Source organism: Priestia sp. FSL H7-0729 (genome assembly GCF_038005685.1).
Lineage (GTDB): Bacteria > Bacillota > Bacilli > Paenibacillales > Paenibacillaceae > Paenibacillus.
Map to the genome: position 1 here is coordinate 57,672 of NZ_JBBOTQ010000015.1, position 57,671 is coordinate 115,342.

General features: G+C 47.5%; 54 protein-coding genes and 1 riboswitch (1 of these 55 only partly in view). Of the genes, 34 read left to right on the top strand and 20 right to left on the bottom strand.

What is annotated here, in order from left to right:
* Window positions 1-146 precede the first annotated feature (146 nt).
* Window positions 147-1,100: a nucleoside hydrolase gene (locus MHH93_RS24130; RefSeq protein ID WP_017691781.1), complete on the top strand. Its 954-nt coding sequence runs from the start codon at window positions 147-149 to the stop codon at window positions 1,098-1,100.
* Between the two features lie 151 nt (window positions 1,101-1,251).
* Here the strand turns inward: MHH93_RS24130 and MHH93_RS24135 are convergent, their stop codons facing one another.
* The 3 genes from MHH93_RS24135 to MHH93_RS24145 all read right to left on the bottom strand — a co-directional run bounded on the left by MHH93_RS24135 (window position 1,252) and on the right by MHH93_RS24145 (window position 5,224).
* Entirely contained in the window at window positions 1,252-2,970 is a 1,719-nt protein-coding gene (locus tag MHH93_RS24135; protein ID WP_500056088.1) for a methyl-accepting chemotaxis protein, read from the bottom strand.
* Window positions 2,971-3,243: 273 nt separating this feature from the next.
* Window positions 3,244-3,990, bottom strand: a complete 747-nt coding sequence (locus MHH93_RS24140; RefSeq protein ID WP_500056089.1) for a DUF3105 domain-containing protein — start codon at window positions 3,988-3,990, stop codon at window positions 3,244-3,246.
* 319 nt (window positions 3,991-4,309) lie between these two features.
* A complete protein-coding gene (locus MHH93_RS24145; protein WP_500056090.1) occupies window positions 4,310-5,224 on the bottom strand; it encodes a hypothetical protein in 915 nt (304 codons plus the stop codon).
* A 375-nt stretch (window positions 5,225-5,599) separates the two neighbouring features.
* On the opposite strand from MHH93_RS24145, the gene MHH93_RS24150 reads away from it, so the two are divergent.
* The 7 genes from MHH93_RS24150 (at window position 5,600) to MHH93_RS24180 (ending at window position 13,187) form a co-directional block, all read left to right on the top strand.
* Window positions 5,600-5,944 (top strand): Na-translocating system protein MpsC family protein, encoded by a 345-nt coding sequence (locus MHH93_RS24150; protein ID WP_017691786.1) that lies wholly within the window; start codon window positions 5,600-5,602, stop codon window positions 5,942-5,944.
* A gap of 250 nt (window positions 5,945-6,194) precedes the next feature.
* Window positions 6,195-7,262, top strand: a complete 1,068-nt coding sequence (locus MHH93_RS24155) for an ABC transporter substrate-binding protein (protein ID WP_500056125.1) — start codon at window positions 6,195-6,197, stop codon at window positions 7,260-7,262.
* 98 nt (window positions 7,263-7,360) lie between these two features.
* Window positions 7,361-8,299 carry a nucleoside hydrolase gene (locus tag MHH93_RS24160; RefSeq protein ID WP_500056091.1) on the top strand — a complete coding sequence of 313 codons (939 nt, stop codon included), beginning with the start codon at window positions 7,361-7,363 and terminating at the stop codon, window positions 8,297-8,299.
* A gap of 279 nt (window positions 8,300-8,578) precedes the next feature.
* The gene (locus MHH93_RS24165) at window positions 8,579-9,400 is read left to right on the top strand and encodes an ABC transporter permease (protein WP_036612869.1); all 822 of its coding nucleotides are present in this window, start codon (window positions 8,579-8,581) and stop codon (window positions 9,398-9,400) included.
* 4 nt (window positions 9,401-9,404) lie between these two features.
* Window positions 9,405-10,196, top strand: coding sequence for an ABC transporter permease (locus tag MHH93_RS24170; protein ID WP_017691790.1), 792 nt, complete (start codon window positions 9,405-9,407; stop codon window positions 10,194-10,196).
* Window positions 10,197-10,214: 18 nt separating this feature from the next.
* Complete coding sequence (locus MHH93_RS24175; protein WP_500056092.1) at window positions 10,215-11,273, top strand: ABC transporter ATP-binding protein; 1,059 nt, start codon at window positions 10,215-10,217, stop codon at window positions 11,271-11,273.
* Window positions 11,274-11,447: 174 nt separating this feature from the next.
* Complete coding sequence (locus tag MHH93_RS24180) at window positions 11,448-13,187, top strand: adenine deaminase (protein WP_500056093.1); 1,740 nt, start codon at window positions 11,448-11,450, stop codon at window positions 13,185-13,187.
* A gap of 180 nt (window positions 13,188-13,367) precedes the next feature.
* On the opposite strand, the gene MHH93_RS24185 is transcribed toward MHH93_RS24180, so the two are convergent.
* Complete coding sequence (locus MHH93_RS24185; RefSeq protein WP_149846837.1) at window positions 13,368-13,553, bottom strand: hypothetical protein; 186 nt, start codon at window positions 13,551-13,553, stop codon at window positions 13,368-13,370.
* A gap of 183 nt (window positions 13,554-13,736) precedes the next feature.
* Between MHH93_RS24185 and MHH93_RS24190 the strand changes: the two genes are divergently transcribed.
* Window positions 13,737-14,474, top strand: a complete 738-nt coding sequence (locus MHH93_RS24190) for an HAD family hydrolase (RefSeq protein ID WP_500056094.1) — start codon at window positions 13,737-13,739, stop codon at window positions 14,472-14,474.
* A gap of 98 nt (window positions 14,475-14,572) precedes the next feature.
* On the opposite strand, the gene MHH93_RS24195 is transcribed toward MHH93_RS24190, so the two are convergent.
* A complete protein-coding gene (locus tag MHH93_RS24195) occupies window positions 14,573-14,923 on the bottom strand; it encodes a cupin (protein WP_500056095.1) in 351 nt (116 codons plus the stop codon).
* A 361-nt stretch (window positions 14,924-15,284) separates the two neighbouring features.
* On the opposite strand from MHH93_RS24195, the gene MHH93_RS24200 reads away from it, so the two are divergent.
* The 3 genes from MHH93_RS24200 to MHH93_RS24210 all read left to right on the top strand — a co-directional run bounded on the left by MHH93_RS24200 (window position 15,285) and on the right by MHH93_RS24210 (window position 17,721).
* Window positions 15,285-15,764: a Dps family protein gene (locus tag MHH93_RS24200; protein ID WP_366347726.1), complete on the top strand. Its 480-nt coding sequence runs from the start codon at window positions 15,285-15,287 to the stop codon at window positions 15,762-15,764.
* Between the two features lie 127 nt (window positions 15,765-15,891).
* Window positions 15,892-17,103 (top strand): nitric oxide synthase oxygenase, encoded by a 1,212-nt coding sequence (locus MHH93_RS24205; protein ID WP_500056126.1) that lies wholly within the window; start codon window positions 15,892-15,894, stop codon window positions 17,101-17,103.
* A 150-nt stretch (window positions 17,104-17,253) separates the two neighbouring features.
* Window positions 17,254-17,721 (top strand): NUDIX hydrolase, encoded by a 468-nt coding sequence (locus tag MHH93_RS24210; RefSeq protein WP_500056096.1) that lies wholly within the window; start codon window positions 17,254-17,256, stop codon window positions 17,719-17,721.
* A 193-nt stretch (window positions 17,722-17,914) separates the two neighbouring features.
* On the opposite strand, the gene MHH93_RS24215 is transcribed toward MHH93_RS24210, so the two are convergent.
* The gene (locus tag MHH93_RS24215; protein WP_500056097.1) at window positions 17,915-19,162 is read right to left on the bottom strand and encodes an MFS transporter; all 1,248 of its coding nucleotides are present in this window, start codon (window positions 19,160-19,162) and stop codon (window positions 17,915-17,917) included.
* A 252-nt stretch (window positions 19,163-19,414) separates the two neighbouring features.
* Between MHH93_RS24215 and MHH93_RS24220 the strand changes: the two genes are divergently transcribed.
* The 4 genes from MHH93_RS24220 to MHH93_RS24235 are packed head-to-tail and all read left to right on the top strand — an operon-like array spanning window position 19,415 to window position 23,201.
* The gene (locus tag MHH93_RS24220; RefSeq protein WP_500056098.1) at window positions 19,415-20,524 is read left to right on the top strand and encodes an ABC transporter ATP-binding protein; all 1,110 of its coding nucleotides are present in this window, start codon (window positions 19,415-19,417) and stop codon (window positions 20,522-20,524) included.
* The gene (locus MHH93_RS24225; protein ID WP_017691799.1) at window positions 20,514-21,347 is read left to right on the top strand and encodes an ABC transporter permease; all 834 of its coding nucleotides are present in this window, start codon (window positions 20,514-20,516) and stop codon (window positions 21,345-21,347) included. Before MHH93_RS24220 ends, MHH93_RS24225 begins: the two co-directional genes overlap by 11 nt.
* Window positions 21,322-22,131: an ABC transporter permease gene (locus tag MHH93_RS24230; RefSeq protein ID WP_062836831.1), complete on the top strand. Its 810-nt coding sequence runs from the start codon at window positions 21,322-21,324 to the stop codon at window positions 22,129-22,131. The genes MHH93_RS24225 and MHH93_RS24230 overlap by 26 nt, the downstream gene beginning before the upstream one ends.
* Window positions 22,128-23,201 (top strand): ABC transporter substrate-binding protein, encoded by a 1,074-nt coding sequence (locus MHH93_RS24235; protein WP_500056099.1) that lies wholly within the window; start codon window positions 22,128-22,130, stop codon window positions 23,199-23,201. The genes MHH93_RS24230 and MHH93_RS24235 overlap by 4 nt, the downstream gene beginning before the upstream one ends.
* A 330-nt stretch (window positions 23,202-23,531) precedes the next feature.
* Here MHH93_RS24235 and MHH93_RS24240 read toward each other — a convergent pair whose 3' ends face one another.
* The 5 genes from MHH93_RS24240 to MHH93_RS24260 form a co-directional block, all read right to left on the bottom strand.
* A complete protein-coding gene (locus MHH93_RS24240) occupies window positions 23,532-24,032 on the bottom strand; it encodes a hypothetical protein (RefSeq protein WP_500056100.1) in 501 nt (166 codons plus the stop codon).
* A gap of 253 nt (window positions 24,033-24,285) precedes the next feature.
* On the bottom strand, window positions 24,286-25,287 hold the full coding sequence (locus tag MHH93_RS24245; RefSeq protein ID WP_500056101.1) for a cation diffusion facilitator family transporter: 1,002 nt from the start codon (window positions 25,285-25,287) through the stop codon (window positions 24,286-24,288).
* 143 nt (window positions 25,288-25,430) lie between these two features.
* Complete coding sequence (locus tag MHH93_RS24250; RefSeq protein ID WP_500056102.1) at window positions 25,431-26,027, bottom strand: SMI1/KNR4 family protein; 597 nt, start codon at window positions 26,025-26,027, stop codon at window positions 25,431-25,433.
* A 331-nt stretch (window positions 26,028-26,358) separates the two neighbouring features.
* On the bottom strand, window positions 26,359-27,129 hold the full coding sequence (locus tag MHH93_RS24255; protein ID WP_500056103.1) for a DODA-type extradiol aromatic ring-opening family dioxygenase: 771 nt from the start codon (window positions 27,127-27,129) through the stop codon (window positions 26,359-26,361).
* The gene (locus tag MHH93_RS24260) at window positions 27,129-27,803 is read right to left on the bottom strand and encodes an alpha/beta hydrolase (protein ID WP_500056104.1); all 675 of its coding nucleotides are present in this window, start codon (window positions 27,801-27,803) and stop codon (window positions 27,129-27,131) included. The genes MHH93_RS24255 and MHH93_RS24260 overlap by 1 nt, the downstream gene beginning before the upstream one ends.
* Window positions 27,804-28,036: 233 nt before the next feature.
* Between MHH93_RS24260 and MHH93_RS24265 the strand changes: the two genes are divergently transcribed.
* A complete protein-coding gene (locus tag MHH93_RS24265; protein WP_500056105.1) occupies window positions 28,037-28,576 on the top strand; it encodes a helix-turn-helix domain-containing protein in 540 nt (179 codons plus the stop codon).
* A gap of 265 nt (window positions 28,577-28,841) precedes the next feature.
* Here MHH93_RS24265 and MHH93_RS24270 read toward each other — a convergent pair whose 3' ends face one another.
* The 5 genes from MHH93_RS24270 to MHH93_RS24290 form a co-directional block, all read right to left on the bottom strand.
* Window positions 28,842-29,561 carry a 3-ketoacyl-ACP reductase gene (locus MHH93_RS24270; protein WP_500056106.1) on the bottom strand — a complete coding sequence of 240 codons (720 nt, stop codon included), beginning with the start codon at window positions 29,559-29,561 and terminating at the stop codon, window positions 28,842-28,844.
* A 77-nt stretch (window positions 29,562-29,638) separates the two neighbouring features.
* A complete protein-coding gene (locus tag MHH93_RS24275; RefSeq protein WP_500056107.1) occupies window positions 29,639-30,538 on the bottom strand; it encodes a DUF4097 family beta strand repeat-containing protein in 900 nt (299 codons plus the stop codon).
* The gene (locus MHH93_RS24280; protein ID WP_500056108.1) at window positions 30,535-31,128 is read right to left on the bottom strand and encodes a DUF1700 domain-containing protein; all 594 of its coding nucleotides are present in this window, start codon (window positions 31,126-31,128) and stop codon (window positions 30,535-30,537) included. Before MHH93_RS24280 ends, MHH93_RS24275 begins: the two co-directional genes overlap by 4 nt.
* Entirely contained in the window at window positions 31,121-31,450 is a 330-nt protein-coding gene (locus tag MHH93_RS24285; RefSeq protein WP_500056109.1) for a PadR family transcriptional regulator, read from the bottom strand. The genes MHH93_RS24280 and MHH93_RS24285 overlap by 8 nt, the downstream gene beginning before the upstream one ends.
* Before the next feature lie 303 nt (window positions 31,451-31,753).
* A complete protein-coding gene (locus MHH93_RS24290; protein ID WP_500056110.1) occupies window positions 31,754-33,298 on the bottom strand; it encodes an FAD-dependent oxidoreductase in 1,545 nt (514 codons plus the stop codon).
* Between the two features lie 367 nt (window positions 33,299-33,665).
* On the opposite strand from MHH93_RS24290, the gene MHH93_RS24295 reads away from it, so the two are divergent.
* On the top strand, window positions 33,666-36,488 hold the full coding sequence (locus MHH93_RS24295; RefSeq protein WP_500056111.1) for a glycoside hydrolase family 3 C-terminal domain-containing protein: 2,823 nt from the start codon (window positions 33,666-33,668) through the stop codon (window positions 36,486-36,488).
* A 152-nt stretch (window positions 36,489-36,640) separates the two neighbouring features.
* Here MHH93_RS24295 and MHH93_RS24300 read toward each other — a convergent pair whose 3' ends face one another.
* The 3 genes from MHH93_RS24300 to MHH93_RS24310 form a co-directional block, all read right to left on the bottom strand.
* Window positions 36,641-37,480, bottom strand: coding sequence for a methyl-accepting chemotaxis protein (locus MHH93_RS24300; protein ID WP_074092610.1), 840 nt, complete (start codon window positions 37,478-37,480; stop codon window positions 36,641-36,643).
* A gap of 217 nt (window positions 37,481-37,697) precedes the next feature.
* The gene (gene nrdG, locus MHH93_RS24305) at window positions 37,698-38,207 is read right to left on the bottom strand and encodes an anaerobic ribonucleoside-triphosphate reductase activating protein (protein ID WP_500056112.1); all 510 of its coding nucleotides are present in this window, start codon (window positions 38,205-38,207) and stop codon (window positions 37,698-37,700) included.
* The gene (locus MHH93_RS24310) at window positions 38,204-40,165 is read right to left on the bottom strand and encodes an anaerobic ribonucleoside triphosphate reductase (RefSeq protein WP_500056113.1); all 1,962 of its coding nucleotides are present in this window, start codon (window positions 40,163-40,165) and stop codon (window positions 38,204-38,206) included. Before MHH93_RS24310 ends, nrdG begins: the two co-directional genes overlap by 4 nt.
* Before the next feature lie 480 nt (window positions 40,166-40,645).
* Here MHH93_RS24310 and MHH93_RS24315 point away from each other — a divergent pair, with 480 nt between their 5' ends.
* Complete coding sequence (locus tag MHH93_RS24315; RefSeq protein WP_500056114.1) at window positions 40,646-42,283, top strand: hybrid sensor histidine kinase/response regulator; 1,638 nt, start codon at window positions 40,646-40,648, stop codon at window positions 42,281-42,283.
* Between the two features lie 177 nt (window positions 42,284-42,460).
* Window positions 42,461-43,399 (top strand): aldo/keto reductase family protein, encoded by a 939-nt coding sequence (locus MHH93_RS24320; RefSeq protein ID WP_500056115.1) that lies wholly within the window; start codon window positions 42,461-42,463, stop codon window positions 43,397-43,399.
* Window positions 43,400-43,512: 113 nt separating this feature from the next.
* On the opposite strand, the gene MHH93_RS24325 is transcribed toward MHH93_RS24320, so the two are convergent.
* Complete coding sequence (locus MHH93_RS24325; protein ID WP_440391217.1) at window positions 43,513-44,637, bottom strand: GGDEF domain-containing protein; 1,125 nt, start codon at window positions 44,635-44,637, stop codon at window positions 43,513-43,515.
* A gap of 275 nt (window positions 44,638-44,912) precedes the next feature.
* Between MHH93_RS24325 and MHH93_RS24330 the strand changes: the two genes are divergently transcribed.
* From MHH93_RS24330 to cobJ, 14 genes are all read left to right on the top strand, one after another.
* Window positions 44,913-45,308, top strand: a complete 396-nt coding sequence (locus MHH93_RS24330) for a Fur family transcriptional regulator (protein ID WP_036612807.1) — start codon at window positions 44,913-44,915, stop codon at window positions 45,306-45,308.
* Window positions 45,284-46,090: a winged helix-turn-helix domain-containing protein gene (locus MHH93_RS24335; RefSeq protein ID WP_421893949.1), complete on the top strand. Its 807-nt coding sequence runs from the start codon at window positions 45,284-45,286 to the stop codon at window positions 46,088-46,090. Before MHH93_RS24330 ends, MHH93_RS24335 begins: the two co-directional genes overlap by 25 nt.
* 222 nt (window positions 46,091-46,312) lie before the next feature.
* Complete coding sequence (locus tag MHH93_RS24340; protein ID WP_500056127.1) at window positions 46,313-47,776, top strand: catalase; 1,464 nt, start codon at window positions 46,313-46,315, stop codon at window positions 47,774-47,776.
* Between the two features lie 210 nt (window positions 47,777-47,986).
* Window positions 47,987-48,403, top strand: a complete 417-nt coding sequence (locus tag MHH93_RS24345) for a BlaI/MecI/CopY family transcriptional regulator (protein WP_017691824.1) — start codon at window positions 47,987-47,989, stop codon at window positions 48,401-48,403.
* Between the two features lies 1 nt (window position 48,404).
* Window positions 48,405-49,265 carry a M56 family metallopeptidase gene (locus tag MHH93_RS24350; protein WP_500056116.1) on the top strand — a complete coding sequence of 287 codons (861 nt, stop codon included), beginning with the start codon at window positions 48,405-48,407 and terminating at the stop codon, window positions 49,263-49,265.
* A 58-nt stretch (window positions 49,266-49,323) separates the two neighbouring features.
* Window positions 49,324-49,737, top strand: coding sequence for a DoxX family protein (locus MHH93_RS24355; protein WP_500056117.1), 414 nt, complete (start codon window positions 49,324-49,326; stop codon window positions 49,735-49,737).
* 199 nt (window positions 49,738-49,936) lie between these two features.
* Entirely contained in the window at window positions 49,937-50,638 is a 702-nt protein-coding gene (locus MHH93_RS24360) for a pirin family protein (protein ID WP_500056118.1), read from the top strand.
* Between the two features lie 43 nt (window positions 50,639-50,681).
* Complete coding sequence (locus tag MHH93_RS24365) at window positions 50,682-51,017, top strand: hypothetical protein (RefSeq protein ID WP_500056119.1); 336 nt, start codon at window positions 50,682-50,684, stop codon at window positions 51,015-51,017.
* 180 nt (window positions 51,018-51,197) lie between these two features.
* The gene (locus MHH93_RS24370; RefSeq protein WP_500056120.1) at window positions 51,198-52,793 is read left to right on the top strand and encodes a spore germination protein; all 1,596 of its coding nucleotides are present in this window, start codon (window positions 51,198-51,200) and stop codon (window positions 52,791-52,793) included.
* Window positions 52,794-52,797: 4 nt separating this feature from the next.
* Window positions 52,798-53,997 (top strand): Ger(x)C family spore germination protein, encoded by a 1,200-nt coding sequence (locus MHH93_RS24375; protein WP_500056121.1) that lies wholly within the window; start codon window positions 52,798-52,800, stop codon window positions 53,995-53,997.
* Window positions 53,990-54,211, top strand: coding sequence for a hypothetical protein (locus tag MHH93_RS24380; RefSeq protein ID WP_440391225.1), 222 nt, complete (start codon window positions 53,990-53,992; stop codon window positions 54,209-54,211). The genes MHH93_RS24375 and MHH93_RS24380 overlap by 8 nt, the downstream gene beginning before the upstream one ends.
* Window positions 54,212-54,267: 56 nt before the next feature.
* Entirely contained in the window at window positions 54,268-55,470 is a 1,203-nt protein-coding gene (locus tag MHH93_RS24385; RefSeq protein WP_500056122.1) for a GerAB/ArcD/ProY family transporter, read from the top strand.
* A gap of 130 nt (window positions 55,471-55,600) precedes the next feature.
* Window positions 55,601-56,440, top strand: a complete 840-nt coding sequence (locus MHH93_RS24390; protein WP_500056123.1) for a uroporphyrinogen-III synthase — start codon at window positions 55,601-55,603, stop codon at window positions 56,438-56,440.
* Between the two features lie 196 nt (window positions 56,441-56,636).
* Window positions 56,637-56,826: riboswitch (cobalamin riboswitch) on the top strand.
* 401 nt (window positions 56,827-57,227) lie between these two features.
* Window positions 57,228-57,671, top strand: part of the annotated coding region (gene cobJ / locus MHH93_RS24395; protein ID WP_500056124.1) for a precorrin-3B C(17)-methyltransferase (this coding region is incomplete at its 3' end). Its footprint extends 483 nt past the window's final position; 444 of its 927 annotated nt are in view.

The window sequence follows — 57,671 nt, forward strand, 5'->3', positions numbered from 1 at the left end:
CGCAGGATAAGGCGTAACCCTTGTTTTCTTTGCATGGGGAAGGTTTACGTAGCCAATGGTTTTGGGACATAATAGAGGAAGCGTCGGCTTAGGGCAGACGGATGATCAACATCAATGGGACAACCAGGGGAAGGATGAAAGCAAGTATGACGAACCAACTTAATGTGTATTTTAACCATGACGGCGGCGTGGATGACCTCGTATCGCTGTTCATGCTTCTGCAAATGGACAATGTACATGTAACCGGCGTATCGGTTATTCCGGCAGACGGATATTTAGAGCCAGCAACAGATGCCAGCCGTAAAATCATCGATCGTTTCGGTACATATTCCGTAGAGGTATCCAAATCCAATTCCAGAGGGAAAAATCCATTTCCTGCGGCGTGGAGACTGCACTCCTTCTATGTAGATGCACTTCCTGTATTGAATGAATCCGGCAAAATGGAAGCGCCACTCTCTGCCGTTCCGGCACACCAGCATCTAATCGAGAAAGTGCGCAATACCGAAGGCAAAACGTTGCTCCTGTTCACAGGCCCACTGACTGACCTTGCGCGTGCACTGGACGAAGCACCAGACATTGAAGAAAAAATCGACAAGCTGGTATGGATGGGTGGCACATTCGAGCGTGGTAACGTAGAAGAGCCTGAACATGATGGCACAGCGGAATGGAACGTATTCTGGGACCCGGAAGCGGCTTATCGTGTGTGGCAGAGCGGCATCCAGATCGATCTGGTTGCACTGGAAAGCACAAACAAAGTACCACTGACTCCAGCCGTTCGTAACCGCTGGGCAGCAGAGCGTCGCTTCGAAGGCGTGGATTTCCTGGGTAACTGTTATGCAGGTTGTCCGCCACTGGTGTACAGTGAGACGAATTCCACATACTATCTGTGGGATGTGCTGACAACGGCATCCGTTGGACGCGAGGACATCGTGAAGAAGAAAACCGTAAACTGTATTGTCATCCCGGATGGTCCAAGCCAGGGCCGCACGGTGGAGCAAGCAGATGGACGTCCAGTACAACTGGTGTATGATACCGATCCGGAAGCGTTCTTTACGTACATGACGGATTTGGGTAAAAAAGCTGCTCCGCAGCGCTACTAATTCAGGCAACCTTAGGGCTTGCCACCTTTAAAGGTACAACAAAAATAAAGCCGCAGGCAGTGGTCTGGGTATGGGGTTAAACCCCATGATCCCGTCCCAGCCGCGCGGCTTTTTTTGTTGTGGGGCTGATATCTGCAATCTAAGCTGCTCGCTATATTTTAAATCGACTAATTAATCCGTTCAACTCACTGGACAGTACCCGGAGAGATTCAGCGGATGCACGCATCTCATCCATGGATTGCAGCTGGCTTCCGGTAGCATGCGACACCTGCTGAATACTTGAAGAGGATTCACGCGAGATATGCTCCATGTCCTCCACGGAAGCGGACACTTCTTCTGCACTGGCAGACAGCTGCTCTGATGCTGCGGATACTTCGTGCAGACGTTCATTCATCGTCTCAATTCCGGTGTGAATGGAAGTGAACGAACGGCCTGCCTCCTGAACGACAGTAAGTCCGGACTGGACTGCGGATGTGCTGGCTGACATATGTTCCGACAACAGGGCAGTCTGGCGTGTCATCTCGGCAATCAATTCAGTGACATGCTGGGACGATTGCTCTGATTCCCCCGCAAGTTTGCGAACCTCTGAGGCAACCACCGCGAATCCGCTGCCATATTCTCCTGCAAGAGCCGCTTCAATACTCGCATTAAGTGCGAGCAGATTGGTCTGTGAAGCGATCCCCTTCATTAGATGTGCCACCGACTCAATTTTATCAGAGTACTGCTCAAGCTGAGTGGTGGAGGCCACCATCTGCACATTCGCCTGATGAATTTTGTCCATGCTATCCATCGCTGTGTTAATGTTTGCTTGACCTTGCACCGCGTTATTAGTCGTTTCCTGTGAGACATCCGCAACCATGGAAGAAGAATTCGCAATATGCTGCATGCTGCGCGTAATCTCTTCCATGGCTACTGTGACTTCGCCTGCTCGTGCCACCTGTTCGGCAGCTCCACTGGCCGTATGATTGGTATGCTCGGCAATACGCTGACTCGCTTCGGCAGTCGTCTGCGAATGTCTCGATACACCTTCTGCAGCCTGTAGCAGAGAATCGGAGCTTTGACGGATACCCGTCATAACATCCCGGGTGCCTGTAACCAGATGCTTGAATTCGGAAGCGAGTTGCCCCACCTCGTCCTTTCGTCCAAGTTCGACGTTGACGGTCAGGTCACCTTTGCCCACTTCGGTAATCAACTTCTTCAGCTTCACCAACGGGCGGGTCAAGTAGTGTGCGAAACCATACACCAACAAGACACTGAGTAGCACAATAACCAGCGCTGTCCAGATCATGGTCATACGGTTGCGAGACATCAGTTCATAGACCGCAGTGGAGTCCAGATCCGCACCGACTAGCCCCAGCACTTTCCCGTCAGCCCCATGGATCGGCACATACGCTGTAATGGTAGCTCCATATTCATCCTGGGTGAGTTCACCCCGAATAGGCTCATTCTGTTCAAAAGCTTGCAGCATTCCTTCATAATGGGTCTCTTCTGCGGAACCGTAAGGGGAGAAGTCATCCTCTGCCACATCGGCAGCAGCCCCATCCACAACGTAGAAATATGTATTTGTTCCATTTTCTTCGCGTGTACCAAGGGTGTACAGATACTTAAGTCCATTGGCCTCGCGCAGCTGACTAAGTTGCTCACGCAATGTGCCGGAATACGCTGTCTCGTCCTGTCCGGTACTGAGTGGTGCATACAGAGAGGTGTCAATTAATGCAGCTGCCCTTTCAGCCACAGCCTGTGCCTGCATGCCCATGGACTGCTCGACCAGTTGAGCTGATGAACGGTACATGGTAATGCCAAGAACCGCACCCGCAGCCAGCATTAGACAGGAAAAAAATAAAAAGATCCGCATAAACAAACTGTTCATTGGTAAAAGTGTTCCCCCTTGATCTGTTGGATGAATCGTCTCTGTGTCTCTTTGGGTGGTGCTTGTCGTTCTTCTGTGGCTCGTATGTATTGTATATCAAATATACAGTTTTCTACTTGAAATATCGGCATCTGTTCGATAAAGAATTAGCCCCCGAGTCAATTTGATCCGGGAGCTAGTTTCGTTTCAATCCTATATTGACCATGCCCATCATTGGGACACACCTCATTGTTACTACTTAGAGGGGCTTCACATGACTGAGTGATTACGTCATTACATCGTTCCGCCGCCCTGGCGAACAGAGGCAGGAATCTTTTCAGGTCCCTGATTAATATATTTATTGATAAAAGTACCTACCTTGGCATCGTCGAATTGGTCGAGTTTCATCGTTTTGGTCCATGCGGTCACCACGACTTCACTGCCTTCGGGAATATCCTTGTTGGGTACAGCCAGAATACCTGCTCCGGCTTCGCGGAATTTAGCGAGGTATTTCAGATGCTCCTTCATATCCTCGCTTGCGTTCTCACGATAATAGATGATGATATCCCCGTGCTCCAGATTGTGTACCAGGTAGTTGTAGCCGGGGAAGTCGGTGTAAAATCCAAATTTGATATCATGCGGATTATGCGGCCCCGATGTCGGGATCTTCATCTCATACTGGATAGGGTCCTCCGTATGGTCAGCCCCATAATATTTATCGTCCGTCACATCAATTGTCGCGTTGGATTCCAGATCGGCTACATTATATGTTTTACCTGCTCCTTGCATGAAGAACAGGCCAAACGTAATAATCGACACAGCCATCATTACATGTGCAGCCAGCCGAAGGGATCGACTTTTTTTCTGGATGTCCGCCCGCTCTTTCTTTTTCATGTGGCCCAGAATTTTGCTCCGTGTGCGTGATGCCCAGATATAGGCGGCGATGGAGAACAGTAACACGATTGCACCTATAATAAGCCACAGGTAGGAGGTGCCTGCCTCGTGTTCCATTTGCATATGATTCATATGAGTCATGTCCATAGAGAGTTCCTCTGCTTTCTTCGTAAAATGAGTGATTACAACACTACATATCGTAGTGTTAATGACAACAGTGAGTGATCTCATGACGTAACGGGCGTTTCTGGATCGGTTCGTTACGTAAATAAGAACATACCTGTTGCACTACACATTATAGTGTATGAAACATGGTCGGCGCAACGCTGTCTTAGAAAACTAAAAAAGACCTTCCCCGCTTGAGCAGGGAAAGCCTAGTACAAATCTAAAGGGATAACAGCGATCGGAAGGTTGTTCTGTCATCGAAGTAACAAGTGTAAATCAGCTTTATTCCAACTAAACTCGTTTACAGACGGCCAAACGGTGACATCATCAATCCGATCAGTCCCATAATAACTTCACCCAACAAACGATACAGAATGAAGAAGACGACCACGTTGGCGATCAGCACGCTGTACATGCTGTCGATGGCTGCTTTGGTGCGATTCAGCGGATACTGAAGCAATACTGAATTCAAAGCGACAAAGACAATGATATACGAGATAGCAAGCAAGGAGATTGCGATGGAATACGAGATGATAATAAACAGGTTCGCCAGAACAAGGGATACGACAGCAGGAACAAGCAATGTACCGAACTGGGCAACCAATGTTTTGGGACGGAATGTTATCTTTTCAATCTTCAGAATAGCGTACATCAGCGCAATAGAGACAATCAGGATAATGGCGGTGAACAACAGCGGCCGGATAAATCCACTAATGAACAGGCCGTCCATGCCTATGCGACTAAAAGTAATCAAGAAGTATGTAGAAGATAGGACTGCAATCAGCGCCATCGTAAGCCATCCGTTTAGTGAATGCTGGTCACCAACGGTTTTCATCGTCTGATAAGGACGGGCCAATACACTGATGAAATAGGATAGATACTGTTTGCTGACTTCTTTGGCTTGCTGAACCTTCTCATTCTGTACAATGTTATTCCATTGATTGGAGCTATTGTCTCCTGCAGAAGCATGGTCATTGGTGCCTGTTGATTCTGTTGTCTGTTGCTTCTGAGTAGAGACGGATGGTGCGTTGGATGGAACAGGTGCTTGGGAAGATGTGGTCTGTGTACTGGACCAACGGGTGTACTCCGGTTCAGGAGCAGCTGACTCCGGGTTCGGTACAGGCGTGGGCGAAGAGGTTGTTTGCGTTAGATTCGAGCCGCACCTCTCGCAAAACTGGGCATCTCCATTTTCATGATTACATACTGGACATTGCATGGGTTAAGCCTCCAATTTCTAGAAAATAAAAACATGTCAACATTGTGTCTCATTTTAACGGTTATTGACGAAGTTTGTCTATGTTTTGCAGGAATTAATACCCTAATCGGGAGAGTTGAAACGATGACTCGAATCCAGTGTATGAAAATGGGGTGTAAAAGTAACAATAGTATATGACTGACATGCAGACATATTATTGTAAATTACAATGAAGTATAAAACGAATAGTTTATAGGTGTATATGCCTTATCGTTCGCTTCTGTGTGTGATTTACATGTTAAGTATATCTTTTGGGTTGCCTATGATCGTATATTTATGTATAATCAATCGTGTTAACACGTCGAATGTACGGTAGTAAGAGATGTGGGTGAGTTCATGGAACTACTGGACAGCAATGAGAGCAAGAAGAAGATGTGCCAGTATTATAACGAAATCTCGAAGGAACTGTTCGGATTTGGCACCACTCTCCTGAGAGTGACCATTGACCAGAATATAGTGACCTTCTACGCGAAGCACCGACGTTCACCGCGCTCTGATGCCCTGGAAGGGGAGGCCCCCGGCTTAAAGCTGGAAGTGGACTTCCGCATGTCTGTCTTATATAAGAAGAAATTCCGGGAGAAGCTCGAGCAACACATGGGTTTGCCAATCGAAGCTATATTGCGGGATTATGATGCGTCCACCCAGTGGGCCATTACAAATGTGATTCTGGAACAGGCCTAAGGATGGATCGGCAGGATAGATTCTTGTTGATGTATACGGAGGTTATGGCCCGGATTTCATGATCAGGTTCCGTACAATTTCATATGATGGCGTCTGTCTTTGGATTGATTCTGAAGCAGAAACCGATGATGTACCGGCAGCGGGTGTCGCTTTCCTTTGTTTACGAAGAAAAGTGTTCTTGTTTATACAAGAATGCTTTTCTTTTTGTTTTTTTTACACATCACATATACCAGGGGGAATCAGGATCATGATGAAAAAGTGGATTAGCGGTTTGGCAGCAGTGGCAATGACATCGGTATTATTTGCAGGTTGTGGCAGCACAGAGGATGCAACAGGCGGATCAGGCAATGGAGGAACGGCAGCTACCAAATTGGTTATCTCCACTTGGGGCTTTTCGGAAGATTTCTTCAATGAATCCGTATTTGGTCCCTTTGAAAAAGAACATAATGTAGACATCGTGCTCGAAGTCGGCAATAACGCTGAACGTCTGAACAAAATCCGTCAAGGTACATCGAATGTCGATGTCATCTACCTGTCTGATTACTATGCACAACAAGGTATTGATGAAGGTCTGTTTGAGAAAATCGATCGTTCCAAAATTCCAAATGTAAATGACATTTATGATATTGCCAAAGCACCACTTGGTGAAGATTACGGCCCGGCCTACACGGTTGGACAGCTCGGTATCGCTTATAACCCGGATCTCGTATCCAAAGAAGTGACTTCATGGAGTGACCTGTGGGACCCGGCGTTTGAGGGTAACCTGACGATCCCGAATATTACGGCAACAGCTGGCCCAATGGTTGTGGATGCAGCTTCCCGTGTAGCCGGAAACGATACGTTTAATGAAGATGCGGCATTTGCTGAACTGAAAAAACTGAGCGGCAATGTGGTGAAATTCTATAGCCAAACGTCCGAGTTCGTGAACATGTTCTCCCAAGAAGAGATTGCAGGCGGACCGATCATGGAAATGTATTTCAAAGATCTGAAAGCAGCCGTGCCTAATGCAAAGTTTGTTACACCTAGCGAAGGTGCATATGCCGTGATGAACACGATTAATGTCGTGAAGGGCAGCAAAAATAAAGAACTGGCTGAAGAGTTCATCAACTGGCAACTGAGCCAGGATGTACAAGCGAAATCTGCTAAAGCCAAAGTCGATTCCCCGGTAAACACCAAGGTTGAACTGACTGCTGAAGAAGCAGAAGGCGTAACCTATGGTGCTGACGTTGTTGAGAAACTGAACAAGCTGGATATGGAATTCGTCAATCAACAGGTTAAAGGCTGGACAGATCGCTGGAACCGTGAGATTGCACAATAAAACATGTATCAGATTTCTTGAAAGTTATCTTTGATCTATATAGTTCAACTTATCTTTTGCAGCAAGCAACCATATCATCGCATAGGAGTTGAGAACGGATGAGTGAAGCGCAGAATCGCATCATTATGGATGTGGACACGGGGATTGACGATGCACTGGCAATTTTGCTGGCGGTCAAAAGCCGGAAGCTGGACATTCTCGGTATTACCACAGTCTGTGGGAACGTATCACTCCGACAGGCAACAGAGAATACGTGCAAAATTCTTGAACTTGCGGGTGCAACTGAAATTCCGGTGATTGCTGGAGCGGCAGGACCCCTTACTCGCAAGTCGCATTATGAACACCGAGTACATGGACAGGACGGATTGGGCGGTGCGCTGCCTGATCCGGCGGTGTCCAAGCAAGCTGAGGAAGGTTTTGCGCCGGACTTTATCGTAGAGCAAGCCAAGCTATATCCGGGCGAACTGACATTGATCATGACTGCTCCATTAACCAATCTGGCACTCGCGCTGATGAAGTGTCCTGAATTGCCTTCTTTATTGAAGGAAGTTATCTTCATGGGTGGCGTGGTTCGCGGACATGGCAACATTACGCCGACAGCCGAGTACAACACATACGCTGATCCAGAGGCGGCACGCATCGTATTGCACGCAGGCATCGAGAAACTTACACAAGTCGGACTGGATGTGACGCGTCAAACGCTGTTGAATGAAGCAACGATTGAGCGTCTCACCGATCCTGCACTGCGCGCGTACGTGGCTCAGAGCACGGAGATCTACATCAACCGGTATGAACAAATGAATGGCGTAAGGGCTTGTGCCCTGCATGATCCACTGGCCGTGGGCGTAGCCCTTGCCCCCGAACTCGTTGGACGCAAATCATATTACGTGGATGTCGAAACCGCCAGCCGCCTGTGCGATGGCCAGATGGTATGCGACTTCCAAAACCGTCTGGGCGAACAGCCAAACACCCTCGTCTGCGAAACCGTAGACGCGGAAAGCTTCCTTGAATTATTTATCAACGCGTTAAACGCGTAGTTATGATCTTTACGGCATTGGGGTTCAATTTGAAAATTAATCCTTACGTATTTCGCTGGTAGTGTAGGGTACGAAATCGATTCTGAAGAAGCGAAGCGTTCGCCTTTATCCTTGGATTTTTCCTTCTATTAAGAAGGAGATCAAGAAAATCCAAGGATAACAGCGATCGTAAGAACGATTCGTAACCGGAACGGCTGATGCGATGAACGTGGATATTTTTTGAAATGTGCGCCAGTGAAACGTGTGAATAAAACCATTTTACAAGTCAGGAGTATCGCGATGAAGAAATCAGTAATCTACTGGCTATTGCTGCCGGGATTCGTATTTTTGGCGGCATTTATGATCATTCCGATTGTCCTGACGATCGGGTCGACGTTTTTCCAGGAAAACTCTTTCACGTTTGAAGGATACATGCATTTTTTCAGAGACCCATACTTTTTGAAAATATTGCTTACGACGCTGCAAGTCAGCGTGGTCACCACCATCGTCTGTGTGGTGCTCGGATTCCCGACAGCTTATTATATTTCGCAGAAAGCGCCGCGCCGCAAAGGCATTTTGCTGGCACTGGCGATCTTCCCTCTGCTGACGAGCCCGGTCGTGCGCTCGTTTAGCTGGATGATCATTCTTGGACGCAAAGGGCTGATCAATAACACCCTTGTTGGCCTGGGTATCGTGGACAAGCCACTGGATATTCTGTATACACCAGCAGCGATGATGATTGGTCTGACGCATCTGTTCCTGCCACTGATGATTATCTCTCTTGTCGGTGTACTTGAGAACATTGACGGTGATCTGCTCAAGGCAGCACAAAGTCTGGGTGCATCGCGCATTACGGCATTCCGCCGAGTTGTGTTCCCACTGGCTGTGCCAGGACTTGTGATTGGAGCTGTGCTTGTCTTTGTCGGAAGCCTGACGGCGTATACCACACCTGCTCTCCTTGGAGGCAAGCAGCGCGTGATTGCTACGTTCCTGTATCAGAACGCCATGACCCTCAACGACTGGTATCTGGCCTCGGTTGTTGCCGCGATTATGATTGTGATTACATTCGTCGTGGTTGGTGTTATGAACAAAATGGCCAAAACTTTAAATCCGAAGGGGTAGACATATGCGGGAGAAACATATCGGGCTGGGCCTGTTCAGTCTGCTGGTCTTTATCTTTCTGCTGGGCCCGCTTCTGATCATATCGGTCACTTCGTTTGAACCGGGAACGGTACTCAAATTTCCGCCGGAAGGGTTCTCCTTCCGCTGGTATGAGAATATTTTCAACACAGGCGGTTTCCTTCGCACGTTCCAGACGTCCATCATCATATCCCTGCTAGGGAACCTGTTGGCACTGGTGCTCGGAGTTCCGGCTGCGTATGCACTCAGTCGTTACGATTTCAAAGGCAAGTCCGTGCTGAACGCACTGTTCCTGTCCCCGGTACTGATCCCGGGAATCGTGCTTGGTTTTACATTAATGAAATATCTGATCGTAATCTACCATCTGCCGATGTACCTTGGACTATTGATTGGTCATACGATTATCATGCTTCCATTCATTATTCGGGTTATCGCGTCGAGTCTGTCTAGCTTTGACTTTGCCGTGGAAGAAGCTGCGCTGAGTCTTGGTGCGGGACGGGTAAGAACATTCTTCACAATCGTACTTCCCAACATTCGCTCAGGCATTATCGCTGCGGTATTGATTGCCTTTCTGGAGTCGTTCAACAACGTGGATATCTCCGTGTTCATGACCGGACCAGGGGTGAGCACATTGCCAATTCAGATGCTGACCTATGTGGAGAATTACTTTGACCCAACGATTGCAGCGATTTCCGTGCTGTTAATGGTACTGACCGGACTCTTAATGTTCGTGATCGAACGGATCATGGGCGGATTTTCATACTTTACTAAACGTTAATTGGAGGCGCAGAACGCTATGGCATTGCTGACATTAGACCACGTATCCGTGGCATACGATAAGCAGACAATCCTGAAGGATTTTCAGTTGGATCTGGAAAAAGGTAAGCTGCTCTCCCTGCTCGGACCGAGCGGTTGCGGCAAAACAACTACGCTGCGCCTCATCGCCGGATTCCTGGAAGCATCGCAGGGCAAGTTTATGTTCGGCGGCAAGGATTATACGAAGGTTCCGGCGAACAAGCGGAACTTCGGATTTGTATTTCAGAGTTATGCGTTATTCCCGCATCTGTCTGTCTATGACAACGTGGCCTTTGGCCTGCGGATGCGCAAGGTGAAAGACAAGGATATCTCTTCCCGTGTAATGCGAATCCTTGAGGTGGTTAACCTGAATGGATTTGAGAAACGTTTTCCACAAGAACTGTCGGGTGGACAGCGTCAGCGTGTGGCGATTGCCCGCGCATTGGTCATCGAGCCTGACCTGCTCTTGTTCGACGAACCGCTCAGTAACCTGGATGCGAACCTGCGGCTGAACATGAGGGTCGAGATTCGCCGGATTCAGCAAGAGCTGGGTATTACAACGTTGTATGTCTCTCATGACCAGGAAGAGTGTTTCTCGATCTCGGATCAGGTCGCGATTATGAACAAAGGCGTGGTCGAGCAGCTCGACCGCCCGGAAACGATTTTTAAATATCCGGCAACGGAGTTTGTCGCACGATTTATCGGCTTCCATAATTTTATTGAATTCGCGGATCGCAGCGATGCAGGTGAATTAATCACACTGCATGCGGGTGGACGCACATTTACAGCAACAGCACACCCCGGAACAGCACGTCCCGGTGCACGTAAAGGCGCGATTCGCCCGGATGATCTGATCGTTAGTGGAGATACCTCTGCGGATGTGGTGAACGCTTTGCCAGGGATTATCAAAGTCAGCACCTATCTGGGACGCAGCTATCAGTATGTGGTTGAGACGGAACTGGGTGACTTTACAGCCAATCAGGAGATGGAAACACCGTACCTTAGCGGGCAGCGTGTTAACCTGATTTTCCCGCAAGATAAGCTTGTGCTAGTAGAGTAGTCGTGAATGTAGGGAGTAGCTTTATGAAATAAGAGCAGCAAAGAAGGCATTTCATGCGATTTTCCGGACAATGGCAATGTTGCGCAATCATGTGCAGTACAGCAGATTAAAGCACAGGTTCATTGTCCGGTTCGCATCGCGGTGAAATGCTTGTGAAGAAGGAGATTATGCCCCATGCGTGCAGATCAACTAATTGTGAATGTACATGTGTATAACAGTTATTATAAACGGTTTGAGATGAATAACGTCGCTGTGCTCGACGGAAGATTCCTATATGTTGGACCCGGTGGGCCGGAGATGATTCAGGCAGATGAGGTCATTGATGCACGGGGAAGATATATGATTCCTGGCTTGATTGATATCCATCTGCATATCGAAAGCACGATGGTGACACCGGAAACCTTTTCCCATGGTCTGATTGGCTGCGGGGTAACGTCCATTGTCGCAGAACCGCATGAGATGGCGAATGTATTTGGGCTGAAAGGTGTGCAGGAGATGATGGCTGCGAGTCGGGAGACGACGGTGGACATGTTCTACGCAATCCCAAGCTCTGTTCCGGCAACCCCGATGGAGACAACAGGTGGTTCGATTGAAATCGAAGATATGGACGTGCTGCTCGCCACTGGTGAGATCATCTGTCTGGGTGAGATCATGAACTATGTCGATGTCATCCGTGATCCGGAGTGCAAGACCAACCAGATTTTACAGCATATTCGCAAAAACTATCCCGATCTGGTGATCGAAGGTCATACACCGAAACTGCTTGGGCTCGATCTGCATCGACTGATCTACGCAGGTATCGATTCCGATCATACCCATCAGAGCATTGAGGGATTACAGGCGCGGATTGCAGCAGGCATGTTTATTGAAATTCAGGAGAAATCGATGACACCCGAAGTCATGGAGTATCTGATTCAACATGATGTGGCACAGCATTTCTGCTTTGTAACGGATGATGTGATGCCGGATTCACTGGTGGAGCGTGGTCATCTGGATCATATCGTACGCAAGGCAATTCAGATGGGGATGCGTCCGGAAGATGCGATCTATGCAGCAACGTCTACCCCTGCTTCCCGTATGAAAATGACCGATCGCGGCAGCATTGCCCCAGGCAAAGTGGCCGATTATGTGTTGGTATCCAACTTGCATGATCTCTCCATTGATCAGGTGTACAAAAATGGCCGCAAAGTTTATGACGATTACGAACCGTATAAGCAGGAACGGATCATCGGGCAATTCCCACCTCACTTCTATAAGAGTGTGCAGTTAGAGAAACTGGGCGCAGCAGATTTTGCTATTCAGTTGTCCGACCCGAAAGTCAGTGGATCAGGTGTTGATCTCGCTGGTGAAGGTGAATATCAATGCCGTGTCATGATGGTGAAGGATGGTTCTACTTTTGTGGAAGAACATATTGCACCGGTTCAGTCTTCGAATGGCGAATTGCGCTGGGAAGAAAGCGGATATGCACAGATCGCAACCTTTGAACGTTATGGCGTGAACGGCAATCACGCACATGGTCTGATCGGTGGAGATACCATCAAGCGTGGTGCTATTGCTACGACATATTCACACGACAATCACAACCTGCTGGTTGTGGGACGCAATCGTGAAGATATGATATTGGCAGCTAACACCGTAATTTCGAGCCAGGGTGGGTTCTGTGTGGTGGAAGACGGCAAGGTGCTGTCCCGTCTGGAACTTCCCGTAGGTGGCATTTTGACGGAAGAACCACTTGCCGTGGTGTCCCATCAAGTGAAGGAATTACGTGCAGCTATGCTGTCTCTTGGATATGTACATTACAACCCGATCATGTCGCTAAGTACTCACTCCCTTGCCGTAAGTCCCGCTTTGAAGATCACAGACCATGGCCTAATTGATGTGAATGCAGGTAAGGTTGTATCATTGATTGTATAAGTGGATAGAGACATCTGGTCGTCTTCTTCCGATAATTCATTAGATGATTCGTTGTTATATCGTTTGTTTGCTCCATAAGAAAAAGAAGCCCCAGTTCACTCAGGTGAGCCAGGGCTTCTTTTTCACGGATTCATATTCGAATTATCATGTTCTTGTAATTATATTAAATACGAACCCTGCTTATTTTAATTTCTCTGGATTCTTCACCTTAATGGAGACCACTTCTCCGCAGTCCAAACACACGGTATATACTCTTTCTGAACCCATCGACAATTTCTTATCCAATGGACGAAGATTGATGAAGTCGGATGCCTGTACGAAGGACGTGCCTCCACAATCGGTGCATTTCTCTATTGTAGTACTCATATGTTCATTCCACCTTTTCATGATTTTGGTTGTGATCTTTAATAAATTATATTCCAGTAACTGGGATGTGGCAATCATGGATTGTCCACGTTTACCAAAACCCTTTTGGACGAGGCATAGGATTACATATATAGTAATAAGAAGAGAATGTTTGAGACAGGAGCAGGAGGATCAGTTACAACTATGAATATAAAAAATGATGCCAAGACCATATTTTTCGACGTGGATGATACTTTATATGATCACTTACAGCCCCTTCGTGGGGCGTTGCAGGATGTTCTCGGCCTATCGGATGATTTTCCTTTTGCTGATGCCTATCACCGTTTTCGTTATTATAGTGACTGGCTGTCTGCACAAGAAGATCTGTCTGCTGTACCGGAGCCGGATGCGGTGGAGCGAATGCGCCGTCGGAGGTTTGAGTTGACGATGGAGGAGTTTGGACTACCCCTACAATCTGGACAGGCTGAAGAACTGCAAGCTCAGTATCTGAGCAGACAGTTTGAGATTGTGCCTTTTGAAGGAGCATATGAGTTGATTAGACGGCTCCAGGCAGAGGGCCATACCGTTGGACTAATCACCAATGGAGAAGGAGAGCATCAGCGGCGCAAGCTTGAAGCACTGGATGTGCTCAATCTCGTGGACGAGCATCTGATCTTCATTTCCGGTACGACTGGTTATGCGAAGCCGGATCGCAGGTTGTTTGACTATGTGAGTAAGCAGACCGGGACAGATGCCCGTTCCAGCTATTACATTGGAGACTCGTGGCGTAATGATGTGGTAGGTGCAGTCGATGCAGGCTGGACTGTTATCTGGTTCAATCATCGGGAGGCGCAACCGGAGTCTGATCATCAGCCTCATTTTGTAGCATCGAGCTATGAAGAGATCAGTCGTATTCTAACTTTTGAAGCTGTCCGAGTTTAAGGAGAAATATGTTTAAAGGAGAGCAGTCCTGTGACCATTCATGGTGCAGGTCTGCTTTTTAGTGTTTAAAGAAGGACTCCATTTTTACGTTATACCTGCTATAAAGGCATTAATAATGAGATGTCTAACTCTTCGCTTTCAATTACAATGGCCATGAGTCCAGCTTCTGTTTTGGTTTCGTGCCATTCATGTTTATTCCAGAATACGGCTTCCCCACAATGCACTTTAATGTATTCATTTGCTTCTCCTCTAACCCAACCTTCTCCACTTACGATTAAAAGCAGTTGAGGAACCACAGCCTGGTGATAACCTACTACTCCACCCTCAGGCAAGTGCATACATCCGATATGAGCTGTTTTGTCGGTCTGCGTAATACGTGACATGACGAAATTGGAATCGAATTTGGTAATCTTTTTCCCTGACTCTGCTTTAAATTGAAATATCCTCATGTTTACCTCCGCAATCGTGACTAAGTTAACTTCCTCCAATGGCAACGATCTTTATGATGGGTATCATCCTACTCCAAAAAGATATGGAAACCCAATCAGATGAGTCTATCATAGCTCCAATCGTTGAGGAATAGTTTGTTTACAACTCTCACTTTGTTAACTGCCTGTGCCATCGTTTCTATGAAGCTGTACTTCATGGAATCTTCATTTACAAGACAGTGCAAAAGCCTTCCCAAACCGTAAATGCGGTGTTATAATTAAAACAAGATTTAGATTAAGTCTAAATTAAAATTAATTAATTAAAGCAGTCCCATAACAATCATTCACATTCAATTTTTATATTCGAGAGGGGATAAATTCCATGAGCACAATCCAAACTAGAAACAACACTTTTGCCAACAATGCCACAGCACTTCAAGAGGTCCTGAACCGTCAGATTGCAGGTTGGTCCGTACTGTACACGAAACTGCATAACTTCCACTGGTATGTTCAAGGGCCACATTTCTTCACACTGCATGCCAAATTCGAAGAGCTGTACAACCTGGCTACGGCGAATATGGACGAAGTTGCAGAACGTTTGCTTGCTATTGGTGGACGTCCGGTGGCTACAATGGGTGAACAGCTGCGTCTGTCTCCAATTGAAGAGGCACAAGGTCAGTTGTCTGCTGAGCGTATGGTAGAGTCAGTGGTTGCTGACCTGCGTACGATGGTGGAAGTGATTCATCAAGGTATTCACGAAGCTGGAGAAGCAGAAGATAACGCAACAGAAGATATGCTGATCGGTTTCACTGCTGCACTGGATAAAGAGGTCTGGATGTTAAACGCATTTTTGGGCAAATAAGCAAGGTTACCCTTCATCCTGACAACGATATGTAGAGTCCGTGAACAAAGTGTCCGTTCGCTTACAAATCCGGTGTGCTTGCCGTATAATGATGGCATCCAAGATGTACAGAATGGTGGAATGAATGATGCGGTCAGACCTGGAACAATTGCAGGAAGAAGCTGAACGGTTTATATATACATGTTATGAAGAGCTGGGCCATTCGCGTGAAGACGCGCAGGCCCGGCTTGCTGTCGTGATGGGTCAGATCGAAGTAACGCGTACCTACGTGCACACCACAGAAGAGTTGGAGCAAGGTTGCAAAATGGCCTGGCGGAACAGCAACCGCTGTATCGGGCGGTTGTTCTGGGATAAACTGCGGATCGTGGATGCTCGTCATGCCGATACGGCAGGAACGGTAGCGGATGCTGTGTTGAACCATATTCATGTGGCATCCAACGGAGGCAAGGTCATTCCGATGATTACGATCCTTCCACCGGATGGACCAAATGGAGCTCCGGTACGTCTCTGGAATCATCAGCTTATTCGATATGCAGGATATGAGACAGAGCAAGGCGTTATTGGAGATCCTGCTTCCGTGGAGCTGACCAAGGTGGCCATGTCCCTTGGCTGGCAGGGAGCAGGTGGCTCTTATGATGTGTTACCGCTCATAATTCAGGCACAAGGACAAGCGCCAGAGTGGTATGTTATACCCGAAGAAGAGATTGTGGAAGTGATGATCGAGCACCCGGAGCGGAAGGAGATTGCTGAGCTGGGCATGCGTTGGTATGGTGTGCCGATGATTGCTGATATGCGACTGGAGATTGGTGGTATATCCTACCCCGCAGCGCCGTTTAATGGTTGGTATATGGGTACCGAGATCGGCGCCCGTAATCTGGCGGATACGTTCCGGTATAACAAGCTGCCTGCGGTGGCGGAAGCGTTTGGATTGAATACGTCGAGTGAAACGACATTGTGGAAGGATCGAGCGTTGGTTGAGTTAAATGTGGCTGTGCTGCATTCGTTCAAAAAAGCAGGCGTGAGCATTGTGGATCACCACACGGCGGCAGCGCAATTTGCTATGTTTGAACAGCGGGAAGAGAAGGCTGGACGTGTGCTAACCGGGGATTGGGTGTGGCTGATTCCGCCAGTGTCCCCAGCGACAACGCATATTTTCCACAGCTCTTATCGCAATGAGATTGTGAAGCCGAACTTTTTCCATCAGGATCAGGCGTATACGCTGAAAGATGGCGTGGCTTCTGCCGCAGAGCTGCGAAGCAGCGAGCAGCAGAATGCACAGGTTGAGCATCCCCAGCCACAGGCCGGGGATGCACCAATGAAATGCCCGTTTGCACATTAAATTGTGCAGGCGGGTTATTTTTTGTAATCTTTTTTTTTCAAAGGAAGAGCTTTAAAAATAGGAAAAAACGAAGAAGATTCTTTCTCTATATGGAAATATATAACATGCCTATAATGAGGTCATGTCTCTACATAAGGGAGGGAACAATCCATGGGTTACATTGAAACGTTGCGAGGAATGGTTGGGAATGCTCCTGTTATTTTGGTAAGACCGAGTATTTTGATCTTGAATAAGACGGGTGAGATTCTATTGGTTCGACATCTGGATGACACTTGGGGACTACCGGGTGGAATTATGGAGCTCGGCGAATCGGTGGAAGAGTCTGCAATACGAGAGGTCAGAGAAGAGATTGGGATAGAGATTAAGAAACTTTATCTGTATGGCGTCTTCTCAGGAAAAGAGTTATATACGAAATTAAGAAACGGGCATGAATACTACAATGTGGTCATTGGTTATGTTTGCACGGAGTATGAGGGGGAATTGAAGCCTGATGGGGTTGAAGTACTTGAAGCAAAGTATTACAAACCAACCGAATTACCTGATAGGACTGACCCTTACTTGAAAAGCAAAATCCAAGAAAATGCAGTGAACATTGCAGCATTATTGGGAAAAATATAATCGGGAGGTTGCCATTGATATGGTTTCTCTCACGAGTTGTAGAGCTAATGAACTGAGCGCCTCTTATAAGGCGGATTAATTGGGGAATTGTATTGAAGCGAATATGACTTGTATAATTCGTTAAAGAATATTTATGCCAATAAAGAGATGTCCTCCATCATGTTTATGATTTGTGAGACATCTCTCTTTTGCTTTACACCTGTTTTGTCTTATACCGGCTGCGCATTACACCCTGCACAGCAATTGCAGCAGCAATCAGTAGCAGATTGAATACGAACACAGAGTAAAGCGAACCAACCTCCATCAGCAGTGCTGCAACCAATGGGGATACGATGGAGCCGATTTCAGCCGCAGAGACAATTTTGCCTATGACAGAGCTTCGCCTTTCGTCTGGTATGTGATCACCGATATGTGCGAAGAATGAATCCATGTAACATGCACCGCCAACCCCGCCAATGAGCATGCCAATGTAGACCCATAGATGGGAGGATGTGCTGAGAAATACAGCAACTTCGATTCCAATCAGGAACATGCCGAGCATGCAAAGCAACAGACGATCGCCCATCCGGTCAGAGAGATAACCGACAAAGGGGGCAGCGGCAAGCGTAGAAATCCCGGATACGGTGAAGGCGAGACTGGTGGCAAAGGGGTCCCAGTGCATGATGTGAGCTGCATACAGTGCGAAGTAGGTGAGAAATACGGCGTAGGCGCTCATCTCCAGAAAATGTACTGTACCGTAGCCGAGAAGCTGTTGACGCTGTGTGAGCTTTGTAGACAAATCTTGAGTATGCTTTGCATCAGACGGTGATGAAGATATAGGAGGCGCAATCGTTATAGTATGAGGGTGGGAGTCACTCAACGTATCTCCAGATCCTTGACTAGCTCCAGCTTGTGTTGTCGTCTTCATCCCCATCGCTGCAATTACAGCCATCAGACAACATAACGTAACAAGCAGAAAAGGCACTGACAAGGGCCAGTGCAGCGCGAGCCAGCCACTTATGACCGGACCGAGCACCATGCCGCCACCCTCACTGCTGCTGATGTATCCATTGTACAGTCCGCGGTTATCCACATTGCCCCCATCTCCGATGATGGAACGCACGACCACGGTAAGCCCAGTGGAAGCAAGCCCTTGCAGCAGTCGGAGCAGGCCGAACAATACCGCAGCAGAAGATAGAGCGAAGCCACCCATACAGATGGCGAGTAGTAGCAGCATGAGGATAAGAGCACGTTTACCCCCGAGTTTCTTATAAATTGCCGCTGCAGGAACACCACCAATCACTTTTCCCACATAGAAAAGCGCAAAAATAACCCCCATCATCCAGCCAGACAGGCCGAATTCCTCAATAAACAAAGGAAACAGGGGCAGGATCATGAATCCGCCCATCTGACTTAGGAAACAAATCGTCATCAGCAAGGGCAGATTACGACGAATATCCAAGAGGCAAGACTCCTCTCACCATAGAATGGAATCCCAAATATGCTTCATTTCCCAAAGGATGCGTAGATATCGACATATACTCGTAATGTATGCAGGATTTATGAAAATAAGAAGAAATGACACGTGGCGTTTACATCAAAACCATTGCGGATATACCTGAATCATATATAATAGATGGGTTATCTATAAGGATGAAGAACGAAAGTGTACAGAATAAAGAGGTACCTCAAGTATAAGGGGGCGATGTGAAGCATGTCAGAACAACAACCGATTATCCGCTTCGAAGCGGTGACTCAGCAATACGATCAGGATGAAGCCGTATTGAAGGCCGTCAGCTTTGAGATTGAGCGGGGTAAATTTTATACGCTTCTTGGCCCATCGGGCTGCGGGAAAACAACGATATTGCGGCTGATTGCCGGTTTTGCGGAGCCGACACAGGGCAGTATTTATTTTAACGGTGCGCTCATTAACCGGGTGCCTGCCCATCAGCGGCAGGTGAATACCGTATTTCAGGATTATGCGTTATTTCCACATTTGAATGTATTCGAGAACGTAGCTTTTGGTTTGCGGATCAAAAAGATGAAAACGGCTGAGATTCGCAGCAAAGTGTTGGAAGCCCTCAAGTTCGTCAATCTGTCCGGTTATGAGAACCGTGAAATTGGCGAAATGTCCGGTGGACAACGGCAACGTGTTGCGATTGCACGCGCCATTGTAAACGAACCGGAGATTCTGTTGCTGGACGAGCCTTTGTCTGCACTCGATCTGAAGCTGCGGACCGAGATGCAGTATGAATTGCGGGAGCTGCAACAGCGGCTGGGCATCACGTTTATCTTTGTGACGCATGATCAGGAAGAGGCCCTGGCGATGTCGGATGAGATCTTTGTCCTGAATGGTGGCGTGATTCAACAAAGCGGTACACCGAATGATATCTATGATGAGCCGATTAACCGCTTTGTAGCGGACTTTATTGGGGAATCGAACATTGTATCAGGCAGAATGAAGCAGGACTTTGTGGTGGAATTCGCTGGCGCACAGCATGAGTGTGTCGATCAGGGTCTCCAGCCGGACGAGCCGGTAGAGATTGTAATCCGCCCAGAGGATCTGGAGATTACAACCGAAGATCAGGGCAAGCTGAAGGTCAATGTGGACTCCCAGTTATTCCGTGGAGTGCATTACGAGATATCCACATATGATGATGCGGGCAATGAGTGGCTTGTTCATTCAACGAAGAAAGCCGTTGTCGGGGCGCGAATCGGACTCTATTTTGACCCGGAAGCAGTACACGTCATGCGCTTTAACGAGACCGAGGAAGAGTTCGACAAACGACTTGAAGCGTATCAAGAGGCCGCTCATGCAGACTAAGGCCAGCACACGCAATGCGTATCTGATTCCATATGTATTATGGATGGTGTTGTTCGTTGTGGCGCCGGTTCTGCTGGTCATCTATTATTCATTCTTCGATGTAGAGGGCAACTTTACGTTTGGCAACTACGCCCGGTTCTTCACGCCGGTGTACTTGCAGATGACGCTCAGTTCGTTCTGGTATGCATTTCTGATCACGGCGTTCTCGCTGCTGATCTCGTATCCAACGGCGTATATGCTGACCCGGACGAAGCACAAGCAGCTGTGGTTGCTGCTGATCATTCTGCCAAGCTGGATCAATCTTTTGTTAAAAGCGTACGCCTTCATCGGCCTGTTTGGAACGTATGGTCTGACCAACTCCCTGCTTGAAGTTGTGGGTATTGGTACACAGCAGATTTTGTTCACCGACTTCAGTTTTATCTTTGTCTCGGTGTACATCTTCATTCCATTCATGATTCTGCCAATCTTCAATGCGCTGGAAGAGATGAATCCATCGTTGATCTACGCGGCGCGTGATCTGGGGGCCTCATCGTGGCTGACATTCCGCCGGGTGATCTTTCCGCTGACGATTAGCGGTGTGAAATCAGGCTGTCAGGCTGTATTTATTCCTGCGCTGTCCCTGTTCATGATTACCCGCCTTATTGCGGGAAACCGTGTAATTACGCTGGGAACAGCGATTGAACAGCATTTTCTCGTCACCCAGGACTGGGGGATGGGTTCGACGATTGCCGTCTTTTTGATTATTGCGATGGCGATCATTATGTTCCTGACCGGATCAGGCAAGAAGGAGGTGCGTAATGGGAAGAAACGGAAAGCTGTCTAACGTCTATCTGGCCGTTGTATTCGCCATTCTGTACGCACCGATTGCGTATCTGATCTTCTATTCCTTCAACAGCGGCGGTCATATGCGCAGCTTCGAAGGATTCACGCTTGAATGGTACAGAGAGGTGTTCGCCGATACACGACTGCTCATCATTGTGCTGAATACATTTATCATTGCACTGCTGTCATCAGCGATCTCGACAATCCTCGGTGTAGCAGGAGCACTGGCAATCTACCATGTGCGTCGCAAACGGACGAAGAATACGTTGCTGTCACTCAACAACGTGCTGATCGTGAGTCCGGATGTCATCATTGGTGCGTCATTCCTGATTCTGTTCACCATGATTGGCATCAAACTGGGCTTCACTTCGGTCCTGCTGTCTCATATCGCATTCAGCGTACCCATTGTTGTCATCATGGTGCTGCCGAAGTTGCAGGAGATGAGCCCAACCCTGATGGATGCGGCACGCGATCTGGGCGCTGGATCATGGCAGATTCTGACGCGTGTAGTGCTGCCATACGTGAAACCCGGTATTTTTGCCGGATTTTTCATGGCCTTGACGTACTCGCTCGATGATTTTGCAGTAACATTCTTTGTCACAGGTAATGGATACTCCACGCTCTCGGTAGAGATATACTCCAGAGCAAGGCAGGGTGTTTCGTTGTCCATCAATGCTTTATCTACCCTGTTATTCCTGCTCACGGTGCTGTTGGTGGTCGGATATTACTTCATTAACCGCCGTGCAACACGGATACCACCTGGAGGAAAGGGGCTGCGTCCATGAAGCAACTGGTACGGACATTTGCGCTTGTTTTTGTGGCCGCCTTTGCTCTTATGATCCTGGCTTCGTATCTGAACAAGAGTCAGGGGTATTCTGGCGGCAACACACTAACCATCTATAACTGGGGCGATTATATCGACCCCGATCTGCTCAAGGAGTTTGAGGACGAGACAGGTATTAAGGTCATCTATCAGACGTTTGACTCCAATGAAGCGATGCTGACCAAGATTGAGCAGGGCGGTACGACGTTTGATGTGGCGATTCCTTCCGAATATGCGATTAGCAAAATGAAAGAAGAAGACCTGCTCGTGCCACTCGATCATAGCAAATTAACCAACCTGGACAACATTGATCCGCGATTCATGGACTTGTCCTTTGATGAAGGCAACAAGTACTCCATTCCTTATTTCTGGGGCACGGTGGGGATTGTATACAATCCTGAGCTGGTGGACGGGTTGACGTTTGATAGCTGGAATGACCTGTGGGACCCGCGTTTGAAAAATCAAATCTTGCTCCTTGATGGCGCACGCGAAGTCATTGGGATGGGATTGAACAGTCTCGATTATTCCCTGAACGATACCAACGAAGACCATCTGCAAGAAGCACTGAAGAAGCTGTCTACATTGACACCGAACGTCAGAGCAATTGTAGGAGACGAGATCAAGATGTTGCTTGCGAACGAGGAAGCGGCAGTTGGACTTGTATGGTCCGGGGATGCATCCGAGATTATGGATGAGAATGACAAGCTGGATTATATGGTGCCAGAAGAAGGTTCGAACCTCTGGTTCGATAACATGGTTATTCCGAAGACGGCGACGAATGTTGAAGGGGCACACCAGTTTATCAACTTCATGCTGGACCCGGATCATGCCGCTCGCAATGCGGAATACGTAGGGTATTCCACACCCAACGCTGAGGCCCTTAAGCTGCTGCCAGAGGACATCTCGGAGGATGAGCGCTTCTATCCAGACGAGACACTGACAGGCAAGCTGGAGGTCTATGATAATCTGGGCAAAAAAATGCTCTCGCATTATAACGACCTGTTCCTGGAGTTTAAAATGCATAGTAAATAACCGCCAATAGCGCGTACACAGTTCGTTAAATTTTGAAAAAAGAAAAAGGGTTGTTGCCCGTCATTTCATTTGAATGACGAGCAGCAACCCTTTTTTTTATTACCTACTTCAGAGCAAAAGCGCTTGAAGTGCCATATAAGATGAACATTTAAGATCAAACGTTAACGGAGGGGACAGAAAAAACTGAAGAAGCGAAGCACTCGCCTTTATCCCCGGATTTTCCCATTGCTAGATGGGATTCAAAAAAATCTGGGGATAACAGCGATCAGAAGTTGTTCTGTCACCGCAGTGGCTTAGTTGATCCAACCTACTTATCTTATATGAATGCCACTACATGCGCTTTTTGCGACCTACCATGATCCATGCCCCACCCATAATCAGCACAATCGCCACGAAAGGCTGAATATAACTCAAGCTGCTCAGCATCGTGCCAATCGACATCACAGCGAAGAATAACAGCGAGATAACCGTCAGAATGTTGATGGGGATCAGCAACCATTTGTTCCGACCACCGAACCAGTACAATTCAAACAAACCCACAGCTACAGCCAGAATGAAACCCGGCCACATCGTACCCCAGTTGTTAAACAGCATGGCGATCTGACAGACAATACCGACAGTGAGCAACAATCCACCGGGCACCAGCAGTCCAACCCCTCTGCCAATCATGGAGAAGTACAGCCAGTGGAAGAACAGTCCGAGTGGAATCACGAATAACGTGGGCCAGAAGGTCGCAAAGATCGTACCCGGACCGAGTGAACCTCCCTGGTTCAGAATCAGGTACACGCCCAGTAAAATGAGAACAGGCGCAAGGATCGTACGTTTAGCCATAATATCTCTCCTTCTCAATACAAGATCAAATCCGAACGGTGTATGTAGAACAATGACTTTCGTTATTCACAGCATACCATGAATTGGAAAAGTTAATCCTCCGTCTTTGGAGTTAAAGTGAACCTAGACCAAAGTCTAGGTAAGCATGTAAGGTCAATGACCTCTTTGTAGATGAGTATATAGTTGAACATACTAAAAACCCACTCTATTGAAGAGTGGGTTCTGTCATGCTTTTTATCAAAAGCGAAGCTCGTTATTTCACCACATCTGAATGTTTCTTGCCCCAGCTGTTCACGCCGTCATCTTCAATAATGGAGATGGCTGCGTCGGCGATGTCGGGGTTCGTCATCAGTTTCTCCTGAATACGGAACTTGATGTCATCCGCATCCGCCAGGCTGAGTCCTTTGGTCAACTCAATCAGACCTTCTACATGATAATAACGGCCTTCCTGAATGATACGCATCATCTGAATATCGGCAACGTGTGTGTCAGCCAGAATGGTCTGGGACACTTTGTCCTCAATATCCTGCGGAGCCGCTACCCCGATCAATCCGATCATATTATCGTAACCGACACGGAAGGCTACCGCGATCATCAGACATCCAATAATCGTCGTCACAATACCATCAAGCAATGCAAAATTGGTCAAGGCAATAACCACGACAGAGATTAACGCGAGCGTGGCACCCAGTACAGCGACAACATCTTCGTAGAATACGAGACGGGTTGGTGGCGCAGCACGGCCTACATTTTTGATGGCAGCAGGGACCAAAGCCAATCCGGCAGCTTTGGGTGCGCGTGCTTCTTTTAGAATTTCCTTCATGGCTTTGATTAGAATGGCCCCATCGATCAGAATGTTCAAGACAAGCACACCGATGTTAATCCATAGACCACCGGTATGACCAACAGGATGCTGCAACAGGTGGATACCTTCATGGATCGTTTCATACGCCATAATGGTAACAACAATAACGGCGATCATGCAGAAAATGTTGATGACCCGCCCGAATCCGGTCGGGAAGCGGCGTGTAGGTTTTTTCTCGGACAACACACTTCCGACAAAGACAAACCCTTGGTTAATGGCATCAGCGAGTGAATGCATCGCCGAAGCGAACATGGCGCCACTGCCACTGAATAGGAAAGCTCCCCCTTTGCACACAGCAAGAACCGCATTACCTGCCATCGCTACGGCGGAGGATGTGTTTCCTTTTTTGACGAGAGACATAAAGCTCTCAGACTTCGGTTGTTCAGCCACTTCGTATGTTCCTCCCAGATCAATGTATTAGGTGTAGAAAAGGCAGTCTTATCTAACAGCATGTGCATTTCCACTAAATGTTATTATAACCGCTTTGACATATCCCAGCATTATGCAAAAAAGGTCATATCATCATGGGGGTCTCAGTATTCGATAGCCTCCAAGGCACGTAGATTCCGATTGGACTGTTCCAACAATTCCGTAAATGTCTCAGCCACGTAATATACAAAGTCCGGATCATGTATGTACATAATAATCTGCCCGTACGAACCTTCTTCTGTCGGATCAAAGTCGAACATCAGATACAGTGATCCACCTCCAAGCATGCCAAACGTAACCCTTTTTTTCTGAAAAAGGTAGGGTTTGATTCGGGGATCAAGTTCTCCGATCTCTTCTTCGGTAAAATAATCATCCATGCGGTTTTCCACCAGTGTGGAATGCTCCTTTTGAATCTTTTCCAGGGATAACAGGTAGAATGGCTCGGATTCCCGTCCTTCCTCAAGACTTGGGTACAAGACGTGAAAGCCATAACCGCTCCCATTTTTACGTTTATAAAATGCACGGAAATCAGCAGGTAACTGAACACCATGTTCATGCTCGAATGCGTCAAGTTGCTCATCTGTCACACCTTCAAACTGGCGATATGCCTCCAGAAGCTCCCGGTTCTCCTCATCCTGTACCTTCTCCTCCAGCAACATATCCAATTCATCCATCAATTCATATATACGCTGTTCTGACATGCCATCCCCTCCGTATGAGCTATTCAGATAATATGGTGAGTAATATGCGAACCAACTGTGCCTGATTTCACCTCATATTATAGTTATAAGCCGCAAAAGCACACAAGAAACCGGAGTCCTTGCTTCACATACTACAATGGTCTCATTATTCTAAGGCGGTTGTTGCATAATCAGCACACGTGGCCCCCATCCCAATCGATGATGTACAACCATCATGAATGAAAGTCGCTCCTAGTAACAAATAAGCATGGTTTACAGGGGCAATCCCTGTAAACCATGCTTACTTATTTATCAACTATATAAATGAAACTAGCTTTTTACATCGTCCTCTTTAATCAAACTTCCAACAGGACAAGCTCAGGTTGCCATACTGATAGGCTTTGAACAGGAGGGATGCCTGCTTATTCTGGTCTCCTGCGCCCATGGCGAGCAATAGTGGTACAAAATGCTCCGGGGTAGGCACAGCCGCTTGAGCTGAAGGTGCCAGTTTATCATAGGAGAAGAGAGACTCCGTATCCCAACTCACCAACTTGTCATGTAACCAGTTATCGAACTCGGATGCCCAAGGGTCAACGCCGTTACTTTCCCAGTTCAATCGGCGCAGATTGTGAACGGTCCCGCCGCTGCCAATAACGAGAATGTCTTGCTCACGCAAGGAAGCGAGTGCCTGCCCAACCTGATATTGCTGCTCGCCTGTCAGATAGCGATTCACAGACAAGGCAATTACGGGAATATCCGCATCCGGGTAGAGCAGGCGCAGAACAACCCATGCGCCATGATCCAGGCCACGAACATCATCCGTTTGTACCGGAATCCCTGCTTCTGCCAACAAACGCTCTACTTCGGCAGTGGTTTCTGCCTGTCCTTGAGCCGGGTACTTGATCTGGTACAGCTCGGGCTGGAAACCGCCAAAATCATAGATCGTTTCGTAATTGGCTACCGAGGATACAAGCTGAGTTGTGGATTCCCAGTGAGCAGAGAACAATACGATTGCTTTGGGTTTTGGCAGTTCCTGTCCGAGTTTCTGCAAAAATTCGGTGTACGCATTCTCCTCCAGTGCCAGTGATGGGGCACCGTGGGCAATAAACAGGGAGGGCATCATTATGAATTCGGTCCTTTCGGGTCTTCGGTAGTCAGACTCGCATCTGTCCGAAGCCATTGTTGGAATTGTTGATATAGATCGGGAGTCACCTGGTGGCCACCGTTGTAAGGAACATATGTGACGTGATCGGTATGTTGACGGAAGAAATTGGCGTTATCTTCGCCCATTTGCAACGGGAATAGATGATCCTGATCCCCATGCGAGATAAACACAGACAGCTCCGCATCGGGTTGCAGTTTGTACTCGTCTTTCACAAATTGCGGGATGTACCCACTCATGGCTACAATGCCTTTAATGGCATCTCCCATGATTAGCGATAGAGTCATTGCCATAATGGCGCCTTGGCTGAATCCGGCAATATAACGCCGTGTGGGATCAATGGCATATTTGGCGGACAGATCAACAATTAACTGTTGCAGTCCCTGCACGGAGGCATCGTATAGTTCACGGATAGGATTGCCAATGCTTTTGATCTGAAAATAAGCATAACCACTACCCTGAACGATTGGCCCACGAATGGCGACGATAATAAAATCAGACTGCAGGGGCTCCATCAAACGAAGCATATCTTGCTCATCCGATCCCATGCCATGTAAGGCGAAGATTACGGGATAACGTTGATCTGAATTGTATTGGGACGGTAATCTGACTTCATGTATATAAGGAGAATTCATTGAAAACACCACCTGATGAGGAATGAGTTAGATATATTTTTTTAATAATAAAGTTCACCAATATGAAATAAATATTCTTATTTATGAACAAAACTTATCATGCTTTCATTGTAGGGTCAATACTTTTTTTGTATGATGAATATATGTTGAGGCACGCACCGGATAGATAAGTAGTAGAAACCAAGCGTACGCCTGGTGTCTTATATAGATCAATAGAAGGGGAGGGATGCCATATGGATATTGGCCTGGCAATTCGTACGATCCGCAAGCAGAAACAGATTACGATCATGCAGATGTGCGAGGGCACGGGGTTGTCCAAAGGTTTTATTAGCAACGTGGAAAACAACAAAACGTCACCTTCCATTGCTACACTTGAAAGTATTGCGGATTATCTGGAGGTGCCACTTCCCTATTTGCTGCTGACACCGGAGCAACGGATGAACGTGGTACGCAAGAACGAGCGCAAGGAAACGACAGCTGGAAGTGGACAGATCAAAGTGCAACAGCTTACCGCTAAAGGAGCCATGCGCATGTCCATTGTAGAATTGCCTCCAGGCGCATCGACAGGGGTTAGCAAACATGCCGGGGAGGAAAGCCATCTGGTGTTACAGGGCAAGATTCGTGCGGAGCAATGCGAAGATGTGGAAGTTCTTGAAGCGGGGGATTCGTTTACCTGGAATGCGATTGTGCCCCATGAGGTGACCAATATTGGGGAGGAGCCTGCGTTGGTGCTCATCGCGGTGTCCAAGGAATTAGGTCTGGATCATCTGTAAAATAAAAAAAGGACGTCGCCCAAGTCATGAACATGCGGACATGCATACATGTACAATGGGGAAACGTCCTTTTTCATATTTCTAACGTACTGAGCGAGTCTTATTAGATGATTTTAAGCAGACATTGAGATGTAACGAATCTCAGACGCTTAATTTCACTGCTGTGTGTGTAATTAGGCTACATTCCACATCCTTCTGGCGAAATAACGTCGTAGAGATTCGTTAGAATCGTTTAGAAGGGTCAGAAAGGCCAATAACGCTCTGTCTATTGTGGATTCGTTGTCCAGATGCCTGCGGCTTTAACGAAGACACGATCGGACAGTTTAAGCGTTGCGAGTGCAAGTTCAGCTACATCTTCCGCTTGCATCATGCGATCTTCGTCGCCAATTTTCAGTCCGGCATTGGTCGCAAGCTCTGTATTAACAGTGCTTGGTGTCAGCGCCGTTACCCGAATGTTGGACTTGCGTACTTCCTGCATCAGGGATTCGGTCATACCCAGCAGGGCAAACTTGGATGCGCAGTATGCCGAACCTGTAGCGAATCCACGCTCACCTGCAGTGGAAGCAATATTGATGATGCTGCCGCTGCTTTCCTTAATCATGCTTGGAAGAACAGCACGTGTGACGTAATATGTACCCATAACGTTAACATGCAGAATGCGTTCCCATTCTTCCGGGTCCATTTCCAGTAATGTGCCGAAGCTGCCGATACCTGCATTATTGATCAGGATATCCACCGCACCGAGTTCCATCTCAATGGCTGCTACAGCGGCTTCCGCCTGTGTGCGATCTGAGATATCTGCAGCAGCACTGGTTACTTTCACACCATATTCTTGACTAAGAGACTGCTGAAGAGCCTGAAGATCTGAAGCGGTACGTGCGATAAGTCCAAGGTGCACACCTTCTTTGGCAAGTGCCTCAGCGATGGCACGGCCGATACCTTTACCGGCACCTGTGATGATAGCTGTTTTATTTTTAAGTTCCATGTGGGTAATTCCTCCTTAGAATTGGGCTGGCATTTGATTATACTATATTACCCACAGTTCGGAAATTTGCTTCATCACTATTTGGTAATCTCAATGCTACCCGAAGAGGTACGGGCTTTGATCACTTCCCGGCTTACCATTGGCGATTCAGGTACATCTATATCTCCGGAAGTAGCCTTAGCATCATAGATTCCGTCAAAATCTGGTGCAGCTTGAATGAAAATATCACCTGATGTTCCGGAAGCATTAATCGGAGCGGAATGGGACTGTTCAATATGAATGCTACCCGAAGTGAATTGAACATCGGCTGCACCGTTTAACTCAGTGATCTCAATATCTCCTGATTGAATCTTACTATTAACATGACCAGCTATCTGATCAGCAGTGAAGCTCCCGGATGTCTGTTTTACGGTCATGTCTCCATTAATCAAGGAAGCGTTAATGTCACCTGAAGTTAGAGAAAGTTCAATACTAGGTACCTTGATGTTCTCCAGACGTATGGAACCTGAGGTATTATTCAGCTCAAGCTGATTTGCAGTCAGGTCCGTCAGGTGCCAGTCACTTGAAGAAGAATCCAGCTTAACCTCATTTAATTGGTGTCCTTCAGGCAGGGCCACGGTTACTGTGGAGTCTCGATCATTCCAGTACAGGGTGAAGAATTGCAATCGTTCACGTTCTGTCTGAGACAGTTGGAATGTGCCGTTGGATATAGTGGCTTGTTCGAAGCTCTTGACTACGGCAGGGTCAAATTTTCCATCCACTTCGATATAACCGTTCGAATCCGGACTTACCACAAATTCAATATCTGCACTGAAATTAGCATTCATGATAACATTCTGCAATTCATTCGCCTTGAAATCCCATCGTTTGGAATAGCTCTCCCGTTTATCTCCAAACTGAACGCCATAGATGGATGTTCCGAGCAAACCGATTCCGATACATATGACGGCTAAAGCAAGCCATTTCTTGGTACTCATGCGGATACATCCCCTTTCATCATATTTTTATTCCATTTAATGTATTGAAGAGTGATGTTTTTGAAAGCTCCATACACGTACTTCGATGCAAGTGCAAACAAAATGCCGACACCGAATGCGCCAATCGCCACGAAAATCTCTGCCTTATCGAGTTGACCCAAGAAAACGAAGTCCACAACCGCTGCGATAGGTGCAAGCACCAGTAAGGACAAGCTGGCAATCGTAAGCCACACTGACCACAGGGTTAGACCGAGAGGGATGCCAAGGATGAGATTCAGGAATAACAGGGCGATGCTTGTGAAGAAGTTGCGAGTAGCTTTGGTGTTATTTCTGGGAGACCGCATTTCCTGATACGTTGGTGCATAGAAGGCATCTGAACCTGGTGTATACGCGTCATAACGATCACCGAGTGCTTCCTTGGCGATCTCTTCTGGCTGTCCGAGTTCCCAAGCGATCTCTTCTTCCCGCCGTCCTTCTCTGAGTCCAAGCTCAAAATGTTGATCATAGTCGGCGAGCAACTCCGCCCGTTCGAATGGATCCATCGGCCGGAGATGAACTTCCATGGCTTTCATAAATTGTTGTCTATTCATTAGGGATTCCTTCCTCCATCAGATTTGCGACATTGCGCACAAATTCATTCCATTCTGTCGTCAGTGCCGTCATGTATTCACGACCTGTATCGGACAGTCGGTAATACTTGCGTGGCGGTCCTTCAGTTGACTCTTGCAAGTAGGTGGTGCAGTATCCGTCATTGACAAGACGTCGAAGCAAGGGATATAACGCACCTTCAGCAACTTCTATATGTTTGGAGACCGCCTGAGCCAGTTCGTAGCCATACCGATCCTGGCGGTTAATTAATACCAGGACGCACAGCTCCAATACTCCTTTTTTGAACTGGATGTTCACATTCACACAGGTTCCTCCTTCGTAGCTTCATTAATCGCTAGTGTGTATTGTTCAGTAGTAGTGGATTCATCATAGCACTCAGTACTGTTCAATGCAAGGTAGTGATTTTAAAATAGTTCCAAATCATGATTTACCGTCTGTCACTTCTGTTTGGTGGGGGTTGAGACGCAGCCGAACTAGTTTATTTAACTATCATTCAGCATACGTAAAAACCGGATCGGTTGCTTCCGTCTGGAGGCGGATTCCGATCCGGTCTGAGAGATGAACTTTTGGTTATGCGATTTACCCATTACAATCTCTGCACATTGGTTACTCTTGTGCGTCGAGAACTTTGAGATCTTCCACAGCAGGACCTTCAATCACATGGCCTGCATAATCGAAGCGGGAACCGTGGCATGGGCAATCCCATGAACGCTCGCCTTTATTCCATTCGACTTCGCACCCCAGATGCGTACAGGTGGTATCTACCAGAAACAGCTTGCCGCTGGTATCTTTGTACGCGCCAGCCCTTTTGCCGTTATGACGAACGACGGCTCCTTCATCTTCACCAATATCACTAACATTTTTATGCACGATACCTACTTTACCGGAGATTAATTCTTTGGCTACATTTACATTTTCCACAATAAAATGCTTCATGCCAGGGTCCGCTTTGAATCTTGCCGGGTCGAATACAGCAGCATGGGGATTGTCACGTCCAGTGATGCGATCCGCAAGAATGTGTCCTGCCATCGTGCCAGTCGTCATCCCCCATTTGGCAAACCCGGTCGCTACATAGACACGTTCATGTCTTCCGGTAATGGGTCCAATGTAAGGTATCTTGTCGATGGAGATCAGATCCTGAGCTGACCAGCGATATGGAATGTTGCGGATACCAAAAGTCTCTGCTGCGAACTTCTCGAGACGTTCATAATGACCGAAGGTACAGATGCCTTGTCCGGTTTTATGATTTTCACCGCCGAAGAGAATAAGTTCTTTCCCATCATGAAGGACAGAGCGCAGAGAGCGGTACGGTGTATCGTCCGAAATGTACATGCCGCCAGCGTAGGATTTCTCCGGCTCGACTAATACGGCATAGGATCGTTCGGCGTGTAACCGTGTGAAATAAAATCCGGGATCATAGACGGGAAAATGAGAAGCTACGACAACATGTTCTGCTGTTACAGATGGCCCATCGCCATAAGTTCGCACATGTAGTGAAGCGTCTTCCTCCACATCCGTAACCGTCGTATGCTCGTAGATCTGTACCCCGTGCTTCACAGCAGAATCCAGCAAATAGTGCAGATAGGCCAGCGGATCAAAGCGTGCCTGACCCGGCATGCGAATACCTGCCCTGGCGGGAACTGGAATAGGGAGTGGGTCTACCCATTCGCCAGGGATATTGAGTTTGCCATACGCGGTCAGTTCGATCTCCAGTTTTTTGATGTTATCCTCTGATTGAATATAGACGTAGGCATCTTCCTCAGCCCACTGGCAATCAATCTGTTGTTCCTTCACCAGATTGCGCATCCATTTGGAGGCTTCGGCATTGCCTTCATAATACATCCGGGCCTGTTCTTGTCCGAAGTGATGCATAATTTCATCAAATATGACACCGTGCTGTGCAGATACCTTAGCCGTGGTATGACCGGTCGTGCCGTCCAATACTTTACCAGCCTCCAGTACGACCACACGCATACCCGTCTGTCCCAGCAGATAAGCGGTGGTAATCCCTGCAATCCCGGCACCGATAATCGCTACATCGGCGGTGATATCTTCGGTCAGTTTTGGATAGGCATTGAATTCATGCGTAGCACGCCACAATGATTCGGGGACGGGGGGCAGGCCTGTCTTAGGCTGCTGATTGTCGCTCATTTCTCTTCCTCCTTGTTTATCTTCATTCGTTGATTCGCTTATCGTTCAGTGCACATCGTTGTACTCTTATCCATGATTGCCAGACTATGCCAGGAAAAAACGGTGCTGTTCAGATTTTGCAGAGGGCTGTTCACAATTTCCTGCGGAGCACATCTGTTTTTTTTGTTAAACATGCTATATGATAAGATTACCGAAACCGTTTTAGGTTTTGAAAAGCAGATCAAGTTTTACACCGGTAAACATTGATTACAAAAGGATTAATTCATCTATTTGTAGAACGAATTCATTCCAATTAACCTTCGTATTTTATTGAAATATGTATTCGCTATCATTACATTCAATTACCGATAACCAAAGGAGATTCCATATGACGACCAACCAAACGAAATATCCGTTTCAAGATACAGCACTAGCGTTAGACACCCGGGTGAAGGACCTTGTATCCCGTTTGACTGAAGATGAAAAAATTGAATCCATGCTGCAATATCAACCGGCAGTAGACCGCCTGGGTGTGCCTGCATACAAACATGGTACAGAAGCAGCACACGGCCTGGCCTGGCTTGGAGAAGCAACATCTTTTCCACAACCGGTGGGGCTGGCATGCACATGGGATACGGATCTGATGAAGGAGATTGGCTCCGTTCTCGGAGATGAGGCACGTGTATTTTATAAACGCAATCCGGCGGTGAACGGTCTTACGCTGTGGGCACCTACAGTAGATATGGAACGTGACCCGCGCTGGGGACGGAATGAAGAGGCGTATGGTGAAGATCCGGAACTGACAGCCGAGCTGACAACTGCATTGGTCAAAGGAATTCAGGGCGACCATCCGAAGTACTACAAAGCGGTCGCTACCTTGAAGCATTTCCTCGCGAACAATAATGAGGTCGATCGTGGAAGTGGTTCGTCCAGCATTGATCCCCGCAACATGCGTGAATATTATCTGAAGGCGTTCGAGAAGCCATTCAAAGAAGGCGGCGCACAGTCCATGATGACTGCGTACAACTCCATTAATGGTACGCCAGCGTTGTTGCATCCATTTGTGAACGAGATTGTCAAAGGCGAATGGGGCATGGATGGTTTCATTGTCAGTGATGCAGGCGACGTAATGGGCATCAAGAACGATCATAAATACTATGATTCCCATACACCGGGTACGGTGGAGTCCGTGAAGGCAGGGATTGATAGCATCACCGATGATGCTGAGCTGTCCAAACAGGCACTGCGTGAAGGATTGGAACAAGGCACACTCACGATGGATGACATCGACAAGGCGTTGTTTAATACGTTCCGTGTGCGTTTCCGTCTGGGCGAGTTCGATCCGGAGGAAGGCAACCCTTACGCCTCTATCGGTGAAGAGTCCATGATGACGGAGAAAGCAAAAGAACTGTCGCTTAGGGCCGCGAGAGAACAAGTGGTATTGCTCAAAAACGACAAAGGCACGCTTCCGCTGGATAAAACAAAAGCTGGCAAAGTGGCTGTCATTGGTCAATTGGGCGGAACCGTCTATCGTGACTGGTATGCAGGCACTATGCCATATAACGTTTCCCCGCTTGAAGCGATCCGTGGCAAGGTAGGCAGCGACAAAGTGGCGTTCAAGGATGGAAATGACCGCATTACGTTAACTTCCGTAGCCAATGGGAAGAAAATTGGACTGGCGGATGGTGAGAAATCACCTGTTATTGCTTCCGGAGAAGCAGAGACGTTTATGGTGTCCGACTGGGGCTTCGGAAGTTATACCTTGCAGGCGGAAAGCAACGGCAAATATCTGACCACAGATGAAGAGACCGTAACGGCTTCCGCAGATGAAGTGTACGGCTGGTTTGTGAAGGAAGTATTCCACCTGTTGCCACAACAGGACGGAAGTGTAGGTCTGACCACTTGGAATGGCAAAACGGTGACTGCACCTAATGGTGGAAACGATGCATTCGCAGTGTCCGAAGAACTGAAAACCTTCGGTGCCACAGAGACGTTCAAGCAGGATGTAGTTGTGAATGGACTTGAGGAAGCAGTAGCAGCTGCCAAGGCTGCAGAAACGGCAATTGTTTTTGTTGGTAATAATCCGCTTGTCAATGGTAAAGAAGAAATTGATCGTCCAAGTCTGGATCTGGCCGAATCCCAGCAACGTCTGGTTGAGGCGGTCTATGCCGCAAACCCGAACACGGTAGTCGTTATCGTGGGTAGTTATCCGTTCACATCCAACTGGGTTCAGGAGAACATCCCGGCGGTATTGTATACTTCACACGCGGGGCAGGAACTGGGTAACGCAGTGGCTGATGTATTGTATGGCGACTATGCACCAGCAGGCCGTCTGAACATGACGTGGGTGCAATCGGCAGATCAACTGACCGACATCAAGGATTACGATATCATTCAATCCGGTCGGACATATCAATATTTTGAAGGTAATGTATTGTATCCTTTTGGACATGGTCTGACGTATGCAACGTTTAAATACAGTAATTTGGAACTTAGCCCGGCTCAAGTGGGTACAGAGGGTAATGTTACTGTAACTGTAGATGTGACCAACATTAGTTCAATCGCTAGTGACGAGGTTGTACAGTTGTACGTTCGTGCGGGCAAATCCAGGGTGAAACGTCCACTCAAAACGTTAAAGGGATTCCGTCGTCTTCATATCGAAGCTGGAGCTACAGTGAAAGTCAGCTTTACCTTGCCTGTTCAGGAACTGGCAATCTGGGATGTAACTCGTGATCGGTATGTCGTGGAAACTGGAACTTACTCCATCATGGTTGCTAAGTCATCCTCCGATGTTCAGCTGGTAGCAGACCTGACGGTTGAAGGCGAGACAATCCCCGCTCGTAATCTGGGTGTGGCTACTCGTGCCGAGAATTATGATGCTTACCTGGGTGTTGATCTGGATGAGAGCAAAGAGGGCGGAAGTGCTGTCCGTGTCGTTGGAGAGCAAGGGTGGATTGTCTTCAAAGATGCCGATTTGGGTAGTGGAGCAGCCGCAATTGAAGCACGTGTCTCCGCAGAACAAGCAGGTGCTGTGTTGGAAGTGCGACTCGGCTCACCAGATGGTACACTCGCAGGACGTGTGGAACTGGCACAAGGCGAAGCCCAGCAGTGGTCTACCGTTAAGGCAGAACTCACGGGTGCAGCAGGTGCACAGGATGTATATATTGTGCTTTCCGCAGACGTACGCATCAGTCACTTCGAGATTGGTTAAGTCAAATAGCTCATGCAAAAGCCTCCGAATGCATTCGGAGGCTTTTGTTGGTCTATACGCTGGTTGGATCAGGATGCTTCTTCCTGCCCAACTCTTTTATCCTGAGCGGTAGCATTAGAATTATGCAAAATGCTTTGCCATCTCACGTATTTTTATTTCCCGTCAAACGTAATCATTTTTTGCACAAATTGCTTCAATTGTTTGTTGGTTTCATTCAACTGCTCAATCGTACTCATAAAATTGTTAACCAGTTCAGCCTGTTCCTGAGAACTCGCAGTGATCTCACCAAGTTCATTCTCCATGCCTTGTATGGATTGGCGGACCGAGAGAAGAGAATCTTCAATACGGGCCGTGGCTTCCTTGGTATCCACAGACAGTTTGCGAATTTCTTTGGCAACAACGCCAAAACCTGCACCTGCTTCACCTACACGAGCCGCTTCAATGGCTGCATTCAAGCCGAGCAGGTTTGTTTGTTCGGAGATTTCACGAATGAAACTGGCGACTTGAGTTACATTTCCTGATTTCTGTACGGCTTGTTTGGAGTTGTTCCGGATCTCTTCGGTGGTGGCGCTGAGTTCCTCGGAGTGGGCAGCTACATGCTGTACACTGTCAATTAATTGGTTGGTCAGATTCTCAGTAGCATCCATGAGCTGTTGCAGCTGGTCCTGATCGTCCATACTGTAGAGCAGGTTGAACAGGGCGATGACTTCACCTTGCTCATTTTTAATGGGGATAAAGGCCACGTCAAACGGAACACCGAATAAATCTTTAGGGTAGTGATCGAATCGTTTGACTGTACCGCCGTTGAGATCAGCAAAATTTCGATTCCCATCCAACAGAGGGTCTCCAGGTTGATAATTCAGTTGTTTTAACGATTCCCCTGCGGAGAAGTATAAGAATTTTTCATGATCAATAACGGAAAGGGTCACATCCTGACGAATCGTATCTCGAAAGAAAGGCATACAAGTAATTAATGCTTGAACAATATCCATATAAAAGATGATTCCTCCCTGGTTACCTTATGTATACGGTTAAATTTTAAATGCAAACTTAATAACCACCTATATTATATATCGTCATGCAATAGAGAAGAAAATAGAGAGAATGGATAAAACCTATTTCTTAAAGCAGACCGCTATATGCCAATAAGGCACGAGTCCGCTGGGGACCCGTGCCTTGTTAGTTTCGTGAGGGGATTAAAACCATTGTTTACAGCATACTGAGCTGCATCGTAACGATAGTCTGAGTGGCTCGTGTTGCATTGACATCGATCAACCGTTGATTCCGACTGCCGCGGAAGGGCAGGGAGACATCACGCTCTGCTTCAACGTATCGCCCGTCAATTATGACGTCGCACAACCGGGCAAGCTCTGCTCTTGCAGAATCGGTGACCAGCTCTTCATATTCGAATCCCGTGTAAGCCCATACTGTCAGATCAGGACGTGCAGCGCGGAGCTGCTGAACCCATGACGTACATTCTGGTGCCGAGAAAAAGGGATCACCACCACATAACGTAACGCCATCCAGCAAAGGATGGGTCGTCACTTCATACAGAATCTGCTGCTGCCGCTCCTCTGTAAAGGGCTCACCCGCTCGAAAGCTCCATGAATCCGGACTGAAGCAGCCCGGACAGGCGTGTCGACATCCGCTGATGAACAACACGGCACGCAGGCCTGTCCCTTCGTTTACCGATTCCGGGATGTATCCATACAGATTCACCGGTGTTTCACCCGATCCCGTACTTCGGCCTGTTTCGCAGCATTGAAGCGTACTTTGTAATCTCCAGTCAGATAGCCCGTTACACGACGCAACCGCTGGAAGTGCACATGGTCCTCATGGACTTCACAATTTGGGCATACATCCCCGATGACCCCTTCATAACCACATGCAGGGCAGCGATCAATCGGATGATTAATGGAAAAATATCCGATATCCTGTGCCAGTGCATACTGCACGATTCGCAGGAAAGCTGCGGTGTTGGCTCGAACGTTACCGTCCAGCTCCACATAGGAGATTGCGCCCGCATTGCATAACGTATGGAACGGGGCCTCCAGTTCAATCTTCCGATAAGCTGGAAGAGTATGATAGACAGGGATATGGAATGAGTTCGTATAATACTCCCGATCATTAACTCCTGGAATGAGGCCATAACGTTCTCTGTCGATCTTCGTGAATTTGCCAGATAACCCTTCCGCAGGTGTGGCAAACAGGGTGATATTCAGGTTATGCTGCTCGCTCATCTTGTCACAGAACTCTCTCATGGTCCGAATAATGTTGAGTGCTTCGCGATGTACATGAGGGTCCTGCCCATGATGGCGTCCATAGAGAGCTGTCATACATTCAGCGAGACCGATAAAACCAAGAGATAACGTTCCGTGCTTTAATAGATCGGCAACGGGCTCGTTTGGAGCAAGCTGTTCTCCACCTTCCCATACACCTTCACGCATCATGAAGTCCGATGCCTTGGCAGGCTGGGCTGTCTGAATGCGGTAGCGATGCAGCAGGCCGGAAGCGGCATTATGCATTACGGATTCCAAAGCAGTGTAGAATCCTGCCCGATCCGCAACAGCTCTGGCACCTTGGCAGATGCCAAACCGGATGCCGAGCTTGACCAGATTAATGGTGTTGAAGGACAGATTCCCTTTACCACTTTGACGATTACGGCCAAAACGGTCAGCCAGTGTACGTGTGCGGCATCCCATAGTTGCGATAATCGTATCCGGATCTTCCGCATGATAATAAGGCAGATTGAAAGAGGCGTCCACATTGACAAAGTTAGGATACATCCGCCGGGATGAACAGGTGACTGCGAGGCGGAACAAGTCATAGTTTGGCTCGCCTTGAGCCTGATTGATTCCCTGTTTACATTGGAAAATATGTTGAGGGAACACGGGAGTTTCCCCGTTGCCCAGCCCACGAATCGTTGCTTCGAGCAATGAACGTGATACCAACCGTCCTTCCGCAGAAGTACATAATCCATAGTTCAGTGATGTGAATGGAATCTGTCCACCCGCCCGGCTGCTCATCGTATTCAGATTGTGAATCAGTGATTCAGCAGCTTGTCCTGTCTCCAATTCAGTCTCCTCATAGGCGAAAGCATATGCGCGTGGGCACTGATTCTTCGCTTCAATGCTGTCCAGATATAGCTGTTCATCTTCGAGCAGGACATGCTCACCAAAGAGACGTTGCCCTTTACGATAATGTTTGCGGAACGATCGCTGTACATAAGGGGCCAAATCCCAGTCAATTTTATTGGCCGATACACCACCATACTGACTGTTCTGCTGGGATTGGAAGATGATCGCAACCAAAGCCATGGCCGACATGATTGTCTGAGGTGTGCGAACCGATCCGTTGCCTGTATTGAAACCCGCAGCAAGGAGACGGTCAAACGGGATAAAGATGCAGTTGGTCGTTCCAAGTGCATACTGATCCAGATCGTGTACATACAGATCTCCGTTCTCCACAGCTTGGGCAAGTTCTTCCGGCAACACATGACGCAGAGCATGCCACTTGGCGGTCTCCGAACCGAGCCTGCTCATTTTTCCGCTGAAGGAGTCCCCGTTCAAATTCGCATTTTCCCTCAGTGTATCGGCGTCTTCTGCGCCAATAATGCGTCTTCCCAGGTCGGATAATAGATCGGATGCCGGTGGAGTGGCATACTCAAGCATGTTCATGTAAGGTTCCTCCTAAAATGATTTTGAATATCATTCAATTCACGTTAAATACTATATGTAGATTCGTCTTATCCATTTATAAACTATATGTGGTTTATTGGGTGTGATAATGGTCACACCACGAAGTGGGCAAAGATGACTTTCCTTTAATTGCTGGGGGTAAAGGTTCCCAAAGTCTGAGTAGAAGCGTATAATTTCTAGTTATCCTGCAAGGATAATAATTGAATTCAGACAAGATGGACTTTATCGACCTGAAATGACATTTGGACTTGACTTTCGGTTGGTTAAACCATCCGTTAAGACCTTGCATTTGAACGCAAAAGGGCAATAATCAGGAAGTATGATTCTCTTATACTTCTACGGTGTTAATCATATAAGTATAGAATGTGACAACTATTCGGATTTTTGATGGCCCCTGTACGTGATTAAACATTCTGATATACAGATTTGAAAGTGCAGCTAAGACAAGAGGGGTGAATCATGGGGACGGCAGAAGGCATTACGAGAGGCTTCTATGATGATATAAAGGAAGCTGCGGCCCATATCGTGGACGTATTAAGCGGTATATTAAAGGTCAATACCATCTTTGTTGCCACGAATGACGGGGTGACCAATGTCATTTTGGAGGCTTTTAATCTTACGGAAGAGTTAATTGTTAAAGGTAGTGTACTTCCATTCACGGATTCGTATTGCAGCCTGGTATTAGAAGATAAATATAAAACCCTTACCATTCAGGATACATGTGAACATCCGATGACGCGATCCATGGATGTCACGAGCGAGCTTGGGAATCGCTTTTTCTTGGGTGTACCCATCATGCGAAGATCTGGTGAAGCATTCGGAACCATATGTCTGATGGACGAGCCGGATTATGTGATTAGTGAAACGGACATGAAGACCCTGAATGCGATGGCAGTGTTTCTGGGATATGTTGTGGACTTGGAGAGCACTTTGCATGTTCAGGAGCGGAAATTGAATGATTCGGAACAGATGCAAGAGCAGCTACAGGCAGAGAAAGAACGTGCCGAATCGGAGGCCGTGACCAAAGCGCAGATGCTCAAGCTAATGAGTCATGAGATTCGCAATCCACTGAACGGTATTCTGGGACTGACAGATCTGATGCGCACTCCGGATATGTCCGAGGAGCAGTCAGAATATGTGAATATGATTGAGACAAGCGGCAATATACTGCTTTCCTTACTGAACAATATGATGAATTTCAACATTAATGAGTCAGGTAAAACAGTTATACATGATGATCCATTCGATCTAGTAGGTATCATCGAGAATACCGTCTATCTCTATGCAGGGATTGCGGCGGGCAAGAACATTGAGCTGGGGTTAAATCTTGAATTAAATGTGTCCCAAGTATTTGTTGGTGATGAGGTCAAGATCGGACAGCTGCTTGCACATGTTATTCAATATGCCCTCGATTCAACGCGTGAAGGTTCAGTGCTGATTACGGCAGTGGTGAACGGAGAAGATACGGAGGAGACGGGTACACTGCTGCTCAAGGTGAAGTACACCGGTCAGATGTTGTCGGATAAAAAGATGCGTACCTTTAACGCTCAGGTTGGACCTTTGGATATTCAAAAGCTGATCGGTAGCAATCTGGGTTTGGCAGTAAGCCAAAACCTTGCGATTCTTATGCATGGCCGTATTCAGGTGAATAGTGCGGAGGAGAATGAGACGGAATTTCATATTGCTCTTCCGTTACGCAGATACTGGGAGTTACCTCAACTCGCAAGTATTCAGCAGCGGTTAAAAGGCATAAAGGTACTGCTCGCCAAGGACCCTGATATATTGCAGGGTGTTTCTTCCCTGATGCGCAGATGGGATATGGATGTGCATATGACCTCAGGATCGAGTGTAGCGCATGAGTGGATCAAGGAGGGCTTCAAGCCGGATGTAGCCATTGTAGATATGGGGCTTCAGGAAGGCGGAGCAGTTAAATTTGTACATGATATGAAACAGCGACTTGAGGATTTGCCTGTCATTGTTCTGGTACCCTATGGCATGCAAATTGACCTGCATGACGCGGAGATCTTCGATGCTGTTCTGACGAAGCCGGTCAGACAAGCTGATCTGTTGAATGCACTAAGTATTACGCTGCCTTAAATGATCAGACCAATGAAGGATTTTCTTAGTTGGCGCACCTGGAATGGGTGCGCTTCTTTGGTTTCTGCTTTTGAATTTTCCATTTTCTGAGCCAAAACTTCTTTTCATCTGGGCTGGTTACGTTACAATAGAGTGTGAACTTCATCTTTATAACCAATAGAGGAGGATATGCAATCAATGGATTATCGCAGATTAGGTGGAAGCGGACTGAAAGTGAGCGAGATCAGCCTGGGAAGCTGGCTGACGTACGGAGGGTATGTGGAACGTGAAAATGCGGTGAAATCAATTGAAACTGCATTCGATGAAGGCATCAACTTTTTTGATACAGCCAATGTGTACGAGCGCGGTGCAGCAGAGGAACTGCTTGGGCAGACACTCAAAGCGTACTCCCGTGACTCCTATGTGCTTGCAACCAAAGTATTTGGCAAAATGGGCGATGGTCCCAATGACCAGGGGCTGTCTCGCAAACATATCAAGGAGCAATGTGAAGCCAGCTTGAAGCGCTTAGGCGTTGAATATGTGGATATCTATTATTGCCATCGTTATCATACAGAAACACCAATTGAAGAAACACTCCGCGCGCTTGATGATCTGGTACGTCAAGGCAAAGTATTGTATGTTGGCGTCAGCCAGTGGACTGCGGCTCAGATGGAAGCTGCGTTGGGTACAGCAGACCGTCTGCTCCTGGATCATATCGTGGTCAATCAACCGGTGTACAACATGTTTGACCGATATATCGAAAATGAGATTATCCCGCTCGGTGAACGTAAAGGGATCGGACAAGTCGTATACTCTCCTCTTGCTCAAGGTCTATTGACCGGGAAATATACATCCGTATCCGATATCCCAGAGAATAGCCGTGCGGCTAAGCTGGGATGGGATGAAGGAAAGATCAATGCGGATCGCATCGGGAAAGTTCGTCAACTGATTGAAGTGGCGGACAAGCTGGATCTGAAGGTTGGCCAATTGGCCCTGGCCTGGATTCTGCGCCAGAACAATGTATCCAGTGCACTTGTAGGGGCGAGTCGTCCCGAACAGGTAAAAGAGAATGCCGCTGCATCTGGCGTGAAGCTGGATGCTGCCATTGTCGAGGAGATTGAGAGCATCCTTGCCTGATCTTCTGTTATAGCTACAAGCTGAGATGATATGCAATAGTCCATAAAGCAAGGGATGTCCTGTCCGCCTGAATAGGCCAACAAGACATCCTTTTTTTGGATCGCGTTGAACGGTTAGATCCCATTTTTAAGTGTAAGAGACAAGGAGCGAAAAGGTAAGGCACACACGCGGTTACGCCCTGTATTCTTGGCTTCGTATAGAGCGCGGTCGGCCTGTTCGAAAAAGTCGTCATCGTCATGAGTATCACAATGATCCGGATACACGGCTACACCAATGGAGATGGTCAGACGTGTCGTGTGGCCGTCGGGCAGAGCAAAATGGTATTTCTCTACTGACTGGCGGATAGATTCAGCAGTAGCCATTGCCTGACGGTTTCCACAGTCGAGCAAGAGAATGGCGAATTCTTCCCCGCCGTTTCGTGACACAATATCGGCAGATCGGGCATGCTCAACGAGCAGTTGTCCAAGTTGCTTCAGGACCGCATCGCCGGCAGAATGACCATACGTGTCGTTTACTTTTTTGAACCGGTCAATATCAATGGCAAGCAAGGACAGCTTTTGCTGGTAATCACGCGCACGCTGAAGTTCCAGTTGAAGTGATTTTTCGAACTGTCGTCGATTGCTAAGATTGGTAAGATGATCGGTAGATGCTCTTCTCTCCAAAAGGAATAACATCTCATTGGATTTATTGATGAATTCTGCGATGATAAAGATAAATATTCCACCGACGAAGGAAATGGTCATTTGTAACGGATATACCTTCATTAATGAATTCATGCTGTCTGTATTTAACATAAGGATGATAAAGATTAACGTTATGCCGAGCAGATTCATCGTAATAATTTTGGTTAGTCGGGACCAGGAAGCATAAGCGAAATATACACCGGATAGTCCGATCAGAGTCATAACAAATCCTGCATCGATGGCAGAGGATGACATGCCGAACATCAGAATTCGAAGGACCGAGATCACAAGTCCCGTAACGACCGAAGCCATTCCTCCCAGATATACTGCTGCGGTAACGATGGCCAGATGCCGTAGATCTACAATTGTCGTCTCGTTCAGAGGGAAGGAATAGTTCATGAGAACTGTGCCATATATGCCGAATAATAAGCCGCCGATCAACTGAACACGTAATGAGGGAAAAGGCAATCGGATTCTATAGAACTTGGCGATGATCCCGGACACATACATAAACGTAATCATGACACAGATATTGATGAAAAACGTGCTTAACAACCGACATTCCCCCTTTATACGCACATCCCTATATTTTATCTGAAAAATGGTGCTGTAGCGAACCATATTATCCCAAATTATTGAGGGGATTAATGGGAAAGGTGTTTTTAATTCCATATCCGGATTGCTGGGGTGCATATTGACTTCAATATACAATGAGATTTATACTTAATCTAAATCAAAATGTATTCCTTCTTGTTTGGGAAAACCATCATAAGCAGAAGATCGGTGTCTGATTTCATATAAAATGGATCAATGATAAAGGAGAAATGGTTGTGAGAACTTTAAATCTGACGATACAACGACAAGCGGTATATGATGTGGTGCGCCATTCGGAGGATCACCCGACAGCTGCTGATGTTATGAATCGACTCGTGGAACAAGGGTATAATCTGGCCTATGGTACAGTGTATAATTCTCTTCGTTATCTCACGGACAAAGAATTAATACGGGAGCTTAAACTCGGAGAGACAGCCAGCCGGTATGATGCTCGTATGGATGATCATCAGCACATTATGTGTGAAGTGTGCGGCAAAGTGGACGAGGTGATGACAGAGGTGCCTCCACAATGGATGAAACAGGTAGCTGAAGAAACCGGATATGCAATCGATCATGCTCATGTGGTCTTTGGAGGTGTCTGCGGGGAATGCAGAAACAAACGGATCAAGTAAAAATAAAACTTCCTGGCCGCCGTTTACCGCTTAGGGTTAAACCGGCCCTGTCCGATGCAGCACCCCTTGTGGACAATTGTCCTGTTACACGCCGTGTTATTCTGATCAGCCCCATGCCGGGGCAGGTTCATGAACTGGTAAAGGCCTTAACGGATAGCTGCTTCGATGTACTGGTCTTTCACCGTTGGGAACCGGATCTGCATGAGCGACTGGTCTTCGATCTGTTGATCTATGACCTGTCTGTTGCCGGAACGATCGATGCCTTTGCCGGCATTAGCAGCCGATTGAATCGTGAGGCTGAGCATACAACACCTTGTCTGTATCTGGTCGGTGAGAAGATGATCGGCAGCGCCAGTGGACCGATGCTTCAGGAGGAATTGCTGGTGTGGCCTGCACGTCCGCAGGAAGCACTTTACCGGGTGCAGCGTATGATTGGCAACAGTCCAGCGCTGCCCAAACGTGGTTTTTTGCCTGAGGAAGGACAGCGTGTCGGATTCAAGGATCTGTGGCTCGATCGTGAACGAATGAGTGTGCAGCGCGATAATAACCGGATTCATCTAACCAAGACCGAATATGATCTGTTACTCAAGTTGATTGATGCCAAAGGCGCAGTCATTTCCCGTGAGGAGATGCTCAGCGATATCTGGGAGACAGACTTTACGGGTGGAAGTAATGTGGTGGATGTTCATATCAAAAGCTTGCGCAAAAAATTGGGCGATAACGCGTCTTCGCCGCAATATATCGTAACAGTAAGAGGAGTGGGCTACCGCCTGGCGGATTAGTCCGCTTTTTTTTGTTGCCTGAAAAGTATGTTCATCGTTCATTCATGAAGTGATGAAGAACCTCATCTTAAACTCATGTGAACCTCATGCAAGAGAAGAGTAGGACATGTTAGAATCAATTTAACAGTTAGATCAAGTCTAAATGTATATTTATATTGATGCCGAATATGATCTTAATAGTAGATATAGCAACCGTGAGATCCATTAGAGGAGGACGACATGATGGCAGAACGTATGACTACCAATCAGGGAGCACCTGTAGGTGATAACCAGAACTCCCGCACAGCAGGCAGAAGAGGACCGACACTACTTGAAGACTACCATCTCATTGAGAAAATAGCCCACTTTGACCGTGAACGTATTCCCGAAAGAGTCGTACATGCGAGAGGAGCAGGTGCTCATGGCGTATTCACGCTAGAGCAGAGCATGAAGCAATATACAACAGCGGACTTCCTGCAAGAGCCGGGTACGGAGACGGATGTGCTGGTTCGTTTTTCAACCGTTATTCACGGTACTGGATCACCAGAGACTGCACGAGATCCGCGTGGATTTGCCGTCAAATTCTACACGCGGGAAGGCAACTATGATATCGTTGGTAACCATCTGCCTGTGTTTTTCATTCGTGATGCGATGAAGTTTCCCGATATGGTTCATTCCCTTAAGCCGGCTCCGGATACGAACATTCAGGAACCAGCCCGCTATTGGGACTTCATGACCCTCTCACCAGAATCAACGCATATGATGACCTGGTTGTTCTCAGATCTGGGCACACCGGCCAGTTATCGGGAGATGGATGGTTTCGGCGTACATGCGTTCAAATGGATTAATGCTCAGGGGCAGGTCCATTATGTGAAATACAAGTGGGAGTCTGCACAAGGGGTCCGAGGCTTCTCTCGTCAGGAAGCTGCCGAGGTACAAGGACAGGACTTTAACCATGCTACCCGGGATCTCCATGAACATATCAAAAATGGGCAATACCCGCAGTGGAAGTTACAGGTTCAGCTCTTGAAGCCGGAGCAAATGGATGATTTTGCTTTTGACCCACTCGACCCAACCAAAACATGGCCTGAAGATGTTCTGCCGTTCCATACGGTAGGCACCATGACCCTGAACCGGAATCCACAAAACTTCTTTGCTGAAGTAGAGCAGGCTGCTTTTTCTCCAAGTGCGCTTGTACCTGGCATTGAGCCTTCCGAAGACAAATTGCTGCAAGGACGCTTATTCTCCTATCCGGATACACAGCGGCACCGGCTTGGAACGAACTATTTGCAAATTCCGGTGAATTGCCCTTACGCACCTGTTCGTAACCACCAGCGTGATGGACTCATGAATGTGAATCAGGACCCATCTCCGGTGAACTATGAACCGAACAGTACCGAAAGCAGCCCACAGGAAGATTCGGCATACCGCGACAGTCAGGTTCCATTGCAAGGGCATGTTACACGCGAGAAAATCGAGAAAACGGATGATTACACGCAAGCAGGAGAGCTTTTCCGTTCATTTACCCCTGTAGAGCAGCAGCATCTGCTGGATAATCTGATCAATGACCTCAAGGGAGTATCTGTCGATATTCAAATGCGCGCTCTGTGCCATTTCTTCCGGGCAGATGGACAGCTTGGTGGACGTTTGGCTCATGGACTCGGTGTGGATATTTCTGCACATATGCCATCACAGGATGGACAATAAAGTACAGTTTGATCCTGTTTTCATAACATAAAATGGACTGATATTCAGTGAAGACTGGGCAGAACCGTGAACGTGCGGAACTCCCCGGTCTTTCGCTTTTTTTGCTGAAATGGAAAACAAATTTACAAATCATTTACATAAAATAGCTGACATAGAGGTTGACTTCTCATTTGATGGCACTACAATGGGTAGTGTGAGGGGTGTCAGAAAATGAGAATACACAATTTTAAAGTGGGTGAGCGTGGGCTCAACCGATTTTTTGGTCCGCTGGAAGCCAAGATCATGGACATTTTATGGGCACGTCCTGGCAGCAGCATTCGTGAAGTGCAGACCGCACTTGAACAAGACAAAGACGTCAATTTCAATACAGTCATGACCGTAATGAACCGGCTCGTGGATAAGGGACTGCTTGGCAAGTCACAAAAGGGCAGAACATCGTTGTACCAGCCGGTACAGAGCAAGGAGGAGTTTATGAACGACCAATCCAAGGAACTGTCACATGAGTTGGTGGATGAATTCGGAGCACTGGCATTGAATCATATGCTGGATGCGCTGGATGAAGCGGATGCGGGTCTAATTGAACGCCTGGAACAGAAGATCAAACAATGGAAAAAGGATAGCGATTAACATGTGGAAGACCCGCTCGAAACTTTTGTTTACCGTCGGGTTTGGCATTCCGTTACTCGTGTTCATGCAGATGTTCATGTACGCGATGTACAAAATTTTTGGCTGGGATATCCCGTTTAATCTGCTCTGGCTCTGCAATCATTGGATGAGTCGCTTGGGCTGGTTATCCGTGGGACATTTCTTGCTGGCACTGGTCTTGCTGACATTTGCGGGAACAGGCTGGTTGCTTACGGTTCGAATGATGAAAACACGGGCAGCAATCCGCAAGCTCCGCTCCATGGAGATTCGGGCGCTATCCAGCGAGCTGGAGTCCACGTATCATGATCTGGGACAGCCAAGTTTCATTGTGGTGGACAAGCCTTCACCCGTGGCATTTACCATTGGTCTATGGAGACCCTATATTGTACTTTCCACTGGGCTGCTGGACATGCTTGATGCGGAAGAGGAGGTAGCGGTTGTCTATCATGAAGTACATCATCTGTGGCACCGTGATCCTCTGAAAACGACGTTGCTGTCGGTATTTGCAATCATGATGCCGTACATTCCCGTTTTGAAGCACACTTCAAAGCAATATCATATCGTTAGAGAAATTCTGGCAGACAATGAGGCCATTGAACGTACAGGCAATGTGGCAGGCATTGGTAGTGCTTTGCTCAAGCTGCTCCGTGCTTGTCCTGAACCTTGGGGGGCAAAAGAACTGACCGTTCAATCCTCATTTGCCGATACGTCGGTAAATGTCCGAATTTCACGTCTGCTTGATCCGGAACAGGACGTGACGCTAAGATTGCCACGTTATGCTGTTCTGATGTCGGCTACTGTTTTCCTATTGCTGTCTATCTTGTTTGTCTGGTCCATCGGATAGTTAATTTGGCTAAATGTGAGGTCGAATATGTCGAATATAACGAGGAAGGAAGATGAACATGAATAATAAAAGTGTAGAGATTGGACTGCTTTTCTCCAGGATTATGATTGGTTTGATCTTTGTATTGCACGGTTGGAGTAAATTCGAAGGTGGAATTAGCGGTACGGTAGGATTTTTCGAAAGTATCGGTATTCCCGGATTTCTTGCATCCGTCGTGGCGATCATTGAGTTGGTAGGTGGTGCGGCGATGATTCTGGGCTTGGGAACACGCGTGTTTGCTGCCCTGTTTGTCATCGTTATGGGTGGCGTTCTGCTTACAGCCAAAGTGGGCGAGCCGTTCATGGGTGGTACCGAGTTGGATTACCTGTTACTGGCGGGTTCCCTGACGCTGCTCTTCACAGGAAGCCGCTTTCTGGCTGTGGATTATATGTTCTCCAGACAGGGGAATGCTCGCCAGAAAGTGAGTGCTTAATCGATTAACGATTACTACAAAATAATGAAGTGCAGGATTAGTCCTGTAACAAGGTTCTTTATTGGCCAGGCCGGTTCGGGAATTGAATTTTCGAACCGGGCTGATCGGTAGAGAACTTTTTTCGTTTGTACGAGATGCCTGAGGTTTGTTACAATGAGAATAAGTATGCTACTAAGAAAAAATAAGGAGGATGCATTTTATGATTAACGTCATTCCATCCGATGCCCGTTCCAGCTTCGATCGAGGCTGGCTCCGTGGAAGTCACAGCTTTTCTTTCGGAGAATACCAAGACCCGGAGAATACGGCGTTTGGACCGATGCGGGTAGCGAACGACGATGTGATTGCGCCTGGACGCGGTTTTGGGGCACATCCACATAGTGATATGGAGATTGTATCCATCGTACTCAGCGGCAAGTTACGACATGAAGATAATCTGGGCAATGTGGCCGTTACAGGTTTTGGCGGTATTCAGCGAATGTCAGCAGGCAGTGGCATGATTCATACCGAGCATAATGCATCCGATACGGAAGAAGTACGTCTGCTTCAGCTCTGGTTCATGCCGCATACGAGAGGGTTGGAGCCATCCTATGAGACCACATCATTTGATCCAGCGGCCCTGGCAGGAGCACTCGTGCCGATTGTATCCCCGGATGGGGGACCAAGAGTTGCGTCCATTCATCAGGATATGACGATATATCTCGGCCGATTAGCCAAAAACGAAACGTTAACCTTCCATCAGGAAACGGACCGCCGGATGTACATTTTCTCCATCGAAGGCAAGCTGGGATTGGATGGAGATTACCCGTTGAACGAAGGCGATACGGCTCGTGTGGCACAGCAGAACTCAATTGAGCTGCAAGCAAACGAAGATACGTTCTTTATGTTGATTGATTTGCCGTAAATGCTGATGAAATGAACTCCAAGATGAAGGAGGATATACACGTATGGCGCAACAGGAATGGTTTATGGTCAAACATGCGGTGACCGGGCGAGGACTGGCGAATAGCAAAACAGATTCCCTGTCCTATCGATTCCAACAGGAGGGTACAGGTTTCCTATTTACCGTGACGGGTCTGGACGAGCAGATTGTGGAACAGATTATGGAGCTTAGACAGGAATTAAACGTATTTCGTTTCGTACAGCGCAAGGATCAGCCCCTTTTGAAGCACTGGTACTACGTAGATGGTGGACGGGTAGTGTACAACAGGGAGAGTCACACGTTAACCATCTATGCGAAGTCCGAGATTCGCTATGTGCCTGAAGATTATTTCGCAGATTAACTACAAAATAGCTTGATTAGGATCTGAAATAAGATAAGAAGGTCTCTGTTAAATACAGGGGCCTTTTTTGCTGTCTGAAGTCAGAAAATTTAATCGTACTTTTGCAAAAATAAACCACATAATTCCCGGCTGTCTGGCACAAGCTACCTTGTATAAAAACAAGAAACGGAGGGGCGGCATATGGCGGACAAAACATCCGGGAAAGACAAGTCCCGGCAATCGGGACGAGCTTCAGAAGAGAAAAAACATATCCCTTTGGGACTGCCGTCCCCGCCTTTTCTACGGCAGCCGATCAGTAGAGTACATGAAACTCAGATTCAAGCGGTAAAGGAGATCTTCTCCGAATGCTCGGATGTGGTATTTCGCAATGTGATGATTACGCCGGAAGTGAAAGGGCTTCTGGTCTATATTGAAGGCATTGTTAACTCAGCGGATATCCAGGAGCATATGCTGCGTCCGATTATTAGAGGTCTGGTGCAGCAACGTACAGATGAGCCCGATGTTCCACTGGATGATACAACCGTTGAGCTGACGCAAGTGAAGCGGGTTGAAACTTGGGCTGCTGCGACAGAAGGAGTGCTTGCATCCTCCGCACTTCTGGTGGTCGACGGAAGCAGCGAAGCCTGGATGTTTAACGTAAAAGGCGGCGTCAGACGCGGGGTGGAGGAACCGCAGACAGAATCTGTGATTCGAGGACCGCGTGAGGGATTCACCGAAACGCTGCGTGTGAATACGGCTTTATTGCGGTTCAAGCTGAAAAGCCCCTCTCTCAAGATGGTAAGTATGACCCTTGGTACCGAAACCAAGACAGATATCGTTCTGACCTATATGGAGGATGTTGCTGATCCGAAGTTGATTCGGGACGCGAAGAAACGTCTGGAGAAAATTAAGATTGATGGCATTCTGGAGACGGGTTATATCGAGGAATTAATTGAAGACCACCCGTATTCTCCATTCCCCCAGATGCACTATTCGGAGCGCCCGGATACAGTAGCAGGTAACTTGTTGGAAGGGCGATTTGCCATTTTGGTAGACGGCACTCCCTTTGCGTTAATTGCTCCGGTCACGATGTGGCAGATGCTTCAGGCCAGTGAGGATTACTATGAACGATTCTTCATCAGTAATCTGGTACGCTGGATTCGCTTTTTATTCGTGGCTATTGCTCTATTTCTACCAGCACTGTATATCTCGATCACGACCTTTCATCAGGATATGTTGCCGACCACGCTGATTCTAAGTATTGCTGGTGCACGGGAAGCCATCCCTTTTCCAGCTTTGGTGGAAGCTCTCATCATGGAACTGTCGTTCGAAGCCCTCCGTGAAGCAGGGGTCAGGTTACCGAAAACAGTGGGTCAGGCCGTCAGTATTCTCGGTGCGCTCGTAATTGGGCAGGCCGCAGTCCAGGCAGGAATTGTGTCCGCACCAATGGTTATTATCGTATCCATGACAGGTATAGCTTCCTTTACGATTCCGCGGTTTAACTTTGCGATTACCGTACGGCTGCTGCGATTTCCCCTCATGTTGCTGGCCGGCATGCTCGGACTGTACGGCATAGTGATCGGTCTGGTTCTGATCTCTGTACATCTGACACAGATGACTTCTTTTGGTGTACCTTATCTATCAGGTCTTAGCCCGTATAGTAAAACAGATACCAAGGATATTCTTATTCGTGTGCCGTGGTGGAAAATGATCAATCGTCCTTCCACGGTTCAGGATAACCAGAAACGGATGAATGAGAAGATCAATGGTTCGCCTGAAGCAGAGGAAGGATGGTGAACACATGTTTCTTATTCGTAAATTCCGCACTGTGATGATGTTGCTGCTATGTACCATTTTCATAGCAGGCTGTTGGGATCGTAAGGAAATTAATGATGTTGCCTTTGTGATTGGCATAGCTGTTGATAAGGAGCAGGACAATTACAGATCCAGTCTCCAGATTGCTCTGCCTGGACAATCCGGTTCTACCGGGAGTTCTGGAGGTGGCGGGGGGACAAGCGGGGATAAATCGTGGTTCATGTTGTCCAATACCGCGAAGACACTGAGAGGGACTACACTTGAAGGCCAAAAATCACTCTCACGAAAGATTTATTATGCACACCGCCGTACCATGCTGATTGGAGAGGATCTTGCCCGGGATGGCGTGGCTCCGATGCTTGATTTGTTTACACGCTACCCGCTCAACCGATTCTCTGCATTACCGGTCGTGACGAAAGGTGCGGCATACGAAGTTATGGATACGGATGCCCCTATAGAGAAGTTCCCATCCGAGATGGTGCGCGAGTTGTGCTTCCTAAACATGCGGAATCCACGATCACTTAAAACATTTATTGATGCCATTCTTAGTGATGGTGTGGATCCGTTTCTGCCGGTTGCTTCGAAAGTGAGCAATGTTCCAGAAGGTTGGAAGGACCCCAAATCAAACATTAAGTTGGATGGATTGGCCATTTTCAAAAAAGACAAGCTGGTTGGCATGATTGATAAGGCTCCAGCAGATGCATTAATTCTGGCTATGGGAGAGGCCAATGCGCCAGAAATTATGGTTAAAGCCCCTGGCGGAGAAGGAAATATGTTCATCAAGCTGAACGAGAACAACTCCTCACTACATCCATATATCAAAGATGACAAGGTGGTCGTGAACATTGAGCTATATGCAAAGGGTGTTCTTGTAGATAACGAATCCAATTATGGTGATCGGCGTGAGAACGAGATTGTGAAGTTAAATGAAGCGATTCACGAGAAAATCAAATCCGACATCGAGGAAGGTGTCCGTCTGGTGCAGGAGAAATACCACGCCGACATTCTTGGAATTGGTCGGTCCATCCATCAACATCTGCCAGCGGAATGGGACAAAATGAAGGATCGATGGAATGACATATATCCTGAAGTCAAGGTGACGGTTACCCCCCATGTCATTATCGAAAATGTAGGGGTGAGCAATAAACCTATCGGCGTAGTGGAGGAGGACATTGTGCATGATTAAGCCGCTGTTATATACCTACTTGGCCATGGCGATCGTGGTCATCATCATGGATTTCAGACATTTGAAACAAGCGGCTGTCATTAATCGATGGCTATCTTATGGACTGATTGTATTGGGGACGGGCATTTGGTTCTATGTAACCCATCTGAGCAAAACCTTATATGTGTCTGTATGGATAAGTCACGTCATCCAGCGCTTATTGCCATTGCCATAGATTTATGGACGGTGAGTATGTGAGTTGTGAATTGGCGAAAGGGAAGGAGGTATTTCATGAATCAGAAAGTGACACACCGCCAGATGATATTGCTCGTGCTGCTGCTCAGTATTTCTGGCACGTTGATTCAGCCCCATGCGCAGGCTATTTACTATGCGGAACAACATGCTTATCTATCGTATGTGCCAGTGGTTCTCGTGATGCTCTTATCCATGTGGATGGTAAGCCGGGTTCAACGGAGATTTCCGGACCAGGATCTGTTTGAGGCTCTTACCAGTCGTTTCCCCTTTTTGGGAAGGCTCGCGGGATTGATGTACATTTTGTTTTTTTTCTTCGTGTTTGCGAGAGACATCCGGTTAACAGGTGACTATATAAGTATAACGCTACTAGAGACAACACCCATTTCCATCGTTGTACTATCACTTATCGTGATGGGAGTCTTTATCGTCAGAGGTGGACTCGGTTCCTTGATTGGAATGGCAGAGTTGTATGTGACGCTGTTCTTGTTAAACTCGGTTGTTGTGCCTTTTATGCTTATTCAACAGATTAATATGGATAATCTGATGCCGTATTTTCACATTGATGTTGCGGGAGTAGGCAAAGGGAGCTGGTACATATTCTCATTTTTCGGAGAGATGATTGCACTGCCTTTTGTAGTCAAGGGTAGTGACTTTAAATTCAAATCTGTGTCTACGGGGATTATTCTCTCTGCATTGCTGATGATGTTAATCGTTGTGGAGACCATTACTTCCATCGGAGTTCCGATAGCGTCAAGACTGGTATACCCCTCTTATGAGTTGGCCAGACAGCTACAAATCAGTGATTTCCTGGACCGTTTTGACCTGGTGCTAGCAGCGGCAACCTTGCCTACCATGATTACTAAGATTGCATTTGATCTCTACTTTGTATGCTGGGGACTGAAACGAATGGTTCCAAACGTGTCAGGCAAAGTATTGACAGGTCCTGTGGCCCTGGTCGGCTTTGTCTGTGCATTCTGGTTCTTCCGAAATGCAATTCAGCTCAATCGATTTACCCGGGAATGGACATGGATCGCCATTGTTTTTGAAGCGCTATTTCCTGTAGTATTGTTTCTTTTCCTTCGTCCACGCAAAAAGGATAAGCAAGGATCTTCCCATCAGAAATCGAGAGAACATTCGGGGAAAGAAAAGTCTGAACCGGAACAAGAAACTGTTGATTTCGGGAAGGATAAGGAGAAAGGAAGGAAGGATTCTCACGGTGGAGAACTCCAACCTTCCTGATACATTCCATCAAAAATCCTTATAGATGAACGGGCAAAAATAGGGTAAGCACAGTTTCGCTTCACAGAAGTACCCTGTATACTGTAGTCAGACTGATGAACATTCGGCTGGACTAACGGGGGGAACATGGATGGCTCAACATTTGGCAGGTGTGCGTGTAGCATTGACAGGACCACGAAAATCGAAAGAAATGTCCATACTGGTTGAAAAAATGGGGGGAATCCCGCTTGTGCGACCGGCACAGGGGACGGTATTCCTGGATGATCGGAGTATCAGGGATGGGCTGGTATCCTGGATCTCAGACCCGCCAGACTGGGCGGTGTTAACGACGGGTATGGGATTGGATGCGTTGTTTGAAATGGCTGAGGATATGGAAGTCGCGGGACAATTGTTGGATGTATTATCGGAATCTTCCATTGCAGCGAGGGGATACAAGACGGTGAATGCGCTCAAGAAGCGCAGATTAACGCCCCTGGTACGGGATGATGACGGTAGCACGGACGGGCTCATTCGAGAATTCGCCCCACACGATCTCGCAGGGAAAAAGGTCATATTACAGCTTCATGGAGAGACAGCTCCCAAACTTGTCGCATGGTTGGAAGAACAGGGTGCAATCGTCAGACAAGTGCTCCCTTACCGCCATGTTCCGCCGGAAGAGGCAGAGCTGGAACAGCTGTTGAATGAGATTCTAAATTTCGAGGTAGATGCGGTTGCATTCACAAGTGGACCCCAGGTCAGATTCCTGACGCAATACGCGGCCTCCCAGGACAAGCTTGAGCCGATGCTTGCCGCCTTCAGACAAGGTGTAGTTCCTGCGTCTGTAGGTAAAGTTACAGCAAACTCCATGCGTGAAGAAGGCATTGAGGCGCTGGTCATTCCGGAAGAAGAGAAGATGGGAGCGCTCATCGTAGAGCTTGGACGTTACTTTGCGGCGGGGCGTGTGGCCAAGAGCAGTGGCCTGCAATCATAGTTATCAATGACTATGAATGGTTTTAATCATTAGGTAGATGCATGGTTTAAAACGAATCTTATATGTATATGTTACATCAGGTTCTGATCCGTTTTTTGGATCAGGACTTTTTTCTGTTTTGTCTGAAAATAGAAGAATGGATAAGTATCATAAGCATGGACATTATTTCCTGCACGGTGTTATTATGAAAACAATATTGAATGAAAACAAGCAAGGTGCTCTTGCGTGAAGCAAGAGGTAACAGGGAATCGGGTGTAAGTCCCGAGCGGTCCCGCCACTGTAATGGTGAAGCCCTTTTTGATCCAAGTCACTCGGAGAGCCGGGGAAGACAGAAAAGGAAGCTGATGATCCAAAGCCAGGAGACCTACCTTGCATGTGTCACCAAACCCTTCGCGGAAAGGAGTGGTGTACGAAGAATCAGGAATTGGGCGAACAATCGGTTCGCCCGGCTGGCCCCTCCAGGCCACATAGTCACAGGACTACCTTCTGGGAGTCTGGGACTGTGTTCTTGAGTGTACGTACATGCGTATCCCATCCGTTACAAGGATGGGATTTTTTTGTTTTTTTAGATAAATGCACATCCTTGCGATACCTACCCTATGTCGGGAAATTGCAGGTAGAGAAATAGATTAGTTGGATCATAAAAGGTGTTGTAAGAGCCTTGTTCGATAGTCTGAGTAAACAGAGCTGACGAGTTGAACATGCAATATGTGGGGAGAAGGTCGGCATAGCCGCCCTTCTTCACTGTTTACATCAGTACGACAAGTATGATGAAGGAGGAGAAGTCATGCAAGATCAAGGCAAGTTGCTGATTATCGGGTTCGGTCCGGGAGCTATGGAACATATCACGAAGCGGGCACTCGAAGCACTTCAGGAGAGCGAGGTTATTATCGGATACAACACCTATGTGGATCTGATTCGACCTTTGTTAAACGGGCAAGCGATTGTGCGCACAGGCATGACGGAGGAAGTAAGCCGTGCACAAGAAGCGGTCAGACAGGCAGAGATGGGCAAAATTGTTGCCGTAATTTCCAGTGGTGACGCAGGCGTATATGGTATGGCGGGTCTGGTGTACGAGGTGCTGATGGAGCAAGGCTGGAAGCCGGATACGGGTGTTGCTGTCGAAGTTATTCCGGGCGTTTCGGCTATTCAGTCTTGTGCTTCCCTGCTTGGTGCTCCCGTCATGCATGATGCATGTACGATCAGCCTTAGTGATCATCTCACGCCGTGG

Coding starts and splice junctions, on each gene's coding strand:
- MHH93_RS24130 (WP_017691781.1), top strand. CDS start 147: ATGACGAACCAACTTAATGTGTATTTTAACCATGACGGCGGCGTGGAT.
- MHH93_RS24135 (WP_500056088.1), bottom strand. CDS start 2,970: ATGAACAGTTTGTTTATGCGGATCTTTTTATTTTTTTCCTGTCTAATG.
- MHH93_RS24140 (WP_500056089.1), bottom strand. CDS start 3,990: ATGGACATGACTCATATGAATCATATGCAAATGGAACACGAGGCAGGC.
- MHH93_RS24145 (WP_500056090.1), bottom strand. CDS start 5,224: ATGCAATGTCCAGTATGTAATCATGAAAATGGAGATGCCCAGTTTTGC.
- MHH93_RS24150 (WP_017691786.1), top strand. CDS start 5,600: ATGGAACTACTGGACAGCAATGAGAGCAAGAAGAAGATGTGCCAGTAT.
- MHH93_RS24155 (WP_500056125.1), top strand. CDS start 6,195: ATGAAAAAGTGGATTAGCGGTTTGGCAGCAGTGGCAATGACATCGGTA.
- MHH93_RS24160 (WP_500056091.1), top strand. CDS start 7,361: ATGAGTGAAGCGCAGAATCGCATCATTATGGATGTGGACACGGGGATT.
- MHH93_RS24165 (WP_036612869.1), top strand. CDS start 8,579: ATGAAGAAATCAGTAATCTACTGGCTATTGCTGCCGGGATTCGTATTT.
- MHH93_RS24170 (WP_017691790.1), top strand. CDS start 9,405: ATGCGGGAGAAACATATCGGGCTGGGCCTGTTCAGTCTGCTGGTCTTT.
- MHH93_RS24175 (WP_500056092.1), top strand. CDS start 10,215: ATGGCATTGCTGACATTAGACCACGTATCCGTGGCATACGATAAGCAG.
- MHH93_RS24180 (WP_500056093.1), top strand. CDS start 11,448: ATGCGTGCAGATCAACTAATTGTGAATGTACATGTGTATAACAGTTAT.
- MHH93_RS24185 (WP_149846837.1), bottom strand. CDS start 13,553: ATGAGTACTACAATAGAGAAATGCACCGATTGTGGAGGCACGTCCTTC.
- MHH93_RS24190 (WP_500056094.1), top strand. CDS start 13,737: ATGAATATAAAAAATGATGCCAAGACCATATTTTTCGACGTGGATGAT.
- MHH93_RS24195 (WP_500056095.1), bottom strand. CDS start 14,923: ATGAGGATATTTCAATTTAAAGCAGAGTCAGGGAAAAAGATTACCAAA.
- MHH93_RS24200 (WP_366347726.1), top strand. CDS start 15,285: ATGAGCACAATCCAAACTAGAAACAACACTTTTGCCAACAATGCCACA.
- MHH93_RS24205 (WP_500056126.1), top strand. CDS start 15,892: ATGCGGTCAGACCTGGAACAATTGCAGGAAGAAGCTGAACGGTTTATA.
- MHH93_RS24210 (WP_500056096.1), top strand. CDS start 17,254: ATGGGTTACATTGAAACGTTGCGAGGAATGGTTGGGAATGCTCCTGTT.
- MHH93_RS24220 (WP_500056098.1), top strand. CDS start 19,415: ATGTCAGAACAACAACCGATTATCCGCTTCGAAGCGGTGACTCAGCAA.
- MHH93_RS24225 (WP_017691799.1), top strand. CDS start 20,514: ATGCAGACTAAGGCCAGCACACGCAATGCGTATCTGATTCCATATGTA.
- MHH93_RS24230 (WP_062836831.1), top strand. CDS start 21,322: ATGGGAAGAAACGGAAAGCTGTCTAACGTCTATCTGGCCGTTGTATTC.
- MHH93_RS24235 (WP_500056099.1), top strand. CDS start 22,128: ATGAAGCAACTGGTACGGACATTTGCGCTTGTTTTTGTGGCCGCCTTT.
- MHH93_RS24240 (WP_500056100.1), bottom strand. CDS start 24,032: ATGGCTAAACGTACGATCCTTGCGCCTGTTCTCATTTTACTGGGCGTG.
- MHH93_RS24250 (WP_500056102.1), bottom strand. CDS start 26,027: ATGTCAGAACAGCGTATATATGAATTGATGGATGAATTGGATATGTTG.
- MHH93_RS24255 (WP_500056103.1), bottom strand. CDS start 27,129: ATGATGCCCTCCCTGTTTATTGCCCACGGTGCCCCATCACTGGCACTG.
- MHH93_RS24260 (WP_500056104.1), bottom strand. CDS start 27,803: ATGAATTCTCCTTATATACATGAAGTCAGATTACCGTCCCAATACAAT.
- MHH93_RS24265 (WP_500056105.1), top strand. CDS start 28,037: ATGGATATTGGCCTGGCAATTCGTACGATCCGCAAGCAGAAACAGATT.
- MHH93_RS24270 (WP_500056106.1), bottom strand. CDS start 29,561: ATGGAACTTAAAAATAAAACAGCTATCATCACAGGTGCCGGTAAAGGT.
- MHH93_RS24275 (WP_500056107.1), bottom strand. CDS start 30,538: ATGAGTACCAAGAAATGGCTTGCTTTAGCCGTCATATGTATCGGAATC.
- MHH93_RS24280 (WP_500056108.1), bottom strand. CDS start 31,128: ATGAATAGACAACAATTTATGAAAGCCATGGAAGTTCATCTCCGGCCG.
- MHH93_RS24290 (WP_500056110.1), bottom strand. CDS start 33,298: ATGAGCGACAATCAGCAGCCTAAGACAGGCCTGCCCCCCGTCCCCGAA.
- MHH93_RS24295 (WP_500056111.1), top strand. CDS start 33,666: ATGACGACCAACCAAACGAAATATCCGTTTCAAGATACAGCACTAGCG.
- MHH93_RS24300 (WP_074092610.1), bottom strand. CDS start 37,480: ATGGATATTGTTCAAGCATTAATTACTTGTATGCCTTTCTTTCGAGAT.
- MHH93_RS24310 (WP_500056113.1), bottom strand. CDS start 40,165: ATGAACATGCTTGAGTATGCCACTCCACCGGCATCCGATCTATTATCC.
- MHH93_RS24315 (WP_500056114.1), top strand. CDS start 40,646: ATGGGGACGGCAGAAGGCATTACGAGAGGCTTCTATGATGATATAAAG.
- MHH93_RS24320 (WP_500056115.1), top strand. CDS start 42,461: ATGGATTATCGCAGATTAGGTGGAAGCGGACTGAAAGTGAGCGAGATC.
- MHH93_RS24335 (WP_421893949.1), top strand. CDS start 45,284: ATGCAGAAACAAACGGATCAAGTAAAAATAAAACTTCCTGGCCGCCGT.
- MHH93_RS24340 (WP_500056127.1), top strand. CDS start 46,313: ATGGCAGAACGTATGACTACCAATCAGGGAGCACCTGTAGGTGATAAC.
- MHH93_RS24345 (WP_017691824.1), top strand. CDS start 47,987: ATGAGAATACACAATTTTAAAGTGGGTGAGCGTGGGCTCAACCGATTT.
- MHH93_RS24350 (WP_500056116.1), top strand. CDS start 48,405: ATGTGGAAGACCCGCTCGAAACTTTTGTTTACCGTCGGGTTTGGCATT.
- MHH93_RS24355 (WP_500056117.1), top strand. CDS start 49,324: ATGAATAATAAAAGTGTAGAGATTGGACTGCTTTTCTCCAGGATTATG.
- MHH93_RS24360 (WP_500056118.1), top strand. CDS start 49,937: ATGATTAACGTCATTCCATCCGATGCCCGTTCCAGCTTCGATCGAGGC.
- MHH93_RS24365 (WP_500056119.1), top strand. CDS start 50,682: ATGGCGCAACAGGAATGGTTTATGGTCAAACATGCGGTGACCGGGCGA.
- MHH93_RS24370 (WP_500056120.1), top strand. CDS start 51,198: ATGGCGGACAAAACATCCGGGAAAGACAAGTCCCGGCAATCGGGACGA.
- MHH93_RS24375 (WP_500056121.1), top strand. CDS start 52,798: ATGTTTCTTATTCGTAAATTCCGCACTGTGATGATGTTGCTGCTATGT.
- MHH93_RS24380 (WP_440391225.1), top strand. CDS start 53,990: ATGATTAAGCCGCTGTTATATACCTACTTGGCCATGGCGATCGTGGTC.
- MHH93_RS24385 (WP_500056122.1), top strand. CDS start 54,268: ATGAATCAGAAAGTGACACACCGCCAGATGATATTGCTCGTGCTGCTG.
- MHH93_RS24390 (WP_500056123.1), top strand. CDS start 55,601: ATGGCTCAACATTTGGCAGGTGTGCGTGTAGCATTGACAGGACCACGA.